At 68.7% G+C, this 57267-nt stretch carries 52 protein-coding genes (2 of these 52 only partly in view); 28 read left to right on the top strand and 24 right to left on the bottom strand.

The genetic code is table 11. From position 1 onward, the window contains the following. Both ACQI5H_RS17220 and ACQI5H_RS17215 read right to left on the bottom strand, forming a co-directional pair. On the bottom strand, positions 1–351 hold the 5' portion of the coding sequence (locus ACQI5H_RS17220) for a CD225/dispanin family protein (protein ID WP_076123710.1). 96 nt of this gene lie to the left of the window's left edge; the window shows 351 of its 447 coding nt (coding positions 1–351); its start codon is at positions 349–351; its stop codon lies off the left edge, out of view. A 108-nt stretch (positions 352–459) separates the two neighbouring features. After that, a complete protein-coding gene (locus ACQI5H_RS17215; RefSeq protein ID WP_427080537.1) occupies positions 460–1629 on the bottom strand; it encodes an acyl-CoA dehydrogenase family protein in 1170 nt (389 codons plus the stop codon). An 18-nt stretch (positions 1630–1647) separates the two neighbouring features. Here ACQI5H_RS17215 and ACQI5H_RS17210 point away from each other — a divergent pair, with 18 nt between their 5' ends. The 3 genes from ACQI5H_RS17210 to ACQI5H_RS17200 are packed head-to-tail and all read left to right on the top strand — an operon-like array spanning position 1648 to position 5191. Beyond that, the gene (locus tag ACQI5H_RS17210; RefSeq protein ID WP_427080536.1) at positions 1648–2661 is read left to right on the top strand and encodes a MaoC family dehydratase; all 1014 of its coding nucleotides are present in this window, start codon (positions 1648–1650) and stop codon (positions 2659–2661) included. Positions 2662–2696: 35 nt separating this feature from the next. Beyond that, entirely contained in the window at positions 2697–3881 is a 1185-nt protein-coding gene (locus ACQI5H_RS17205; protein ID WP_427080535.1) for a CoA transferase, read from the top strand. Next, the gene (locus tag ACQI5H_RS17200) at positions 3875–5191 is read left to right on the top strand and encodes an amidohydrolase family protein (protein WP_427080534.1); all 1317 of its coding nucleotides are present in this window, start codon (positions 3875–3877) and stop codon (positions 5189–5191) included. Before ACQI5H_RS17205 ends, ACQI5H_RS17200 begins: the two co-directional genes overlap by 7 nt. Before the next feature lie 7 nt (positions 5192–5198). On the opposite strand, the gene ACQI5H_RS17195 is transcribed toward ACQI5H_RS17200, so the two are convergent. Beyond that, a complete protein-coding gene (locus ACQI5H_RS17195; protein WP_427080533.1) occupies positions 5199–6104 on the bottom strand; it encodes an alpha/beta hydrolase in 906 nt (301 codons plus the stop codon). Positions 6105–6321: 217 nt separating this feature from the next. On the opposite strand from ACQI5H_RS17195, the gene ACQI5H_RS17190 reads away from it, so the two are divergent. From ACQI5H_RS17190 to ACQI5H_RS17165, 6 genes are all read left to right on the top strand, one after another. After that, complete coding sequence (locus ACQI5H_RS17190; protein ID WP_427080532.1) at positions 6322–6966, top strand: SAM-dependent methyltransferase; 645 nt, start codon at positions 6322–6324, stop codon at positions 6964–6966. Further along, positions 6963–8198 carry a molybdopterin-dependent oxidoreductase gene (locus ACQI5H_RS17185; protein ID WP_427080531.1) on the top strand — a complete coding sequence of 412 codons (1236 nt, stop codon included), beginning with the start codon at positions 6963–6965 and terminating at the stop codon, positions 8196–8198. Before ACQI5H_RS17190 ends, ACQI5H_RS17185 begins: the two co-directional genes overlap by 4 nt. Position 8199: 1 nt before the next feature. Beyond that, complete coding sequence (locus ACQI5H_RS17180) at positions 8200–8775, top strand: hypothetical protein (RefSeq protein ID WP_427080530.1); 576 nt, start codon at positions 8200–8202, stop codon at positions 8773–8775. 54 nt (positions 8776–8829) lie between these two features. After that, complete coding sequence (locus ACQI5H_RS17175; RefSeq protein WP_427080529.1) at positions 8830–10029, top strand: alpha/beta hydrolase fold domain-containing protein; 1200 nt, start codon at positions 8830–8832, stop codon at positions 10027–10029. A 45-nt stretch (positions 10030–10074) separates the two neighbouring features. Further along, complete coding sequence (locus tag ACQI5H_RS17170) at positions 10075–11484, top strand: WS/DGAT/MGAT family O-acyltransferase (RefSeq protein ID WP_427080528.1); 1410 nt, start codon at positions 10075–10077, stop codon at positions 11482–11484. A gap of 80 nt (positions 11485–11564) precedes the next feature. Continuing rightward, on the top strand, positions 11565–12347 hold the full coding sequence (locus tag ACQI5H_RS17165; protein WP_427080527.1) for a crotonase/enoyl-CoA hydratase family protein: 783 nt from the start codon (positions 11565–11567) through the stop codon (positions 12345–12347). Between the two features lie 3 nt (positions 12348–12350). Here ACQI5H_RS17165 and ACQI5H_RS17160 read toward each other — a convergent pair whose 3' ends face one another. Next, positions 12351–12950: a TetR family transcriptional regulator gene (locus ACQI5H_RS17160; RefSeq protein ID WP_427080526.1), complete on the bottom strand. Its 600-nt coding sequence runs from the start codon at positions 12948–12950 to the stop codon at positions 12351–12353. A gap of 89 nt (positions 12951–13039) precedes the next feature. On the opposite strand from ACQI5H_RS17160, the gene ACQI5H_RS17155 reads away from it, so the two are divergent. The 4 genes from ACQI5H_RS17155 to ACQI5H_RS17140 all read left to right on the top strand — a co-directional run bounded on the left by ACQI5H_RS17155 (position 13040) and on the right by ACQI5H_RS17140 (position 16325). After that, positions 13040–13579, top strand: coding sequence for a methyltransferase family protein (locus ACQI5H_RS17155; RefSeq protein ID WP_427080525.1), 540 nt, complete (start codon positions 13040–13042; stop codon positions 13577–13579). Between the two features lie 28 nt (positions 13580–13607). Then, positions 13608–14405 carry a cutinase family protein gene (locus ACQI5H_RS17150; protein ID WP_427080524.1) on the top strand — a complete coding sequence of 266 codons (798 nt, stop codon included), beginning with the start codon at positions 13608–13610 and terminating at the stop codon, positions 14403–14405. 100 nt (positions 14406–14505) lie between these two features. Beyond that, positions 14506–16014 (top strand): class I adenylate-forming enzyme family protein, encoded by a 1509-nt coding sequence (locus ACQI5H_RS17145; protein ID WP_427080523.1) that lies wholly within the window; start codon positions 14506–14508, stop codon positions 16012–16014. A gap of 14 nt (positions 16015–16028) precedes the next feature. Next, the gene (locus ACQI5H_RS17140) at positions 16029–16325 is read left to right on the top strand and encodes a hypothetical protein (RefSeq protein WP_427080522.1); all 297 of its coding nucleotides are present in this window, start codon (positions 16029–16031) and stop codon (positions 16323–16325) included. 18 nt (positions 16326–16343) lie between these two features. Here ACQI5H_RS17140 and ACQI5H_RS17135 read toward each other — a convergent pair whose 3' ends face one another. Continuing rightward, positions 16344–16958, bottom strand: a complete 615-nt coding sequence (locus ACQI5H_RS17135) for a TetR/AcrR family transcriptional regulator (RefSeq protein ID WP_427080554.1) — start codon at positions 16956–16958, stop codon at positions 16344–16346. A 44-nt stretch (positions 16959–17002) separates the two neighbouring features. Further along, positions 17003–17134 carry a hypothetical protein gene (locus tag ACQI5H_RS17130; RefSeq protein WP_255376708.1) on the bottom strand — a complete coding sequence of 44 codons (132 nt, stop codon included), beginning with the start codon at positions 17132–17134 and terminating at the stop codon, positions 17003–17005. A gap of 207 nt (positions 17135–17341) precedes the next feature. On the opposite strand from ACQI5H_RS17130, the gene ACQI5H_RS17125 reads away from it, so the two are divergent. After that, on the top strand, positions 17342–18136 hold the full coding sequence (locus tag ACQI5H_RS17125; RefSeq protein ID WP_427080521.1) for a crotonase/enoyl-CoA hydratase family protein: 795 nt from the start codon (positions 17342–17344) through the stop codon (positions 18134–18136). A gap of 78 nt (positions 18137–18214) precedes the next feature. Here the strand turns inward: ACQI5H_RS17125 and ACQI5H_RS17120 are convergent, their stop codons facing one another. Beyond that, positions 18215–19684, bottom strand: coding sequence for an aldehyde dehydrogenase (locus ACQI5H_RS17120; RefSeq protein ID WP_427080520.1), 1470 nt, complete (start codon positions 19682–19684; stop codon positions 18215–18217). Between the two features lie 96 nt (positions 19685–19780). Further along, entirely contained in the window at positions 19781–20551 is a 771-nt protein-coding gene (locus tag ACQI5H_RS17115) for a class I SAM-dependent methyltransferase (protein ID WP_427080519.1), read from the bottom strand. Between the two features lie 45 nt (positions 20552–20596). Between ACQI5H_RS17115 and ACQI5H_RS17110 the strand changes: the two genes are divergently transcribed. Beyond that, complete coding sequence (locus ACQI5H_RS17110) at positions 20597–21751, top strand: glycosyltransferase family 4 protein (RefSeq protein WP_427080518.1); 1155 nt, start codon at positions 20597–20599, stop codon at positions 21749–21751. Here the strand turns inward: ACQI5H_RS17110 and ACQI5H_RS17105 are convergent. Next, on the bottom strand, positions 21735–23405 hold the full coding sequence (locus tag ACQI5H_RS17105) for a hypothetical protein (RefSeq protein ID WP_427080517.1): 1671 nt from the start codon (positions 23403–23405) through the stop codon (positions 21735–21737). The two genes, ACQI5H_RS17110 and ACQI5H_RS17105, sit on opposite strands and share 17 nt — an antisense overlap. 9 nt (positions 23406–23414) lie before the next feature. Further along, the gene (locus tag ACQI5H_RS17100) at positions 23415–24692 is read right to left on the bottom strand and encodes a DUF3068 domain-containing protein (RefSeq protein WP_427080516.1); all 1278 of its coding nucleotides are present in this window, start codon (positions 24690–24692) and stop codon (positions 23415–23417) included. A 204-nt stretch (positions 24693–24896) separates the two neighbouring features. Between ACQI5H_RS17100 and ACQI5H_RS17095 the strand changes: the two genes are divergently transcribed. Further along, a complete protein-coding gene (locus tag ACQI5H_RS17095) occupies positions 24897–26006 on the top strand; it encodes an acyltransferase family protein (protein ID WP_427080553.1) in 1110 nt (369 codons plus the stop codon). Here the strand turns inward: ACQI5H_RS17095 and ACQI5H_RS17090 are convergent. The 4 genes from ACQI5H_RS17090 to ACQI5H_RS17075 form a co-directional block, all read right to left on the bottom strand. Continuing rightward, positions 25972–27462 (bottom strand): AMP-binding protein, encoded by a 1491-nt coding sequence (locus tag ACQI5H_RS17090; protein WP_427080515.1) that lies wholly within the window; start codon positions 27460–27462, stop codon positions 25972–25974. The two genes, ACQI5H_RS17095 and ACQI5H_RS17090, sit on opposite strands and share 35 nt — an antisense overlap. Further along, positions 27463–28440 carry a phosphotriesterase-related protein gene (locus ACQI5H_RS17085; protein WP_076123627.1) on the bottom strand — a complete coding sequence of 326 codons (978 nt, stop codon included), beginning with the start codon at positions 28438–28440 and terminating at the stop codon, positions 27463–27465. It abuts the gene before it with no gap. Positions 28441–28517: 77 nt separating this feature from the next. Next, complete coding sequence (locus ACQI5H_RS17080) at positions 28518–28958, bottom strand: YybH family protein (protein WP_427080552.1); 441 nt, start codon at positions 28956–28958, stop codon at positions 28518–28520. A gap of 45 nt (positions 28959–29003) precedes the next feature. Then, positions 29004–29681, bottom strand: a complete 678-nt coding sequence (locus ACQI5H_RS17075) for a hypothetical protein (protein ID WP_427080514.1) — start codon at positions 29679–29681, stop codon at positions 29004–29006. 308 nt (positions 29682–29989) lie between these two features. Between ACQI5H_RS17075 and ACQI5H_RS17070 the strand changes: the two genes are divergently transcribed. The 5 genes from ACQI5H_RS17070 to ACQI5H_RS17050 all read left to right on the top strand — a co-directional run bounded on the left by ACQI5H_RS17070 (position 29990) and on the right by ACQI5H_RS17050 (position 35080). Next, a complete protein-coding gene (locus ACQI5H_RS17070) occupies positions 29990–30352 on the top strand; it encodes a YciI family protein (protein ID WP_240562950.1) in 363 nt (120 codons plus the stop codon). Further along, on the top strand, positions 30349–31557 hold the full coding sequence (locus tag ACQI5H_RS17065) for an RNA polymerase sigma factor (RefSeq protein WP_427080513.1): 1209 nt from the start codon (positions 30349–30351) through the stop codon (positions 31555–31557). Before ACQI5H_RS17070 ends, ACQI5H_RS17065 begins: the two co-directional genes overlap by 4 nt. A gap of 64 nt (positions 31558–31621) precedes the next feature. Beyond that, complete coding sequence (locus tag ACQI5H_RS17060) at positions 31622–33319, top strand: acyl-CoA dehydrogenase (protein ID WP_427080512.1); 1698 nt, start codon at positions 31622–31624, stop codon at positions 33317–33319. A gap of 154 nt (positions 33320–33473) precedes the next feature. Then, the gene (locus tag ACQI5H_RS17055; protein WP_427080551.1) at positions 33474–34142 is read left to right on the top strand and encodes a TetR/AcrR family transcriptional regulator; all 669 of its coding nucleotides are present in this window, start codon (positions 33474–33476) and stop codon (positions 34140–34142) included. Next, positions 34139–35080: a R2-like ligand-binding oxidase gene (locus ACQI5H_RS17050; RefSeq protein ID WP_427080511.1), complete on the top strand. Its 942-nt coding sequence runs from the start codon at positions 34139–34141 to the stop codon at positions 35078–35080. The genes ACQI5H_RS17055 and ACQI5H_RS17050 overlap by 4 nt, the downstream gene beginning before the upstream one ends. Positions 35081–35086: 6 nt before the next feature. On the opposite strand, the gene ACQI5H_RS17045 is transcribed toward ACQI5H_RS17050, so the two are convergent. Next, entirely contained in the window at positions 35087–36463 is a 1377-nt protein-coding gene (locus tag ACQI5H_RS17045) for an NADP-dependent succinic semialdehyde dehydrogenase (RefSeq protein WP_427080510.1), read from the bottom strand. An 80-nt stretch (positions 36464–36543) separates the two neighbouring features. Between ACQI5H_RS17045 and ACQI5H_RS17040 the strand changes: the two genes are divergently transcribed. Next, entirely contained in the window at positions 36544–38190 is a 1647-nt protein-coding gene (locus ACQI5H_RS17040) for an acetolactate synthase large subunit (RefSeq protein ID WP_427080509.1), read from the top strand. 211 nt (positions 38191–38401) lie between these two features. On the opposite strand, the gene ACQI5H_RS17035 is transcribed toward ACQI5H_RS17040, so the two are convergent. The 4 genes from ACQI5H_RS17035 to ACQI5H_RS17020 all read right to left on the bottom strand — a co-directional run bounded on the left by ACQI5H_RS17035 (position 38402) and on the right by ACQI5H_RS17020 (position 44661). Next, the gene (locus ACQI5H_RS17035; RefSeq protein ID WP_427080508.1) at positions 38402–39850 is read right to left on the bottom strand and encodes a lipase maturation factor family protein; all 1449 of its coding nucleotides are present in this window, start codon (positions 39848–39850) and stop codon (positions 38402–38404) included. A gap of 86 nt (positions 39851–39936) precedes the next feature. Further along, entirely contained in the window at positions 39937–44133 is a 4197-nt protein-coding gene (locus tag ACQI5H_RS17030; RefSeq protein WP_427080550.1) for an alpha-(1->3)-arabinofuranosyltransferase domain-containing protein, read from the bottom strand. A gap of 64 nt (positions 44134–44197) precedes the next feature. After that, entirely contained in the window at positions 44198–44371 is a 174-nt protein-coding gene (locus tag ACQI5H_RS17025; RefSeq protein ID WP_065443914.1) for a DUF2613 domain-containing protein, read from the bottom strand. A 92-nt stretch (positions 44372–44463) separates the two neighbouring features. Next, positions 44464–44661: a DUF2613 family protein gene (locus ACQI5H_RS17020; RefSeq protein WP_427080507.1), complete on the bottom strand. Its 198-nt coding sequence runs from the start codon at positions 44659–44661 to the stop codon at positions 44464–44466. Between the two features lie 111 nt (positions 44662–44772). Here ACQI5H_RS17020 and ACQI5H_RS17015 point away from each other — a divergent pair, with 111 nt between their 5' ends. The 3 genes from ACQI5H_RS17015 (at position 44773) to ACQI5H_RS17005 (ending at position 47888) form a co-directional block, all read left to right on the top strand. Next, a complete protein-coding gene (locus ACQI5H_RS17015) occupies positions 44773–45906 on the top strand; it encodes a glycoside hydrolase family 3 N-terminal domain-containing protein (RefSeq protein WP_427080506.1) in 1134 nt (377 codons plus the stop codon). Positions 45907–45971: 65 nt separating this feature from the next. After that, positions 45972–46613: a TetR/AcrR family transcriptional regulator gene (locus ACQI5H_RS17010; RefSeq protein WP_427080505.1), complete on the top strand. Its 642-nt coding sequence runs from the start codon at positions 45972–45974 to the stop codon at positions 46611–46613. 15 nt (positions 46614–46628) lie between these two features. Further along, positions 46629–47888, top strand: a complete 1260-nt coding sequence (locus tag ACQI5H_RS17005) for a chloride channel protein (RefSeq protein ID WP_427080504.1) — start codon at positions 46629–46631, stop codon at positions 47886–47888. Here the strand turns inward: ACQI5H_RS17005 and ACQI5H_RS17000 are convergent. Further along, positions 47885–48730 carry a MaoC/PaaZ C-terminal domain-containing protein gene (locus ACQI5H_RS17000; protein ID WP_427080503.1) on the bottom strand — a complete coding sequence of 282 codons (846 nt, stop codon included), beginning with the start codon at positions 48728–48730 and terminating at the stop codon, positions 47885–47887. The two genes, ACQI5H_RS17005 and ACQI5H_RS17000, sit on opposite strands and share 4 nt — an antisense overlap. Positions 48731–48746: 16 nt before the next feature. Then, positions 48747–50111: a 3-oxoacyl-ACP reductase gene (locus ACQI5H_RS16995; RefSeq protein ID WP_427080502.1), complete on the bottom strand. Its 1365-nt coding sequence runs from the start codon at positions 50109–50111 to the stop codon at positions 48747–48749. Positions 50112–50259: 148 nt separating this feature from the next. Here ACQI5H_RS16995 and ACQI5H_RS16990 point away from each other — a divergent pair, with 148 nt between their 5' ends. Further along, positions 50260–51576: an acetyl-CoA C-acetyltransferase gene (locus ACQI5H_RS16990; RefSeq protein ID WP_427080501.1), complete on the top strand. Its 1317-nt coding sequence runs from the start codon at positions 50260–50262 to the stop codon at positions 51574–51576. A 317-nt stretch (positions 51577–51893) separates the two neighbouring features. Here ACQI5H_RS16990 and ACQI5H_RS16985 read toward each other — a convergent pair whose 3' ends face one another. Next, on the bottom strand, positions 51894–53729 hold the full coding sequence (locus tag ACQI5H_RS16985; RefSeq protein WP_427080500.1) for an acyl-CoA dehydrogenase: 1836 nt from the start codon (positions 53727–53729) through the stop codon (positions 51894–51896). Between the two features lie 192 nt (positions 53730–53921). Here ACQI5H_RS16985 and ACQI5H_RS16980 point away from each other — a divergent pair, with 192 nt between their 5' ends. Next, on the top strand, positions 53922–54947 hold the full coding sequence (locus tag ACQI5H_RS16980) for an isopenicillin N synthase family dioxygenase (protein ID WP_427080499.1): 1026 nt from the start codon (positions 53922–53924) through the stop codon (positions 54945–54947). Between the two features lie 38 nt (positions 54948–54985). Beyond that, positions 54986–55474, top strand: coding sequence for a flavin reductase family protein (locus ACQI5H_RS16975; RefSeq protein ID WP_427080498.1), 489 nt, complete (start codon positions 54986–54988; stop codon positions 55472–55474). Positions 55475–55480: 6 nt separating this feature from the next. Here the strand turns inward: ACQI5H_RS16975 and ACQI5H_RS16970 are convergent, their stop codons facing one another. Together ACQI5H_RS16970 and ACQI5H_RS16965 are read right to left on the bottom strand one after the other, a co-directional pair. Continuing rightward, complete coding sequence (locus ACQI5H_RS16970; RefSeq protein WP_427080497.1) at positions 55481–56227, bottom strand: succinate dehydrogenase/fumarate reductase iron-sulfur subunit; 747 nt, start codon at positions 56225–56227, stop codon at positions 55481–55483. Beyond that, on the bottom strand, positions 56224–57267 hold the 3' portion of the coding sequence (locus ACQI5H_RS16965; RefSeq protein WP_427080496.1) for a fumarate reductase/succinate dehydrogenase flavoprotein subunit. Its footprint extends 876 nt past the window's final position; 1044 of the gene's 1920 nt are visible here — the last part of the coding sequence; the start codon falls outside the window, past its right edge — the gene reads right to left on this strand; its stop codon occupies positions 56224–56226. The genes ACQI5H_RS16970 and ACQI5H_RS16965 overlap by 4 nt, the downstream gene beginning before the upstream one ends.

The following is a 57267-nucleotide window of genomic DNA, read 5'->3' as shown; positions in this document are numbered from 1 at the left end:
GACCCCGCCCGCGATCGCGGCGATGATCGCCCACTTCTTGGCGTTCTCGGAAGCGGATTGGGCCTCGGCATACCGTCCCTGCGTCCACAGCCCAGAGACCTTGGTGGAGTAGACGATCGACACGATGCCCAGCGGAAGGCAGCACAGGACCGTGGTCAGGATCGCCCAGACGAGGTAGTTGTCCGGCTCTCGCTGGGCCGGCCAGCCCGGCTGCTGGCCCGGCCAACCCGGTTGCTGGCCTTGCCAGCCGGGTTGCTGGCCTTGCCATTCCGGCGGTTGGCCCTGCCAACCGGGTTGCTGCTGGCCCTGCCATTCTGGGGAACCTTCGTACGGCCCTGGGGGATAACTCATGACGACTCCCTTTCCGTGTGGTTCCCTCCCGTCCAGGCTTTGCTGGCACGCGAAGTCAGGCAAATATACAGCACACATCGGCATCGGACCGGGAGATTTCGACTCCGTTCAGATCCCGCCCCGGGCGACGAGCTGCTCGGCGATCACGTTGCGCTGGATCTCGTTGGTGCCTTCGCCGACGATCATCAGGGGCGCGTCGCGGAAGTATCGTTCGACGTCGTATTCGGTGGAGTAGCCGTAGCCGCCGTGGATGCGCACGGCGTTGAGCGCGATCTCCATCGCGACCTCGGAGGCGAACAGCTTGGCCATCCCGGCTTCCATGTCGCAGCGTTCGCCGCTGTCGTAACGCTCCGCGGCATGCCGGGTGAGCTGACGGGCGGCGGTGAGTTTGGTCGCCATGTCGGCGAGGTAGTTGCCGACGGCCTGATGCTTCCAGATCGGCCGGCCGAAGCTCTCCCGCTGCTGCGCGTACGCCAGCGCGTCCTCGAGCGCCGCCGTCGCCACCCCCAGGGCCCGCGCAGCTACCTGGATGCGGCCCGTCTCGAGCCCCTTCATCATTTGCGAAAAGCCCTCGCCCGGGCGGCCGCCCAGAATCGCGGTCGCCGGCAATCGGTAGTTGTCGAACGACAGCTCACAGGACTCGACGCCCTTGTAGCCGAGCTTGGGCAGGTCCCGCGACACCGACAGGCCCGGCCCGTGCTCGACGAGCGCGATCGAGATGCCCTTGTGCCGCGGCTCGGCTCTCGGGTCCGTTTTGCACAACAGGGCGATCAGCCCGGACCGGCGCGCGTTGCTGATCCAGGTCTTGGCGCCGTTGATCACCAGATCATCTGAGCCGTCCGGCAGCGCGGTGGTGGACATGTTCTGCAGGTCGGAACCGCCGCCGGGTTCCGTCAGCGCCATGGTGGCCCGCAGCTCGCCGGTGGCCATCGGCGGCAGGTAGGTCCGCTTTTGCTGCTCGGTGCCGAACAGCGTCAGCAGCTTGGCCACCACGGTGTGCCCGCCCATCGCGCCGGCCAGGCTCATCCAGCCGCGCGCCAGTTCCTGCGTGACGCGCACGTAGCACGGCATCGACACCGGCGATCCGCCGTATTCCTCGGGAACGGCCAGGCCGTAGACGCCGATCCGCTTCATCTGCTCGATCCACGCATCGGGGTAGGTGTTGGCGTGCTCGACCTCGCGGACGGTCGGTTTCACCTCGCGGTCGATGAACGCCCGCACGGTGGCGACCAGCAGGTCCTCTTCGTCTTGGGAGTCGTCGCTGTGCTCTCTGCTCACCCATGCCATATTGGCCCCGTGACTTATGCCGACATACGCGAGGGTGGGCCCTACTTCGACGACCTTTCGGTGGGCCAGGTGTTCGACTGGGCGCCGTCGGCGACGCTGTCGCCGGGTCTGGCCGCGGCGCATCAGGCGATCGTGGGGGACCGGCTGCGCCTGGCGCTGGACGCCGACCTGTATGTGGCGGTAACCGGCATGCCTGGCCCGATGGCGCATCCAGCGCTGGTCTGCGACGTGGCGATCGGGCAGTCGACGCTGGTGACCCAGCGGGTGAAGGCCAACCTGTTCTATCGCGGCCTCACGTTTCACCATTTTCCCGCCATCGGCGACTCGGTCTACACCCGCACCGAAGTCGTTGGGCTGCGGCCGAATTCGCCCAAGCCCGGCCGGGCGCCCACGGGGTTGGCGGCGCTGCGGATGATCACGATCGACCGGGCCGACCAGCTGGTCCTCGACTTCTACCGCTGCGCCATGCTGCCCGCGAGCCCGGACTTCCGGCCCGTCGAAGACGGCTCTCCCGGCGACGATCTGGCGGCCATCGGCGCCGACGCGGCCCCGCCCGCCGCCGATCCGACCGCCCACTGGGACGCCGAGGTTTTCCGGACCAGGGTGCCCGGCCCGCATTTCGACCCTGGCATCGCCGGTGCGGTGTTGCACAGTACCGGCGACGTCGTCAGCAGCGCACCGGAATTGGCGCGGCTGACGCTGAATATCGCCGCGACACACCATGATTCGCGGGTCGGCGGCCGTCGCCTGGTGTACGGCGGGCACACCATCGGGCTGGCGCTCGCGCAGGCCAGCCGGCTGCTGCCCAACCTGGTGACGGTGCTGGGCTGGGAGTCCTGCGACCACACCGGCCCGGTGCACGAGGGTGACACCCTCTACAGCGAGCTCCACGTCGAGTCCGCGCAGCCGACCGAGCACGGCGGCGTCCTGAAACTTCGGTCGCTGGTCTACGCAGTGAGTGACGCGGCGGGCCAGCCCGACCGGCCGGTGCTGGACTGGCGCTTCAGCGCCCTGCAGTTCTGACCCGCGGCGCGGTACGCCACGCGCACAATGGTGTCGTGAGCAGCGAGTCGGCCGACTGGGGAAACAGCGGGCTGGCCTACCTGACCGGGCCGCCCGACGGGCCGCCGGACTTCTCCCGTGCCCACGTGCTGACGCGCGCCGAGGGGGTCGCCGCCGACGTCGGTCACCGGGCGGGCATCTCCGTTGCCGCCGCCCCGCTGCTGACCGGGCGGGCCGCGCTGCTCGGATTGACCCGCGGCGGGGCGGTGTCGTGCGGTGGCGCCACCCGATTGCTGGCGGCGCGGGACGGCTGGTTCGCGATCACGCTGTCGCGTCCCGACGACGTCGCCGCGGTGCCCGCGCTGGTCCACGCCGATGACGTGCCTGCGGACCCCTGGCCCACGCTGCGGCGTTGGGCCGCAACGCAACCGGTGTCGGGAATCATCGAGCGGGCGGTTCTGCTCGACCTTCCCGCGGCCGCCCTGGGTGAGGTCGCGGCCACGTCTCCGCGGATAGAGCGGATGGGATTCCGGGCGGAGGCGCCCCGGATCGCCGGCCTGTTGGTGGCCGACCTGTCGTCGATGTGGGCGGGTCCGTTGTGCGGGCAGCTGCTGGCCCGCGCCGGGGCGACCGTCGTCAAAGTCGAGAGCCCGCGGCGCCCCGACGGCACCCGCGGCGGCCACCGCGCGTTCTTCGACTGGATGAACGGCGGAAAGCTGTCGTATTGCGTCGATTTCGACAACGCCGACGAACTGCGCGAGCTGCTCGCGGTCGCCGACATCGTGATCGAGGGCTCTCGGCCCGCGGCGCTGGCCCGGCGCCGACTCGGCCCGGCCGACATTGCGCCGCGGGCGGGCCGCATCTGGTTGCAGATCACCGGGTACGACGAGCACTCGCCGCGGCCGGCGTTCGGCGACGACGCCGCGGTGGCGGGCGGCCTGGTCGGCACCGGCCACGGCGAACCGGTGTTCTGCGCAGACGCCATCGCCGATCCGCTGGCGGGGCTGGAGGCGGCCTGCGCGGTCACCGAATCGCTGGTCCGCGGTGGCGGCGAGTCGATCCACGTATCGATGGCCGCGGTCGCCGCGACCTATGCCGCCCTACCCACCCAGCCGTCGGCGTCGGGACACGCGGCCCCGCCGCCGCCCGTGCCGCCGGCGGCCGCGCCGGCACCCGAGCTTGGCGCCCACAACCAGGTGGTGCGGCGCCTGGTATCCGAACGACGTTGCCTGTCATGCTGATTCGGCGAGCCACCCTGCTGGACGGGACGACCACCAGCATCCGGGTCTCCGAACGGATCGAGGAGATGGGCGACGGGCTGACCGCCCGACCGGGGGAGGGTCTGCTCGACGCCAACGGCGGGACCGTGCTGCCCGGGCTGCACGACCACCACGTGCACATCCGCTCGGCCGCGTCCGCGCTTGACTCGTTTCTCGTCGGACCGCCCGGCGTCACCACCAAAACCCAACTGACGCAACTGCTGTCGAATGCCACGCCGGGCCCCGACGGGTGGATTCGCGCCGTCGGGTATCACGAGTCTGTCGCCGGCGACCTGGACCGGGCCGCCCTCGACGCGGTCGTGCCGCGCGTCCCGGTGCGCGTCCAGCACCGCAGCGGCGCGCTGTGGATCCTCAACTCGGCCGCGCTGGGCCGCGTCGGCCTGGCCGAACATCCCGACGGCCGCCTGCGTAGCGCCGACCGCGGCTGGTCGGATGCGCTGGCGCGCCGGGAAACCGACCTCGCGGAGCTCAGTCGCCGAATCACCGCGACGGGGGTCACCGGCGTCACCGACGCCACTCCCGAACTGGGCGCCGACGACATGGTCTCGCTGGTGGTGGCCCAGCGCCGCGGCGAATTTCGGCCGCGGCTGCATTTCCTGTCGCCGGGCAAGAAGATCCTGCACGACGACCGCCTCGACCTCGACGCCCTCACGGACTGGATCGCCGAGCAGCACGCGGCCGACCGGCCGGTCGCGCTGCACTGTGTGACCGCGGCCCAACTCGTGGTCGCCATCGCCGCCCTGCGCGCCGCCGGCGGCCACCCGCGCGATCGCATCGAGCACGCCGCGGTGGTGCCGGACGACACCCTGGCCGACCTGGCCGAACTCTCGGCGTCGGCGGGCCTGACGGTGGTGACGCAGCCCAACTTCGTCGCCGAGCGCGGCGATCAGTACCTCGCCGACGTGCCTCCCGCCGAGCACGGTCAGCTGTGGCGGGTCGCGTCGTTGCTGAAAGCTCAAGTGCGCGTGGCGTTGTCGACCGACATGCCGTTCGGTCACGGCGATCCATGGACCGCGATGCGCGCCGCGGTATATCGCACCACACCCAGCGGTGCCGTCCTGGGTGCCGACGAATGTGTCTCGGCGCGACAGGCTTTGACGATGTTCCTGGGCGCCGCCGAGCGACCGGACCGGCCGCGCGCCGTCGAGCCCGGGCAGCCGGGCGATCTCTGCGTGCTGAACGAGCCGCCGGCGACGGCGCTGGCCGAGCTGGACGCCGGCATGGTGGCCGCCACGATCATCGGCGGTCAGCTGGTGTATTTCGCGATGTGACCGGCGATCACCCGGCGGGGGACAGCGCGGCGCGCAAACTGTCGCACTGAGTGTCGAAAAAACGTTGCGACACTTGTGCTTTCGGCACGAACAGGTCGAATCCGTGGAAGACGCCCGGGACCACCTCGACCTCGCACGGCACGCCGGCGGCGCGCAGCCGTTCCGCGTAGGCGAGATCCTCGTCGTGGAACAAGTCGTGGGTGCCCACCCCGATCCACGCGGGTGGCAAGCCGCTCAGGTCGTCGCGCCGCGCCGGCACGGCGACCGAAGGGTCGGCATCGCCGAGGTAGGCCGTCCAGCCGAAGTGGTTGCTGCGCGGGTTCCACAACCGGTAGTGCGGCTGATTCGCGGTCGTGGAACTGCGATCGTCGAGCATGGGGTAGACGAGTAGCTGGAATGCGGGCGCGACCTCGCCGCGGTCGCGGGCCAGCAGGGCCAGCGCCGCCGCCAGCCCGCCGCCGGCGCTGGCACCGCCGATCGCGATCCGTCCCCGGTCCACACCGCCCTGCCCGGCCAGCCAGGTCAACGCCGTATAGCAGTCCTCGAGCGGGGCGGGATAGGGATGCTCGGGTGCCAGCCGGTGATCCACCGATGCGACCGTGATGCCCAATCGGGAGCTGAACCGGCGGCACAGCCGGTCGTCCTGCTGCGCACTGCCGATCACATATCCGCCGCCGTGGATCCACAGCAGCGCGGGTGTCGGCTGCGTGACACCCGTCGGCCGGAACAGCCGGACCCCGGCACCGGGGCCGAGAGCGACGACCTCGATGTCCGGTGGTGGGCTGGGCTTACCCAGCCGTCCCCGCAACCGATCCAACGTGCGCACCACCGGCAGGGTCCGCCGGCCGACGAGGTGGCGGGGGGTGAAGCGGGCGATGCGGCGCAGATCGGGGTGAACGTCGGTGTTCGGCATCGGTCCAGTATCCATCCGGCGCCGCGGCGGCACCGAATCACTGCCATGCACCCGTCGAACGGTGGCTGGGTTAGCCGAGCAGAGATCCGGGTATCGATCCGGGTGATCGAAATGCTGGCGTGTCCCGTGGACATCAGCATGTCGGCGATGCGGGATTGCAACGCCCCGGGGTCGGGGCGCGTCCGGGCAGTGTCGGGCGCGATGCGAGAGGCGTGAAATGCTGGGCCATCTCTACGATCGGGCGCTCGACGGCGAGCGATGTTGGATTCGGCACGACGACGGCGAGGTGCGCCCGCTGCCGGCGCACCGCTGGCTGGGGGCCCGCGCTCCCGACGGTGACGCCGTCGATGAGGTGTTCGACGAAGAAGTCACGCAGATGTGCATCGGCCCGACCATCGAGCTGGGGTGCGGGCCCGGGCGCCTGGTCGCGCGCCTCATCCGCCGGGGCATACCCGCGCTCGGCATCGACCGGTCGGCAACCGCGATCCGGCTGGCCGGCCGCGGCGGTGCGGCCGCGCTGCTCGGCGATGTGTTCGAGCCGCTGCCCTGGATGGGCCGATGGCAGACGGTCCTGCTGGTCGACGGGAACGTCGGCCTCGGCGGCGACCCGCGGCGAATACTGTGCCGCGCGGCCGAGTTGCTGGGCCGAGGCGGACGATGCGTGGCCGAGTTCGACGGCGAAGCCATCGGCATCCGGTCGCGCTGGGTGCGGCTGGAGTCGGCTCACGATGTCGGGCCGTGGTTTCGGTGGGCGTCGGTCGGGGTGGACAGTGCCGCCGCGCTGGCCGCGCAGGTGGGTTTGACGTTGACCGGCGTCCGCATGGTCGGCGGCCGGGTGGTTGCGAGCCTGGCGGCGATATGAACGGGCACGGCCGTCCCCCGAGGTTCCGAAGCCCGCTGCGCGGCCCATGGTTGACGTCGGTGTTCGGGCTGGTCCTGTTGGTGACCCTGCCGATAGTCATCGTCACGGGGCTGCTTTCCTACATCGCCTACGCTCCACAGTTCGGTCAGGCGATCCCCGCCGACGTCGGCTGGCTGCGCCTGCCCGTCTTCTCCTGGCCCACGCGTCCGTCGTGGCTGTACCGGCTGACCCAGGGACTGCACGTCGGGCTGGGCCTGGTGCTCATCCCGGTGGTGCTGGCCAAGCTGTGGTCGGTGATCCCGCGGTTGTTCGATTTTCCGCCGTTCCGATCGATCGCCCAAGCGCTGGAACGGCTTTCGTTGCTGATGCTGGTCGGCGGGGTGCTGTTCGAGATCGTCACCGGCGTGCTCAACATCCAGTACGACTACATCTTCGGGTTCAGCTTCTACGACGCCCATTATTTCGGGGCGTGGGTGTTCATCGCCGGCTTCGCCATGCACATCACGCTGAAGATCCCCCGCATGGTGTCCGGGTTGCGGTCGCTGCCGCTGCGGGAAGTGTTGCGCACCAACCGCAGTGATACCCGCCCGGAACCACCCGATCCCGACGAACTGGTGGCCGCGGATCCGGCCGAACCGACGATGAGCCGCCGCGGTGCGCTGGCGCTGGTCGGCTCCGGTGTGGCGCTGATCGCCGTGCTGACCGTCGGACAGACCCTCGGCGGTGCCGCCCGCGGCGTTGCCCTGCTGGTGCCGCGGGGCCGCGGCCGCGATTTCCCGGTCAACAAGACCGCCGTCGCCGCCGGGATCGGGCTCGAGAGTGTCGGCGCGAGTTGGGTTTTGACGCTACGCGGCGGCCCTTCGCCGGTGGTGCTGGATCGTGCCACCCTGGCCGGCATGCCCCAAACTGCCGCGCGGCTGCCGATCGCCTGCGTCGAAGGGTGGTCGACCGTGCAGACCTGGAGCGGGGTGCGGCTGTCCGAGCTGGCCCGACTCGCGGGCGTGCCCGCGCCGCGCTGGGCGCGGGTGACGTCGCTGCAGCGCGGCGGTGCCTTCGGCGCGGCGACGTTGCAGGCCAACCAGATTCGCGATTCCGACGCGCTGCTGGCGCTGCGGGTGAACGGCGCCGACCTGTCGTTGGACCACGGCTACCCGGCCCGGATCATCGTCCCCGCCCTGCCCGGCGTGCACAACACCAAGTGGGTGGCGTCCATCGAATTCGGGGCGAGCTGAGATGCCGCGACTCACAACACGTTTCAGTGCGATCTACGGTTCCCACCCGCTGCACCTGCTGACCATGGTGTCCGGTTTCGCGCTGCTGGGTTACATCGTGATCACCTTCAAGCCGGCGACGCTGTGGAACGCGGGCACCTGGTGGCAGTCGATAGCCGTGTGGTTCGCCGCCGCCGTCGTCGCTCACGACTTTGTGCTGTATCCGCTGTACGCACTGGCCGACCGGGTCGTTTCGGCGCGCACCGGCCGGCGCTCGGGCCACCCAAAAATACTGGCCCGCAACTACATTCGGGTGCCGGCGCTGGGAGCGGGCCTGACCCTGCTGATTTTCCTGCCCGGCATCATCGAACAGGGCGGGCCCACCTACCAGGCGGCGACCGGGCAGACCCAGCAGCCGTTCCTCGGCCGATGGCTGCTGCTCACCGCGGCCATGTTCGCCGTCAGCGCCGTCGCCTACGCCGCGCGGCTTGCCGCGGCGCGTCGCCGGCCCGGTGTCCAGAAAACGGCCGAATGGCCGTCAACAGGGCAAACGTCAGTGCCAGCAACGCCGACAAAGGACGATTTCCGGCCGCCATGACACGGCTGACGGATTCGTCGTTTCCGGTGACTCGGCAGGGGTACAGTCCCCTACATGACGGCGCGGGCCCCGAGCATGAGTTGTTTGAAGCGGTTGCTAAGAGCCCGGCCCGGCGACTACATGCTGGCGTTAAGCGTCGCCGGAGCTTCGCTGCCGGTCATCGGTAAGCACCTCGAGCCCCTGGGCGGGATGACCGCCATGGGCGTGTGGGGTGCCCGCCACGCACCGAACGCGATATCCGCCATGAGGAAGGATTGGCTGACACCGGGCATCAACGACGAGCGCCGGCGGGATCGGGAGAGCACGCACCAGGTCTCGGTCGCTGCCTTGCGAGGGGTGGTGTCAGCCGCGGAGCTGGAAACCGAGTGGCCCGCGGCGGAGCGGACGCCCCCGATTTGGGAGGCCCTGCGCCAACGCCGCTATCTCTACCGCCGTGCGGTCCACTACGGCGACCACCCCGCGCAAGTCCTGGATGTGTGGCGCCGCAAGGATCTGCCCGCACAACCAGCGCCCGTGGCGATCTTCGTCCCGGGCGGCGCCTGGGTCCACGGCCGCAGCGCGCTGCAGGGATCCGCCCTGATGTCGCGGTTGGCCGAGCAGGGCTGGGTGTGCCTGGCGATCGACTACCGCGTCGCCCCACTACACCGCTGGCCGCGCCACATCACCGACGTCAAGACTGCCATCGCGTGGGCGCGCGCCAACGTCGACAAGTTCGGCGGCGACCGCAATTTCGTTGCGGTGGCCGGTTGTTCGGCCGGCGGGCACCTGTCCGCGCTGGCCGGACTCACCCCCGACGATCCCCAACTTCAGGCGAAGTTGCCCGAGGGCTCGGACAGCTCGGTCGACGCGGTGGTCGGGATCTATGGCCGCTACGACTGGGAGGACCGTTCGACTCCCGAGCGGGATCGCTTCGTCGATTTCCTGGAGCGCGTGGTGGTCAAGAAGACGATCGCGCGGCATCCCGAGGTGTTCCACGACGCGTCACCGATCGCGCGCGTGCATCGAAACGCTCCGCCGTTCTTGGTGATTCACGGCAGCAAGGACAGCGTCATCCCCGTCGAGCAGGCGCGCAGCTTCGTCGAGCGGCTGCGGGCCGTCTCGCATTCGATGGTCGGCTACCTGGAGTTGCCCGGGGCGGGCCACGGCTTCGACCTCATCGACGGTGAGCGCGCCGGCGTGGCCGCCCACGCGACATCGCTGTTCCTCAACCAGGTCTACCGCGCCAAGACAATCGGGGCCAAAGAGGTTATCTGAGCTCGTCCCGCTGAGTAGGGTCGCCTCTATGAGCAAGGGGCAGTGGTGAAACGGCTGAGCGGCTGGGACGCGGTACTTCTGTACAGCGAAACGCCGAACGTGCACATGCACACCATCAAAGCCGCGGTGATCGAGCTGGACCCGGCCAGCCGCAGCCTCGACCTCGAGTCGTTTCGCCGCGTCATCGGCGGCCGGCTGCACAAGCTCGAGCCGTTTTGCTATCAGCTCGTCGAGATCCCGTGGAAGTTTCATCATCCGATGTGGCGCGAGCACTGCGAGGTCGACCTGGAATACCACATCCGGCCCTGGCGGCTGCCGGCTCCGGGCGGGCGCCGCGAGTTGGACGAGGCGATCGGGCGGATCGCCAGCACCCCGCTGGACCGCGACCGCCCGCTGTGGGAGATGTACTTCGTCGAGGGCCTGGCCAACAGCCGGGTGGCCGTCGTCGGCAAGATTCACCATGCGCTCGCCGATGGCGTCGCCTCGGCCAACCTGCTCGCGCGCGGCATGGACCTGGTGCCCACGCCGGAGGGCGGTCCGCCGAAAAACGACCCGGCGCCCACCAAACGCCAGCTGCTGTCGTCGGCGTTCGCCGACCACCTCCGGCAGGCCGGAAAGTTGCCGGCGACATTTCGCTACACCGCGCAGGGCATCGGCCGGGTGCGACGCAGCTCGCGCAAGCTCTCGCCGGAACTGAGCCGACCATTCGAGCCGCCACCGACGTTCATGAACCACATGATCACCCCGGAGCGCAGGTTCGCGACCGCGACGCTGGCGCTGGTCGACGTCAAGGAGACCGGCAAGCGGCTCGGCGCGACCATCAACGACATGGTGCTGGCCATGTCGACCGGTGCGCTGCGCACGTTGCTGTTGCGCTACGACGGCAAGGCCGAGCCCCTGCTGGCCTCCGTCCCGGTGAGCTTCGACTTCTCGCCGGAGCGGATCTCCGGAAATCGCTTCAGCGGAATGCTGGTCGCGCTCCCGACCGATGCCGACGACCCGCTGGAGCGGGTGCGGTGCAGCCACGAGAACGCGATCTCGGCCAAGGAGGGCCATCAGCTGATGGGACCGGAGCTGGTCAGCCGGTGGGCGGCGTACATGCCGCCGGTGGGGACGGAAGCCTTCTTCCGGTGGGCGTCCGGCCGGGACGGACAGAACAAGGTGCTCAACCTGAACATCTCGAACGTTCCCGGTCCGCGCGAGCGCGGCCGGGTGGGCGGCGCCCTGGTCACCGAGATCTATTCGGTGGGGCCGTTGACCGCCGGCAGCGGTCTCAACATCACCGTCTGGAGCTACGTCGATCAGATCAACATCTCGGTGCTCGCCGACGGTGCCACCGTCAAGGACCCGCACGAGGTGACCGAGGCAATGATCGCGGATTTCATCGAAATACGCAGGGCCGCAGGGCTTTCCGAGGAGCTTACGGTCATCGAGGCCGCGATGGCGCCGGCCTGACAGGCGGTAGCCGAAGCTCGCGGTGCGGCGGCCGTTACCATCGGTCGGACACCCGCGATTCAAAGGAGACTCGCAGCACCGTGAGCGACGAAGCCGCCAACACCGAACCCGAAGTTCTCGTCGAGCAACGGGATCGAATACTGATCATCACGATTAACCGGCCGAAGGCCAAGAACGCCGTCAACGCCGCTGTCAGCCGCGGGCTGGCCGACGCCGTCGATCGGCTCGACAGCGATAACGGCCTTTCGGTGGCGATCCTGACCGGCGCGGGCGGCTCGTTCTGTGCGGGTATGGATCTCAAGGCTTTCGCCCGCGGCGAGAACGTCGTCGTCGAGGGCCGCGGTATGGGCTTCACCGAACGCCCACCGGCCAAGCCGCTCATCGCCGCGGTGGAGGGATTCGCGTTGGCCGGCGGCACCGAGCTGGCGCTGGCCACCGATCTGATCGTCGCGTCCAAGGACTCGGCGTTCGGCATCCCCGAGGTCAAGCGCGGCCTGGTCGCCGGCGGCGGGGGACTGCTGCGGCTGCCCGAACGCATCCCCTACGCGATCGCGATGGAGCTGGCGCTGACCGGGGACAACCTCCCGGCCGAACGCGCTCACGAGCTGGGCCTGGTCAACGTCCTGGCCGAGCCGGGCAAGGCGCTGGACGCGGCGATTGAGTTGGCGGAGAAGATCACCGCCAACGGGCCGCTCGCGGTGGCCGCCACCAAGCGGATCATCACCGAATCCCGGGGCTGGAGCCGCGACACCATGTTCACCGAGCAGATCAAGATTCTGGCCCCGGTGTTCTCGTCGAACGACGCCAAGGAAGGCGCGATCGCGTTCGCGGAGAAGCGCCCGCCGCGCTGGACCGGGACGTAAGCCCTACGGGTTCTCCTCGGTCAGGTAGCGCTGCACGGTCGGCCCGAGCCAGCCGACCACGTCGTCAATCGCGGCCGAGGCGATCGGCTCGATCCTGAGCTGGTAGCGCGCGAACGCCAGGCCCGCCAGGTGGCTGGCCACCAGCTCGACGCGCAGCTCGGCGTCGGCCACCCCGAACTCCGCCGCGACTCGCTTCGCGATTGGCCCGGCAAGGCTGTCGTGCAACACCTTTCGCGCCTGGGGGTGGATCGCCGCCGAACGCCACAGCGTCAGGAACGGCTCGAAGACGGCGCCTTCCTCCCAGTGCTCGAGGAAGCGGCGCACCAGCCTCGGGCCGATCCGCTCGGCCCCCTCGTCGAGGAGCGCGGCGAGCTGATGTAGCGGGTGCTCGGGTCCGGTCAGCGCGGACGCGGTGAAGAGGCCTTCCTTGTTGCCGAAGAAGTAGTAGACCATCGCGACGTCCACGCCCGCATCGGCGGCGATGGCGCGGACGGTGGCCCCCTCGTATCCCTGGCGCATGAAGCGTTCGCGCGCGGCGTCGAGGATTCGCTGTCGGTTCTGTTGACCGGTCCGCCACCGGCCGGCCCGCCGCGGTTCGACCATGACGCCACAATACTTCAACAACCGTTGATGAATGCCGTGCGCGGGCGTAAGTTGTTCTTCAACGGAGGTTGAAGTAAAGGAGGTCCGACATGGTGACAACCGCGCGTCGACGCCTTTGGTGGCGACACCTGATGTCCGTCCTGCTCTTCCCGGTCACGGTGACGCTCGTCGTCCCGGCCCTGATCGTGATCCCGGCCGGTGTGCGAACGGCGCAGCTCGGCACCGCCCTGACGGTGATGCTGGTGACCGCCGGCTGCCTGCTGATCGCCGCCGGCTTGGCCCTGATGGTCTGGACGAACGTGCTGTTCGACCGCGTAGGCGAGGGCACGCTTGGGCTGGGCAACGTGATGGGGGAGCCGGTCCATCTGGTCGTGCGTGGGCCCTACCGGCACGTGCGCAACCCGATGATCACCGGCGTGCTGTGCATCCTGCTCGGCGAGGCGGCCATCACCGCATCGGGCGGGCTGCTGACCTGGTTCGCGATCTTCTTCGCGTTCCAGGCCACCGCGATCTGGTTCTGGGAAGAGCCCCATCTCACCGAGCGCTACGGCAGTGAATACGTCGACTACCGGCGCAACGTCCCGCGCTGGATCCCCCGGATCACCGCCTGGACCCCGGGAACGGTTTAGCAAATCGCGGGTGCGGGCACCTCTAGGCATGCCCGCACGCCATATCCTTCGTTTCCTTGCACCCGCGGTAGTCGCGGCGGCGGGCGTTAGCGCGTCCGTCCTCGCGTCCGCAATCCCCGTCGCCGCCGCCGATGCGTGTCCTGACGTTCAGGTGGTTTTCGCCCGCGGCACCGACGATCCACCCGGTGTCGGCCCCACGGGACAGGCGTTCGTCGACTCCCTGCGCCCTCGCGTCGGCGCGAGGTCTTTCGACGTGTATCCGGTCGACTACCCGGCGACATATGACTTTACGAATGCGGCCAAGGTCGGCATCAGGGACGCGAGTTCGCATATCGTTTCGATGGCGCACAACTGTCCCAACACGAAGATGGTGCTCGGCGGTTACTCCTCAGGCGCGGCCGTGATAGGCTTCGTCACGTCGGCAGACGTACCCTCCGGGATCGATCCGGCGAGCGTGCCCAAACCCCTGGACCCCGAGGTTGCCAACCACGTCTCCTCGGTCGTGCTCTACGCACTGCCGAGCGACAAGACGATGAACCTTTTCGGCGCGCCGCCGGTCGTCATCGGCCCGCTCTATCAGGCCAAGGCCATCGTGGTGTGCGCTCCCGGGGACCCGATCTGTTCTGACGGGGGGAGTTTCGACGTCCATAAGTCGTATTCGAGCAACGTCGCGGTGATCGATCAGGGCGCGGCCTTCGCGGCCGATCGCCTTGCCGCAGCGGGTCCCGTCGGCCCGCCCGGTGCGGGTCCTGGCGCGCCTGCGAGTCCCGGCTCGCCTGCGGCCGTTCTCGCGTCTCCGTCTTCCGGTGGAGGCTCCGGCGGTTAACCGCCGCGGTGCTTCGACCGCATCCCGTCCACCCACCCGGCGTCGGTTACACTATGGCCTCAGTTTGTAAAGGGGGTGGGGATCCCCAGAAGGATCGAGGATGAGCATTTCGCTGCTGCTGGAGATGGCCGCGTCGAGCAACCCCGATCGCGTTGCGGTCGTCGCCGACGACGTGCGACTCACCACGCAGCAGCTCAGCGATCTCGCCGACTGCGGCGCGGGCGTGCTCGCGGGATCCGGTGCGCGGCATTTGGTCTACGTGGGGACCGGTGGCGCGATGCTGCCGCTGCTGATCTTCGCCTCGGCGCGGGCCGGGTTGCCGTTCACCCCGCTCAACTACCGGCTTTCGGCCGACGGCATCCAGGCGTTGATCGAGCGGCTGCCCGATCCGGTGGTGATCGTCGACGACCGCTACCGGGAGATGCTCGGCGCCGCGTCGCCGCGCGTGCTGCTCACCGACGACTTCCTGACGGCCGCGCGCGGCGGCGAGGCCTCTGACTTTGAAGCGGAGTTTCCCGACCCCGATTCCGTCGCGATCGTTCTCTTCACGTCGGGCACCACCTCGCAGCCCAAGGCCGTCGAACTCTCGCACAACAACTTGACCAGCTACGTCACCGGCACGGTCGAATTCGAGTCCGCCGCGCCGGACGACGCCGCGCTGATCTGCGTGCCGCCGTATCACATCGCCGGGATCAGCGCCGCCCTGTCTAACCTGTACGCCGGCCGCAAGATGGTCTACCTGCCCAGCTTCGACGCCGACGAATGGGTGCGGCTGATCAAGGCCGAAAACGTGACCACCGCGACGGTGGTGCCCACGATGCTCGACCGGATCGTCACGGTGTTGGAAACCGGCGGTCACGACCTGCCGTCGCTGCGCAACCTGGCCTACGGCGGCTCGAAGGTCGGGCTGCCGCTGGTTCGCCGGGCACTCGAACTGCTGCCGGGCGTCGGCTTCGTCAACGCGTACGGCCTGACGGAGACGAGTTCGACGATCGCGGTGTTGACCCCCGACGATCATCGCGAGGCCCAGGCCGCCTCGGCGGCCGGCGTTGCCAGGAGGCTGGGGTCGGTCGGGCGCGCGGTGCCGGGCATCGAACTGCAGATCCGCGACCAGGACGGCAGGGTGCTGGGGCCGGGCGAGACCGGCGAGCTGTTCGTGCGCGGTGAGCAGGTCTCCGGCCGCTACACCGGGATCGGCTCGGTGCTCGACGAGAACGGCTGGTTCCCGACGCGCGACATCGCGACCCTCGACGAGGACGGCTTCCTGTTCATCGGCGGCCGCAGCGACGACACCATCATTCGCGGCGGCGAGAACATCGCGCCCGCCGAGCTGGAGGAGGTGCTGATCGAGCACCCGCACGTCCGCGACGTCGCGGTGGTCGGTGTCGAGGATCCGCAGTGGGGCCAGGCGATCACCGCGGTCGTGGTGCCGGCGCCGGGCTGCGTCCCGGACCCCGACGATCTGCGCGAGTACGTCCGCAAAACGTTGCGCGGGTCGCGCACCCCCGACCGGGTAGTCTTTCGCGACGAGTTGCCAACCACACCCACGGGCAAGGTGCTTCGCCGGGAGATCGTCGAAGAGCTGCGTGCCGCACCGGCCGAGCAGTGAGCAGAGGAAAAATCATGATCAAGAACGGAACCCGCCTGGCCAGTCAGGTGTGTGACACCCAGGTCATCGTCGTCAGAAGTGCCGACAGCCTTGACGATTTGCGTTGCGGTGGCGTGCCGATGGTGGACATCGGCGCCGAGCGATCGGGCGAACTCGACCCGGCGTTCTCGGATGGCACCGTGATGGGCAAGCGCTACGTCGACGAAACCGGCGCCGAGGTACTGGTGACCAAGCCGGGCGCGGGCAGCCTGAGCGTCGGGCAGACCGCCCTTCAGCTCAAAGAGGTCAAGCCGCTACCGGCCAGCGACTGAGGATCGGCTGACGATCGATTAAGCGCCGGGAATACCGTTGCGGCTGACGAATTCCCTTGCCTTGATCAGGAATTCGAGCTGCTCGGCAACCTGGCTCAGCGGTTTCACGCTGCGCGTCGAGCGGGACAGCACGATCGCACCTTCCAGGGCTGCTATCGACATGACGGCCAGCGACGCGGCGTCGTCGTCATTGAATCCGTCGTTGGCGAAGGCGTGCGTCATGGCGGTGCACCAGCGGCCCAGGATGGCGCCGGCCTCGGCGGAAAGCTTCGGCTCGTCGTTGTCCGAGCCGATCGCCGCCGCCACCACCGGGCAACCCGCGGTGAAGTCGCCGTCGGTCAGCAAGCGTTCCCAGTATTCGATGAACTCGCGCAGCAGCGTCTTGGCGCCCCAGCCCGCGGCGTCGTCGATCATCGCGGTGATGGCATCGCCGGAGTACCGCAGCGCCTCCGCCAGAATCTGGTTGCGGCCTTCGGGGAAGTGGTAGTACACCGAGCCGCGTGGCGCGCCGCTGCGGGCGAGCACCTCGTCGATCGTCACCCCGGCGGCTCCGCGTTCGCGCATCACCTCGGCGGTGCTGATAAGCATCTTCTTCTTGGTGTCGCACCGCTTGGTCGTAGCGGGGCCCCGCATGGGTTCGGTGTCAGTCGGCACCGCCGTACCTCCTCCGGCCGGCGTCATGCAGCGTGCGAGTGCCGCGGTACCGGCCAGTGCAGGTTGCGGGGGCTGAACCGGAACGAGCGGCGCTTGAGGTCAGGCATCTCGCGGGTGTACTGATAGCCAGCGACGTTGAGCTCGATAATCCACATGATTTTCTCCCGGCCTGGGTGCGGCCCATGATTATGCTGAGAATCATATAAGACATCGGTCAAGTAAGCAAGTTTTATTCCCTATATAAACGCCTTATCACGGGTAATTGCGTAGCGGGGCCGTGATGGGTCCGTCGTGACGGGAAGGTAACCGTAGCGTTTCTATGGTGTATTGCATAATTTTGCGGCCTGCGCTTCACTGTGACGATGGCGCTACCAACCCTCGACACCGTGTCCCTCGAGCGCGACGGGCGCGTTCTGCTGATCGGCCTGAACCGGCCGCATAAACGCAACGCCTTCGACCGGGCGATGCTTGCCGACCTGGCCCGCGCCTACGCGGTGCTGGAATCCGACCCGTCGGTGTGGGCGGGCGTGCTGTTCGCGCACGGCGACCACTTCACCGCCGGCCTAGACCTCGTCGACGTCGGTCCGGGCATTGCGGCGGGGCAGAGCCCGGTGCCCGAAGACGGCCGGGACCCCTGGCGCCTGGACGTCGCGTGGACCACCCCACTGGTGGCGGTCGCGCAGGGCTGGTGCATGACGCTGGGCATCGAATTGCTGCTCGCGGCCGACATCCGCATCGCGGCCACCGGAACGCGATTCACCCAACTCGAGGTGCGGCGCGGCATCTACCCCTTCGGCGGCGCGACCATCCGGCTGCCCCGCGAGGCGGGATGGGGCAATGCCATGCGCTGGCTGCTCACCGGCGACGAGTTCGACGCCGCCGAGGCGCACCGCATCGGCTTGGTCCAGGAAGTGGCCGACGATCCCGCGACGGCGTTGGCCCGGGCGCGCGAGATCGCACACACCATAGCCGACCGCGCCGCGCCGCTGGGCGTGCGCGCCACGCTCGCCTCGGCGCACCTGGCCCGCCGCGAAGGCGAGGCGGCGGCCGTCGGGCAGCTACGCACCGCCGTCGCCGAGCTGTTCGCCAGCGAGGACGCCGCCGAGGGCGTGCAGTCGTTCGTCGAACGGCGGCAGGCCCGGTTCGTCGGCCGCTAGGACCCGGACGCCAAACGTGCGGCTGGCCGCACACTCGGCCCCCAACGTGCGGCTCGCCGCACGCTCGGCGTGGAAGCGTCAGCTCTCCAGGGTGTAGCCCATCGGCATCAGCACGCTCTTCTGCTGCGTGAAGTGCTCGACGCCTTCCGGGCCGTTCTCCCGGCCGATGCCCGAGTTCTTGTAGCCGCCGAACGGGCAACACGGGTCGAAGGCGTACCAGTTGATTGCGTAGGTGCCGGTGCGAATCTTCTCCGAAATCTCAATGCCCTTGGGGATGTCGGACGTCCACACGCTGCCGGCCAGGCCGTACACCGAGTCGTTGGCGATCTTGATCGCGTCCTCCTCGGTGTCGTAGGGGACGATGGACAGCACCGGCCCGAAGATCTCCTCCTGGGCGATCGTCATCTTGTTGTCGACGTCGGCGAAGACCGTGGGCTGCACGAAGAAACCCTTGTCCAGTCCCTCGGGCCGACCGCCGCCGCACACCAGCCGCGCGCCCTCCTCGATGCCCTTGGCGATGTAGCCCTCGACGCGGGCGCGCTGCTTCTCCGAGATCAGCGACCCGATCTGGGCGGCCGGGTCGGACGGCGTGCCGACCGGCAGCGCCTGCACGAAAGTGCTTACCGCGTCGACGATTTCGTCGTAGCGCGACCGTGGCGCCAGGATGCGGGTCTGCGCAACGCAGGCCTGCCCGGTGTTCATGATCCCGGAGAACACCAGCATCGGGATTGCGGCGGCCAGGTCGACGTCCTCAAGGACGATGGCCGCCGATTTGCCGCCGAGCTCCAGGGTGCACGGTTTGAGCGCCTCGGCGGCGCGCCGGCCGATTTCCTTGCCGACCCCCGAACTGCCGGTGAAGGTGAACAAGTCGATATCGGGATTGGACGTCAGTGCCTGGCCGGTCTCGATCCCGCCGGGCACCACGGACAGCACGCCCTCGGGCAGGCCGGCCTCGGCGAACACCTCCGCCAAAGCATTTGTGCTCAAAGGGGTTTCGGCAGCGGGCTTGAGCACCACCGTGCAGCCGGCCAGCAGCGCCGGGCCGAGCTTGTTGACGGCGAGGAACAGCGGGACGTTCCATGCCACGATCGCGCCCACAACGCCGATCGGCTCACGGTGGACGATGCTCTGCCCGTAGCCGCCGGTGCGGATCTCTTGCCACTTGACCTGATCGACGGCGGGTCCGGCGAAGAAGTTCAAGGCGCCGATCGAGCTCATCCAGTGCATCGTCTCGACGGTGGTCGGCGGTTGGCCGGTCTCGTCGCCGAGCAGCTTGGTGAAGTGGTCCTTACGCTCCTCCATCAGCTTGAGCGCGTTGGCGATGACGGCCGCGCGCTCCTTCGGCGGGGTCGTGGGCCAGGGGCCGTTGTCGAATGCCGCGCGGGCCGCGGCCACCGCGGCGTCGACGTCGGCCGCCGCCGCCAGCGGCACCTTGCCGACATATTCGCCGGTGGCCGGGCAGTGCACCTCGATGACTTGGTCTGTCGACGGCTCGGTCCACTTGCCGCCGATGAAAAGCTTGTCGTACTCGGTCTTGATGTCGGTCATATTCCGCCGCTCCTCCTCATCGCTCCGCTCTGCATCGTCGCCGGCGGGCATGGGCGCCACCCTACCCAAGCCGACGCAAAACGAGAACATGTTCCATTATCGAGGTACGAGCACCAGCACGAGATTGCTCACCAGGAACTCCCGCAGCACCGGCACCCGCGTCATCCACCAGGCCCATCGGGGGTGGTAGCGGGGGAATGCGGCGACCGCGGCGCCGGTACTGGCCGCCCACGCCAGCCCGTCGGCCGCGGACACCGCGAACAACGACGACCCGTAGTCGTTTTTGGCCGGATGGCCGTGTTTGCGGGCATAGCGGGCGGCGGCGCGCTGCCCGCCCAGGTAGTGGCTCAGGCCCATCTCGTGCCCGCCGAACGGGCCGAGCCAGACAGTGTAGGACAGCACCACCATCCCGCCCGGCTTGGTCACCCGCAGCATCTCGGTGCCGAGCTGCCATGGCCGCGGCACGTGCTCGGCGACATTGGACGACAGGCAGATGTCCACCGAGTCGTCGGCGAACGGCAGAGCCAGGCCCGACGCGCGGACGAAGGCGCCCGCCGGGTTCCCGCCCAAAGCCGGTCCGGCCGCGTGCATCTCGCTTTCGTCCGGTTCCACGCCGATGTAGCGGAGACCGGCATCGGCGAAGGCGGCCGCGAAATATCCCGGCCCGCCGCCGACGTCGAGCAGCGTGCGCCCCACCGGGTGTTCGCCGCGGGCGCCCAGCCACAGGTCGCCCACCATCGCCGCGGTGTCGGCCGCCAGCGCGCCATAGAAGCGCGCCGGATCGGGCTGCTCGTAGCGGAATTCCGACAGCAGCCGCACCGAGCGGGCCAGGGTTGCGCGCCGCGCGAAAACGTCGGTGACGGCCACCGCCATACCCTACGCAGCGTCGTCGCCAGGCTAGGCTGACCGGTAATGTCTGCCCTCCGCTCCGTGCTGCTGCTGTGCTGGCGCGACACCGGCCACCCGCAGGGCGGCGGCAGCGAGGCCTACCTGCAGCGCATCGGCGCGCAGCTCGCGGCATCGGGAGTCGCCGTCACACTCCGCACCGCCCGCTATCCGGGTGCGCCACGCCACGAGGTCGTCGACGGCGTGCGGATCAACCGCGCGGGTGGCCGCTACTCGGTGTATGTGTGGGCGCTGCTGACGATGGCATTGGCCCGGCTCGGGATCGGTCCGCTGCGCCGCGTGCGCCCCGACGTGGTCGTCGATACCCAGAACGGCTTGCCGTTCCTGGCCCGGCTGCTGTATGGCCGCCGGGTGGTGGTGTTGGTGCACCACTGCCATCGCGAGCAGTGGCCGGTGGCCGGGCCGGTCCTCGGCCGGCTGGGCTGGTTCGTCGAGTCGAGGCTGTCGCCCAGGGTGAACCGGAGCAACCAGTACCTGACGGTGTCGCTGCCGTCGGCCCGCGATCTGGTCGCTCTCGGGGTGGACAACGAGCGCATCGCGGTGGTGCGCAACGGCCTCGACGAGGCGCCGCCGCAGTCGCTGTCCGGCCCCCGCGCGGACGCTCCGCGGGTCGTGGTGCTGTCGCGGCTGGTGCCGCACAAGCAGATCGAGGACGCGCTGGACGTCGTCGGGGCCCTGCGGCCGCGGGTACCGGGCCTGCATCTCGACATCGTCGGCGACGGCTGGTGGCGGGAGCGACTGGTCGACCACGCGCACGCGCTCGGCCTGACCGGCGCGGTGACCTTCCACGGCCACGTCGACGATGTGACCAAACACCATGTGCTGCAACGCTCCTGGGTGCACGTGCTGCCGTCGCGCAAGGAGGGTTGGGGTCTGGCGGTGGTCGAGGCGGCCCAGCACCGGGTGCCCACCATCGGCTACCGATCCTCCGGTGGGCTGTCCGACTCGATCGTCGACGGGGTCACCGGGGTGTTGGTGGACACTCGCGCCGAGCTGGTGGATCGGCTCGAGCGGCTGCTCTGCGATCCCGTGCTGCGTGACCAACTCGGCGTCAAGGCGCAAACGCGCAGCGGCGAGTTCTCCTGGACGCAAAGCGCCGATGCGATGCGCACCGTGCTGGAAGCGGTGCGGGCCGGCGAGTTCGTCAGCGGCGTCGTCTGACCCGGCAGGCCCCAGCGCCGACGGAGCCGACGATCAGCAGCGCCAGCCACGCGAGATGGGCGATCACCGTCGCCCGGCGGCGCCCGGCGGACACCCCGGCGGTGTCGCCGCCGATCCGATACAGGGCGAGTTCGTCGTTGCGGAAGGCCGGCGTCAGCGCGCCGAGGGTGCGGGCGGACGCACCCATGTCACCGGCGCTGTCCGATTCGACGACCACCCATCCGATGCCGGCAGCGACCAACGCGGCACGATCCGGTCCCGCCAGCAGCAATTCCTGCACCGCCCGGGCGCGGTTGCCCTCCCCGGGAACCGTCACCCCGGAGATGGCCAGGTCGCCGGTCGCCAGCACGTCGGCGCGCACCCAGCGGGGCAGCGGATCGAGCACCGGCGCCGGGCCGGACCAGGGGAAGCGGCGCATGGTGCCGGCGGGCAGTACGGCGACGGTCCTCGGGTCGGCGTTGATCGCCGACGCCACCGCGGCCCAGCCGTACGGGTAGCGCACCGGCTCGACCCTTCCCCACACGCCCCAGGCCAGGTCGGGCAGCGCCAGGATCAGTGCGAGGCAGCAGACCAGGGCCGCCTGCGCCGGCCGCAGCCACCGCCGCAGCGTCACCACCGCGCCGGCACCCGCCAGCGCGTATCCGGGCAGTGCCAGCGCCACCCACTTCTGCCCGTCGCGCAGCACCCCGAACCCCGGCGCGGCGTCGACCACCGCGCGCAGCGCGTGCAGGCCGGGACCGGTCGCCAGCGCCGCGGGCACCAGCACCGACACCGCCGCCAGCACCAGCAGCGGCGCGATCGCTCGCCGGCGAGCCACCGCCGGCAGCCCGGCCACCACGATTCCCAGCAGCACCACGGCGGAGGAAATCGCGAAAAGCGTTGTCCGCGAAGGTGGTACGGCTTCGCCGTTCCAGATGCCGCCCAGACTGGCCAGGCTGAACAGCGTGCCGAGACCGGGCTCGGCGCGCGGCGCGAACGCGCTGACCCCGAGCCCAGTCTGCGCGCCCAACGACGAGCCCAGCGCGGCCGCGGTCAGCCACGGCAGCGCGGCCACCGCCGCAACACCCAAAGTCGTTGCGGCGCAGACCCACCGCGGCCAGCCGGGACCGGGTGCGGCCACGCAGACGAGCCCAAGCGTCGCGGCCAACATCAATCCGGTGGGCGTCAGCCCGGCCAGCGCGATCCAGACGATCAAACCGAAGGCGGCGCCGCCCGCGAAGCGAAGCCGCAGCATCGCCGTCGCAACCCAGGGCAGGCAGCCGTAGCCGACCAGCAGGCTCCAGTGGCCTTGCAAAAGCCGTTCGGCGACATAGGGATTCCAGATCGCCAGCGTGATCGCGACGAACTGCCCGGCCGCGCCCGTGTCGGGCAGTGCCGTCTCGACGAGCCGGGCCGCACCCCATCCAGCGAGCCACAGGCCCGCGACGAGCAACGCCTTCACCACCACGCCGCCGTCGACCACGCGCGAGGCCAGCGCCACCGCGAAATCCTGCGGCGTCGCCCGCGGCGCCGCCGTCAAACCCAGGGCGCTGTCGGACAGGTAGGACCGCGGCGTCGATACCGCGTCGCGTAGTAGCAGGTATCCGGGCTTTAGCAGCGGCCCAGCCACCAGGAGCGCCAACGCCAGCGCGTACCCCGGCCGGGTCCAACGCACGTCGGGAAGCTAGGGCCGTTCGGGCGGGACCGGGGGTTCCGGCGGCCCCGCATCGGGTGGCTCGTCCGATGCCGGCGGTTCCGATCCCGGCTCCGCCGCGTCCGGGCGGGCGGCGGGCCGCTGGGTGGGCAGCTTCTCCGTCTCGGCCTCGGCGCCGGGCACCGGTTCCTCCAGCCCGGTGCGGCCGAAGAAGTCCTGATCGGCGCGGTCCAGGCCGGGGTCGGTGAGGGCGCTTTCGGTCCGCAGGCTGAACGAGGCGAGCAATCCGCCGCCGACCAGCGCGATCAAACCGACCGCGGTGAAGGTGATCGGCAGCACCCGCGACCACAGGGCCAGCCGGTCGCGTTCGTCGCGGGCCGCATTGACCTGGGCCTCGACGGTGTCTTCGGTCGAGGTGACGCGGTAGTCGGCCAGCGTCACCTCGGGCTTCAGCGGATCACGCGCGAAGTAGTGGTTCGCGTGCTCGGTCTGCTTGACGATGGTGCCCGACACGGGGTCCACCCAGAAGGTCCGCTGCGCCGCGTAGTAGCGCGTCATGGTGACCTGCTCGGCCGGATCGCCGCCCACCCCCCACATCGCCGCGGACGTGGTGACCTTGCCGTCCTCGTCGCCGGCGTACAGCGAGGGGTACTTCACCGGAGCCGTCAGCTTGCCGTCCGGGTTGTAGCCGACGTTCTGCGTGAAGCGGTAGGTGGTCAGGCCGTTGACGTCTTCCTGGCTCTCGTAGTTGACGTCGAAGGCCTTCTGCGCGATCGGGTCGAAGTAGGGGTAGGTCTTCTTCTCGGTGTGGAACGGGAATCGGTAGGACAGCCCGTCGTGCCGCAACGGGATAGCGGTCGGCGGGTTCTCGTCAGTGAAGGAGCGCGGTTTCTGCACCGAGCCACCGGTGTGGGTGTCGTCAGAGACGGCCAGCGCGGTCCTGCGGTTGAGGGTGACGGTGTCGACGATCGCCAGCAGCAGCCCGCTGTCCTTTTGCTTGTCGGTGCGCCGAACCGACGTGCCGACCTGCAGCGTGACCACGTCGGCGTTGGCGGGTGATTCGACGCTGACCTGCTGCTGGGACACCAGCGGCACGTTCTGGTTGACGACGAGGTGATCGCTGGACAAGGACGCGGAGTCGAGCGCGGTGCCGTTGCCGTCGCTGATCAGGTTGGTGTCGAGATTGAGCGGGACCTTTGTGATCCGGCTGCTGGTGTAAGTCGATAGCAGCAGGGCGGCGATCAGCAAGGCGGCTCCGAGTCCGATGATTCCGCATGCGGCGAACCGCAACATGACTGCTCGGTTCACGTTGCTGTGTCCTCCTAGTGGTCCTCAAAGTTCTCAGACTCTTCGGCCGCCCCCTCTGGCCTGACCAAGCAGCGGCAAACCCGTTTGACCCTAACAGCAGAATTTAAGGTCTCGGCTTACGAACCTAGCGACAGGCAGACTGTCAACGTGAACGATGACCAGCAGGTGGGCGGCGTCCGCAGCTTCCTGCCCGCCGTGGAGGGGATGCGCGCGTGCGCGGCCATGGGCGTCGTCGTCACGCACGTCGCCTTCCAGACGGGCCACTCGAGCGGCGTCACCGGCCGGTTGTTCGGTCGCTTCGACCTGGCGGTGGCGGTGTTCTTCGCCTTGTCGGGATTCCTGTTGTGGCGTGGCCACGCGGCGGCCGCACGAGATCTGGGATCGCGCCCGCGCACCGGCCACTACCTGCGATCGCGGGTGGTCCGCATCATGCCCGCCTACCTCGTCGCGGTGGTCGTCATCCTGTGCCTGCTGCCCGACTCCGATCACGCCAGCCCGACGGTGTGGCTGGCGAACCTGACGCTGACCCAGATTTACGTGCCGCTCACCCTGACCGGCGGCCTGACCCAGATGTGGAGCCTCTCGGTCGAGGTCGGCTTCTATCTGGCGTTGCCGATCCTCGCGTTGCTGGCCCGCCGCATCCCGGTCCGCGCCCGCATACCGGTGATCGCCGCGTTCGCCGCGCTCAGCTGGGCCTGGGGCTGGGTGCCGTTCGCGCATGCCGGCTCAGGGATCAATCCGCTGAACTGGCCGCCGGCGTTCTTCTCCTGGTTCGCCGCCGGCATGCTGCTGGCGGAATGGACCTACAGCGAGATCGGGTTGGCGCATCGGCTGGCCCGACGCCGCGTGCCGATGGCCGTGATAGCCGTGTCGGCGTACCTGGTCGCGGCCGCCCCGCTGGCCGGCCCGGAGGGGCTGATTCCGGGCACCGCCACGCAGTTCGCGGTGAAGACCGCGGCGGGTTCACTCGTGGCTTTCGCACTGGTTGCGCCGTTGGTGCTGGACCGGCCCGATACGCCACACCGGGTGCTGGGCAGCACCGGCATGGTCACGCTGGGACGCTGGTCCTACGGGCTTTTCATCTGGCACCTGGCCGCATTGGCCATGGTTTTCCCGGTGATCGGGACCTTCCCGTTCACCGGGCGAATGGTGGAGGTGTTGGTGTTGACGCTGATCTTCGGTTGGGCGATCGCCGCCGTCAGCTACGGGCTGGTCGAGTCGCCCTGCCGGGAAGCCTTGCGGCGCTGGGAGAAACGCGAGAAGCCGGCGGACGCCAGGGTCATAGACGCTGAGGCGGACGCGATCGCCCCATGATCTCGGCACGGACGGCCGACCGCCTCGCCTTGCCGGCGTCGTCGCGCAGCGGGGAGCCGACGAATTCTATGAAGTCGGGGGTGGGCGGCACCTTGTACGACGAAATGCGTTCGCGCAGAAACTCTTTCACGCCCGCCTCGTCCAGCGCCGATCCGTCGGCGACGTGCACCAGGGCGTAGGGCACCTGGCCCAGGTCGCCGGCGTTCGGGTCGGGGACACCGACGACCAGGCAGGACAACACGTCCGGGTGCGCCGAGAGCGCGTTCTCGATTTCGGCGGGATACACGTTGCGGCCGCCCACGGTGAACATGTCGACCCGGCGATCCGACAGGTAGAGGTATCCGTCGTCGTCGAAGTAGCCGAGGTCGCCCAGCGAGTCCCAGCCGTCGCGCGACTTCGCCGTCACGCCGATGTAGCGGTAGGTCGGCGCGCTGCCCGGGCTGGGCCGCATATAGATCTCGCCGACGACCCCGGGCGGGCAGGGGTTGCCGTCGTCGTCGAGCACCTTCATCTCCCCGGCGACCACGACGCCGACCGAGCCGCGATGGGTCAGCCACTGGTCGCCGGAGATGAACGTCAAAGCCTGTAATTCGGTGCCGCCGTAGAGTTCCCAGACGGCTTCGGGGCCCAGCAACTCGATCCACGCCTGCTTGATGGCCGGCGGGCACGGCGCGCCCATGTGCCAGAACCGCCGGATCGACGACAAGTCATAGGAGCCGGGGTCGGCGTGGTAGACCGGCAGCGCGCGCTGCATGATCGTCGGCACCACCGTCAGGAACGTGACGCGATGGTCGGCGATCAGCCGGAGGAACCCGTGCGGGTCGAACCGGCTCATCAACACCAGATGCTGGCCCATCACCAAGCCGATCGTCGCGGTGGTGAAGCCGGTGTTGTGGGACAGCGGGATCGGCACCAGGGTGGTGTCGCCCTCCTGCGCGCCCAGCGGATAGCCGATGGCCGCCGGAATCCGGCTGTCGCCGCCGGATTCGATGAGCTTGGGCCGCCCGGTGCTGCCGCCCGAGCCCATCGCTTTCCACACCGGCGAGACCGCTTCCGGCAACGCGGCGTCGGACAACGCCGGGTCGGGAACGAAACCGGTTGGCACGCTTGGGATGCCGGCGTGCTCGCGACCGACGAGCAACGCGGGCGGGCGCAGGTCCAGCAGGCCCTGCAGCTCGGCGTCCGGCAGCCGCGCGGACAGGGGCTGGGGAACCGCGCCCAGCCTCCAGCAGGCCACCGCCGCCTGGATCCACTCGATCGAGTTGGGCAGCACAATCGTCACGTAGTCGCCGACGCCGACGCCGCGCTCGGCGTAGGCGCGGGCCAGCCGGTTCGTCGAGCGATCGAGCTCGGCGCGGGTGATGGTCAGCCCGTCGCACGTGACCGCGGGCTCGTCGGGAGCGAGTTCGGCCAGCGCCGATATCTGCGAACCGATCGGGGGGACCGGCTCGGTCATTTAGTAGGCGCCCTGTCGCTCGAAGATGCGGCGTGGGTTGTCGACCAGCATGGTGTGCAGCTGTTCGTCGGTGACGCCGCGCTCCTTCAGCGCTGGGATCACGTCGTTGTGGATGTGCAGGTAATGCCAGTTGGGCGCGGCCACCGGCAGCAGCTCCTCGGGGATCGCGTCGAAGTAGCAGTTGGCGTCGTGGGACAGCACCATCTTGTCGGCGTGGCCGCGCTCGCACATTTGTGCCACCGTGTTCACCCGGTCCTCGAACGGCAGGAACACGTCGATGCCGAATCGGTCCATCCCGATGTAGGAGCCGGCGCCGATCAGCTCCTCGAGGTAGTCGAGGTCGGTGGTGTCGCCGGAGTGGCCGATCACCACACGGCTCAGGTCGACGCCCTCCTCCTCGAAGATGCGTTGCTGCTCGAGGCCGCGCCGCATCCCTGCGTGAGTGTGCGTGGAGATCGGCACCCCCGTGCGCTTGTGCGCCTGCGCGACCGCGCGCAGCACGCGCTCCACGCCCGGGGTCACGCCGGGTTCGTCGGTGGCGCATTTGAGGATCCCGGCCTTGATGCCGGTGTCGGCGATGCCCTCTTCGATGTCGCGGACGAACATGTCGGTCATGATCTCCGGGCCGTCCATCGGCGTGCCCGGACCCAGGTAGTGGAAGCGGAACGGGACGTCGTTGTAGGTGTAAAGCCCGGTCGCCACAACGATATTCAGGTCGGTCGCGGCCGCGACGCGCGCGATGCGCGGGATGTAGCGGCCCAGCCCGATGACGGTGAGGTCGACGATGGTGTCCACCCCGCGGGCCTTGAGCTCGTTGAGCCGGTCGATGGCGTCGGCCACCCGCTTTTCCTCGTCGCCCCAGGCTTCCGGATAGTTCTGGGCGATCTCGGTGGTCATGATGAACACGTGCTCGTGCATGAGCGTTACGCCGATATCGGCGGTATCGATGGGGCCGCGCGCGGTATTGAGTTCTGACACGTGACTGACTCTAAAGCTCCGGCGCGTGGTTTGGCACCGGCCTAGATGGAATCCAGGCCGGCCCATGGAAGTTGATCTCAGGGCTGAAGGTCGGTGGCCGCGCGGTACGAGCCGTCCATGTAGAACGGCGTCGAGTCGTGTCGGTGCGTGATGAGCCACGACCCGTCGACGCGGCGTAGACCGAAGGTCGAGCGGATCCACAACGTGATCAATTGATCCTGACCAACGGGCGTCATCCTCATCTGGGTGAGGGTGTGCGCTAAGGCAAGGTCGCCGTCTTGGCTCACGACCGGATCGCGAAACGTGACCTGGACCGGACCATCGAATCCCGCGAACCAGGCGCGAATACCGTCGACGGTGCCGTACGGCGTGTCGGGGCCCTGCTGCAGTGGCGGCGCGAGCGAATACGCCACCAGATCGTCGGCATAGAGCGCGAACAGGCCGTCCGCGTCATGCGCCGCATGGGCGGCCGCGAACTTGTCGAGGACGGCGTGAACTTCGGTTCCAGCGTGGCTGATCTTAATGGTGTGATCCCTTCTCCGTGGGCACCACGACGGGCGCCTTTAACCGGATGTCGAAGCTGGCTCGCCAGTTTCGACACGGGAGCGCAATACTTGGTCCTCGTCGGCAGCAAATGACACTGAAATGTCGCTGAGTTGAGCGCAAATCATCGTCAACCCGGGGATGGGTCGATGTCCGGGCACCGCCAACATCACCCTGCGAAAGGTCGGAAAAATCAGCCCGTCGACCTCGCGGTGGCGGCAGGTGAAATGCGCTGCCTTCAGCGGGATCGGCAGCAGCCGGGCGAGCAGCCGCGCTTCGGCGAACACGTCGGGTAAGTAGTCGTGGCGGCGTATCAGCCCACGATCATCGATGTAGAAGGTCTCGTGGTGGCAATGCGAGTCAAATCCTTGTGGGTATTCGACTTCGAGCCGACGCCAGATCTCGTTGTCGCCTCGCCAGTCCTCGCCGCGCCGCACCTGAAATCCTGGCTGCGTCATGCGGTAGGGATGTGACATGTAATTGGACATCGCGTACCCCACGAAATAGGCCGAATCGATGACGTCCCACCAGCGGATGCGGCGGAACGCGCCGAGGCCGCCAAACCCACGCCGGGCTTGGGTGCGACGCTCGATTGCCTTGCCGTGCGCCTCTACCAGCACCTCGTCGTGGGAGAAGCTGCAGGTGAGCTCGGGGCTCGGAAAGCCATGCATCACATTGCGAAGGCCGTGAATATCCACCTGCTGGTGGTAGTGGTAGTCCTCGAGTGGCCGAGCCGGGAACTTCCACGTCGGCAACAAACCCCGCACCTGCACGTGTGAGCTGACTGTTTGAGCCTTGGCCCAGCGCGCGGCTCCGCCATGGGCCTCCACCACCTCCGACAGCAGAGCAGCGCCTCGAGTCGCTGCGAGGTCTGACTTCATCGTTGGATCCCTTCTCCCGGGCTCCAGGAAGCGGAGCCTTTAAAGGGGTGACGAAACCGGCGAGCCAGTTTCGACACAGGAGCGCAATACTTCGTCCAAACTCACCGGAGGCCGTCGTGAAATACATGATCTTGATTCAGAGCAACCCGCAGTTCGTCGAGCGCTGGCAGGCACTGCCCAAGGAGCAGCGTGATCGATTCGGCCGCGACCACCTCGCGCTGACCGCCGAGCTCGCCGAGTCCGGCGAACTGGTGGCGAGCGAAGGTCTTGCGGATCCGGCGCTCGCGAAGCGCGTCACCGTCGCGGGCGACCAGACCATGATCAGTGACGGGCCGTTCGCCGAGGCGAAGGAGCACCTGGCCGGCTTCCTGCTCGTCGACTGCGACGGCGAGGACCGCGCGTTGGCGATCGCGGCGCGGGTGCCCGACGCCGTCTGGGGTTTCGTAGAGGTCCGGCCGGTGCTCGATTTGAGCGGGTGGGAGATGTGACGCCAAGCGAGGCTGCCATCGCCGGCCTGCTGCGCGAGCTCGCTCCACGCGTGCTTGGTGTGCTCGTGCGCCGTAATGGCAACTTCGACGACTGCGAGGACGCCGTGCAGGAGGCGCTGCTCGCCGCCGCGGTCAGCTGGCCGGTCGACGGCGTACCGAAGAACCCGACCGGCTGGCTGATCACGACTGCGTCGCGGCGGCTGGTCGAAACCTGGCGGAAGGAGGCCGCACGTCGGCGCCGCGAAGACGCGTACGCGCTCGAACCCGCGCCGGGCGACGTGTCACAGTCCGACGACACGTTGGCCCTGCTGTTCCTGTGCTGTCACCCCGAGCTGGCCGTCCCGTCACAGGTTGCGCTGACGCTGCGCGCACTCGGCGGCCTGACCACGGCCGAGATCGCGCGCGCCCTGCTCCTGCCGGAGGCGACCGTCGGGCAGCGCATCAGCCGGGCCAAGGCACGTATCCGCCAGACGGGTGCAGAGTTTCGAATGCCCACCGCGTGCGAGCGCGACGAGCGGCTGCCCGCGGTGCTGCACACGCTGTACCTGATCTTCAACGAGGGCTACATCGCGACGTCGGGCCAGGCCCTGAATCGCGTGGAGCTGACTTCCGAAGCCATCAGATTGACCCGGCAGCTGCGGGTGAGCCTCCCTGACGAGGGTGAGGTCGCCGGGTTGCTCGCGCTCATGCTGCTCACGGACGCTCGACGCGGCGCCCGCACCGGCCCGGACGGGTCGCTGATTCCGCTGGCCGAGCAGGACCGCCGCCGGTGGGATCGGACCGCCATCGCCGAGGGAGTCGCGATCATCGAGGCGACGCTGCCAGTCGCAAAGCCTGGGCCCTACCAGCTGCAGGCGGCGATCGCCGCCGTGCACGACGAGGCCGCCGACGCCGGCGCGACCGACTGGCCGCAGATCCTCGCTTTGTATGACGTGCTCGCGGCGCTCGCACCTGGACCGATGGTCGCGCTCAATCGAACCGTCGCCATTGCGATGGTGCGTGGTCCGGCCGCCGCCCTCGCCGAACTCGATGACGTGGCGGCGGACCCCGCCCTTAGCGGACATCATCGCGTCGATGCCGTGCGGGCTCATCTGCTCGATGAGCTCGGCGACCGAGAGGCTGCGCGCGAGTACTACCTTCGGGCCGCCCAACGCACCCGCAGCCTGCCCGAGCGGAGTTACCTGCTGGCGCGCGCGACGCGCTGATGGTCAGCCGGCAGATTTGCCGGGCGCTCCCCGACGGCTGCGTTAGTGCAGTACCGTCCAGCGCATGTTGCTCAATCCCAACCACCTGCAACGCCGCTACCCGGACCGTCGCTCGGGCGAGATCATGGCCGCGACCGTCGACTTTTTCGAGTCCCGCGGAAAGGCCCGGCTCAAGCACGACGACCACGAGCGCACGTGGTACTCCGACTTTCTGGACCACGTGGGACGCGAGCGCATCTTCGCGTCGCTGCTGACGCCGGCCGCGTACGGCGCGGCGGACTGTCGCTGGGACACCTATCGGATCAGCGAGTTCGCCGAAATCCTGGGCTTCTACGGGCTGAGCTATTGGTATCCGTTCCAGGTCACCGCCCTTGGCCTGGGCCCGATTTGGATGAGCGCCAACGAGGACGCCAAGCGCAAGGCCGCGGCGCAGCTGGAGGCCGGCGAGGTGTTCGCCTTCGGCCTGTCCGAGCAGACCCACGGCGCCGACGTCTACCAGACGGACATGATCCTGACGCCTTCGGAGAACGGTTGGGTCGCCAATGGCGAGAAGTACTACATCGGCAACGCCAACGTCGCACGGATGGTCTCCACCTTCGGCAAGATCGACGGTTCTGACGAATACGTGTTCTTCGCCGCCGACTCCCAACACGACCGCTACGACCTGATCAAGAACGTGGTGAACTCGCAGAACTTCGTCGCCAACTACGCGCTGCGCGACTACCCGGTGACCGAGGCCGACATCCTGCACCGCGGGCCCGGCGCCTTCCACGCCGCCCTGAATACGGTCAACGTCTGCAAGTACAACCTGGGCTGGGGCGCGGTCGGCATGTGCACCCACGCCATGTACGAGGCGGTCACCCACGCGTCCAACCGCTACCTGTACGGGACCGTCGTCACCGACTTCAGCCACGTGCGCCGGCTGCTGATCGACGCCTACGTACGGCTGATCGCCATGAAGCTGGTGGCCACCCGCGCGTCGGATTACATGCGCAGCGCCTCGGCCGAGGATCGTCGCTACCTGCTGTACAGCCCGTTGACCAAGGCGAAGATCACCAGCGAAGGCGAGCGGGTGATCACCGCCCTGTGGGACGTCATCGCCGCCAAGGGCGTGGAGAAGGACACCATCTTCGAGGCGATGGCCCGCGAGATCGGGCTGCTGCCCCGGCTCGAAGGCACCGTCCACATCAACATCGGGCTGCTCGCCAAGTTCATGCCCAATTTCCTGTTCGCCCCCAATGGCGAGCTTCCCGTGATCGGCCGTCGCGACGATGCGGCCGACGACTCGTTCCTGTTCGCCCAGGGACCCACCGGCGGACTGGGCAAGGTGCGCTTCCATGATTGGCGCGCGTCGTTCGACAGCTTTGCCCACCTCTCCAATGTCGCGCTGCTGCGCGAGCAGATCGACGTGCTCACCGACATGCTCGCCAGCGCCACCCCGGATGCGGTGCAGCAGAAGGACATTGACTTCGCGTTCGCCGTCGGTCAGCTCTTCGCGACGGTGCCCTACGCCCAGCTCATCCTCGAGGAGGCGGCGCTGTCCGGTGTGGACGACGCCTTGATCGACGAGATCTTCGCCGTGTTGGTCCGCGACTTCAACGGCTACGCCGTCGAGCTCAACGACAAGCCCTCGACGACGGACGCCCAGGCCCGCTTCGCGACGCGGATGATCCGCCGTCCGGCCCACGACCGCGCGCGCTACGACCAGATCTGGAAGGAACACGTGCTGCCGCTCAGTGGTGCGTATGCGATGCGTCCCTGACGTCGAGCCCCGCCGAACGTGCGCCTGGCCGCACGCTCGGCGCCCAGCGTGCGGCTGGCCGCACGTTCGAACCTGAGAGACCTCCGTCAGACCCCTTGACTGTGAGCTAGCTCACCGTAAAATGACCAGTGGTCATCGACGCGAGGAGGCCACATTGCCGACGGTGACATGGGCAAGAGTCGACCCCGCTCGCCGCGCGGCCGTGATCGAAGCCGCGGAAGCCGAGTTCGGGGCGCACGGATTCTCCCGGGGCAGCCTGAACGTCATCGCGCGCAAGGCCGGGGTCGCCAAGGGCAGCCTCTTCCAATACTTCGCGGACAAGCGCGACCTCTACGCTTTCATCGCCGACATCGGCAGCCAGCGGGTGCGCGCCTACATGGAGGACCGCATCCGTGAGCTCGACCCGAGCCGGCCGTTCTTCGACTTTCTCACCGACTGGCTCGACGCGTGGGTGGCCTACTTCGCGGACCACCCGCATGAACGCGCGCTGCACGCCGCGGCCACGCTGGAAGTCGACACGGAGGCCCGCGTCAGCGTGCAGAACGTCATCCACCGCCACTATCTGGATGTCATGCGTCCGCTCGTCCGCGACGCGCACAAGCGGGGCGACTTGCGTGCGGATTGCGATACCGACGCGCTGCTGTCCTTGCTGCTGTTGATCTTTCCGCACCTCGCGCTGGCACCGTACATGCGCGGCCTGGACCCCGTCCTCGGGCTCGATGAGCCCACCCCGGAGCAGCCGGCCCTGGCCGTGCGCCGGCTCGTCTCGGTGCTGTCCGCCGCCTTCTCCCCTCGAGCCGTCCACATCAAGGAGGTCACATGACACGCACAAGTTCAAATTCCATGGTTAGGGGCGGACTCAACTGGGACAGCTTGCCGCTCAAGCTGTTTGCCGGTGGCAACGCCAAGTTCTGGAATCCGGCCGACACCGACTTCTCCCGCGATCGCGCGGACTGGGAGGCGCTGACCGACGACGAGCGCCACTACGCCACTCGGCTGTGCGCCGAGTTCATCGCCGGCGAGGAAGCGGTGACCGAGGACATCCAGCCGTTCATGGCCGCGATGCGCGCCGAGGGCCGGCTGGGCGACGAGATGTACCTGACGCAGTTCGCGTTCGAGGAGGCCAAGCACGTGCAGGTGTTCCGCATGTGGCTCGACGCCGTCGGCATCACCGACGACCTGCACGAGTATCTCGAAGACGTCCCCACGTACCGCACGATCTTCTACGAGGAGCTGCCGGCCTGCCTCAACGCCTTGACGACCGACCCCTCACCGGCCGCCCAGGTCCGCGCGTCCGTCACCTATAACCACATGGTCGAGGGCATGCTGGCGCTCACCGGCTACTTCGGCTGGCACAAGATCTGCGTGGAACGCGGCATCCTGCCGGGCATGCAGGAGCTGGTGCGGCGCATCGGTGACGACGAGCGCCGCCACATGGCGTGGGGCACCTTCACCTGCCGCCGCCATGTCGCCGCCGACGACGCGAACTGGGGCGTCTTCGAAAACCGCATGAACGAGCTGATGCCGCTCGGGCTGCGCCTCATCGAAGAGGGCTTCGCCCTTTACGACCCGATGCCCTTCGGCCTGTCGGTGGACGAGTTCATGCAGTACGCCGCCGACAAGGGGATGCGGCGCTTCGGCACGATCAACAGCGCACGCGGGCGACCGCTCGCCGAGATCGACCTCGACTACTCGCCGGTGCAGCTGGAGGACACCTTCGCCGACGAGGACGAGAAGGCGCTGGCGGGGGCGTCGGCCTAGCCGCGTCTACCCGACCCAGACCGTCTTGGCGTTGCAGAATTCTCGGATGCCGAGGCCGGCGAGTTCGCGGCCGTAACCGGAGCGCTTGACGCCACCGAACGGCAGCTCCGGGTACGACACCGTCATGCCGTTGATGAAGACCTGGCCCGCCTCGATGCCGTCGATGAAGCGCTGCTGCTCGGCCTCGTCGTCGGTCCAGGCGTTGGACCCCAGCCCGAAGGTCGTGGCGTTGGCGATCTCGATGGCTTCGTCGACGTCCTCGACGCGGTAGATCGAGGCGACCGGGCCGAACACCTCCTCGGTGTAGAGCGCCATGTCCTTGGTGATGTCGGTGACCACCGTCGGCGGGTAGAACCAGCCCGGCCGGTCGAGACGCTCTCCGCCGCAACGGATTACCGCGCCAGCCGCGGCGGCATCCTCGACCTGCTTGGCGACCTCGTCGCGCCCCGACTCGGTGGCCAGCGGGCCCACGTCGGTGTCCGGGTCGGTCGGGTCGCCGACCCGCAGCCCGGCCATCCGCTCGACGAATTTCTCGACGAACGCGTCGTAGATGTCGGCGTGGGCGATGAAGCGTTTGGCCGCGATGCAGGACTGCCCGTTGTTCTGCACCCGGGCGGTGACCGCGGTCTTGACCGCCTCGTCCAGGTTCGCCGAGGGCATCACGATGAACGGGTCGCTGCCGCCGAGCTCGAGCACCGTGGGTTTGATCTCGTCGCCGGCGATGGCGCCGACCGACTGGCCCGCCGGCTCGCTGCCGGTCAGCGTGGCTGCCGCGACGCGGGGATCGCGCAGGATGGTCTCCACTGCGCTGGAGGGAACCAGCAGCGTCTGGAAGCAGCCCTCCGGGAAGCCCCCGCGCGCGATCACGTCGCCGAGATACAGCGCGCACTGCGGGACGTTCGACGCGTGCTTGAGGATCCCGACGTTGCCCGCCATCAGCGCCGGCGCGGCGAAGCGAACGGCCTGCCACAGCGGGAAGTTCCACGGCATAATGGCCAGCACCACCCCGATCGGCTGGTAGCGGGTGTAGGCCTTTTTCGCGCCGACCTTCGACGCGTCGGCCGGCTCGTCGGCCAGCAGCCTCTCGGCGTTCTCGGCGTAGTAGCGAAAACCCTTGGCGCACTTGATTGCCTCGGCCTTGGCTGATGCCAGCGTCTTGCCCATTTCCAGGGTCATCATCTCGGCGGTCTTGTCCGCCTCGGCCTCCAGCAGGTCGGCGGTGGCGTTGGCCCACTCGGCGCGCTGGGCGAAGGTGGTGGAGTGCCGGTAGTCGAGGAACCGCTCGTGGGCGCGCGCGATGGCGGCCTGGACTTCGTCGTCGGTTGCCGGGGTGAAGGTCTGGACTGTCTCGCCGGTGGCCGGATTGATCGTGGCGATAGGCACGTTGGCATCCTTCGGTTGCAATGGTTTGAGAAACGTCCACCATCCAGACTGCCACTATCGTGGCCAAAGGGAGGTGCCGGATGATTAAAGCCGCCGAGCTGATGGTCAAGTGCCTGGAGAACGAGGGCGTTTCCGTGGTCTTCGGGCTCCCCGGCGAGGAGAACATCCGCTTCGTGCAGGCGCTGGCCGCCTCGAACATCCGCTACGTGCTCACCCGGCACGAGCAGGCGGCCTCGTTCATGGCGGAGATGTACGGACGGGTCACCGGCCGGGCGGCGGTGGTGTCGTCCACCCTGGGCCCGGGTGCGATCAACATGCAACTCGGGGTCGCGGACGCCACCACCAACAGCACCCCCATGGTCGCGATCTCCGCGCAGGTGGGCCAGGACCGCCAGTACAAGGAGTCGCACCAGTACGTCGACCTGGTGTCGATGTTCGCCCCGATCACCCGGTGGGCCGCCGGTATCCCGACGACACGCGCCATACCGGAGATGTTCCGCAAGGCGTTCAAGCTCGCCGAGGCCGAACGCCCCGCCGCCGTCTATCTGGCGGTGCCCGAACACATCGATGCCGACGACACCGACTATGACCTGACCCCGTTGCCACGCAACGTCGTCCGCGCCGAGGCGCCGGCGTTTCGGCAGGTGGCGCGCGCGGTCGACATTCTGCGCGAGGCCAAACGCCCGGTGGTGCTGGCCGGGCACGGCGCGGCCCGCGCCGGGGCAACCGCCGCGCTGGTGCGGTTCTCCGAGGAATTCCGCATCCCGGTGGCCAACACCTTTCACGGCAAGGGCGTGATGCCCGACGACCACCCCAACGGCATCGGGACGCTGGGGTTCATGCGGCACGACTACGTCAACTTCGGGTTCGACAACGCCGACGTGGTCGTCGCGGTCGGCTACGAGCTGCAGGAATTCGACCCGGTCCGGATCAACCCGAAGGCCGACAAAAAGATCATCCACATCCATCGTTTCCCGGCCGAGGTCGACGCGCACTATCCCGTCGACGTCGGGATCATCGGCGACATCAGCGCCTCGCTCGACGCCGTTCGGGAGGCGCTCGGCGGGCACCGCTTCGACGCCGACCCGGAGATACCCGGTTCCGGCCTGCTTGCCGAGGAATTCGCTCGGGGACAACAGGATTCGCGCTATCCGCTGGCGCCGCAGCGGGTGGTCGCCGACACCCGCGCCGCGCTGGGCCGCAGCGACGTCGTCCTGGTGGACACCGGCGCCACCAAGATGTGGATGGCGCGGCTGTACCCGACGTTCGAATGCAACACGTGTTTGGTCTCAAACGGCTTGTCCACCATGAGTTTTGCACTGCCCGGCGCGCTGGGTGTCAAGCTGGCGCGCCCCGAGTGCAAGGTGCTGGCCGTCGTGGGCGACGGCGCGTTCATGATGAGCTCCCAGGAGATCGAGACGGCCGTTCGGGAACGAATACCGTTGGTGGTGTTGATTTGGGAGGACGGCGGGTACGGCCTCATCGAATGGAAGATGGACCTCGAACTCGGTGAGCATCACTACGTGAGGTTTACCAACCCCGACATCGTCACCTACGCGGAAAGCTTCGGCGCCAAGGGATATCAGATCAAGAGTGCCGATGAACTTTTGCCGACGCTGAAGGCCGCGCTCGACGACGACGGCGTGTCGCTGATCAATTGCCCGGTCGACTACTCGGAGAACCTGCGGTTGACCGACCGGCTCGGCGAGCTGGACGAGACGCTGTGATCCGAGGGGCGCTCCTTTGAGGCCGAAATACGCCCGTCACACGTGTCCCGGCGGCAAGGGCAGCGACTGTTTGCCCGCCTCACAGCGACAACTCGACAGCCTCCCTCCGACCAGGCCCAGGTCCCAAACACTTGGGTTGTCGCTGTGAGGTGGGCAAACACCCCATCACCTTTCGCGGAGACTCATGGGGCAGATGTGACACCGGCCGGCGTCAGCGGCTGTGCAGATTCGTCGAGCGCTGCAGCGCCATGGGCCGGACGTAACCGCCGATCAGCGTGCGATGCCACCATGCCCGGTCGCGGCGCAGCTCGGCCCAGGTCGTGAAGCGGTACTGGTAGAGCTGCGCGCGCACGTACCGGGGCGCCGACTCGGGGAAAGGGTTGCGCCGCAACAAACGCAGCGTCGCTCGATCGTTGCGCAGCAGCCGCTGCAGCAGGGGCGTCAGCCACTGGTGGGCGTAGCCGGGTGAGATGGCCGCGAACCACATCAGCCAGTCCAGCCGCAGGTGATACGGCGCCCACTGCCCGGGCAGCCGGCGCACCGAACCGGGCTTGCCCTTGAATTCGTATTCCTTCCAGACGGTGTTCGGGGCGAGCCGCTCCTCATCGGTGCCTTCGATCACCACCTCGCGGCGGACGCGGCCGATGCTGCCGAAGGCGCCGTAGGTGTTCACCAAATGAAATGGGTTGAACGACATGTTCATTCGCTGGTGCGACGACAGCATGTTGCGCACCGGCCAGTAGGTCATGAACAGCACGGCTGCGGTGCAGGCGACCACCACGGCGGCGAACCATTGCGGCATCGGCGACAGCGCCGGATGCGCGGGCATCGGAAGAACCGCCGCCACGGACGAGTCGTCGATGGCGCTGAAAGCCAGGATGATCGTCACCCAGTTGAGCCACGCGAAGTTGCCCGACGCCACCAGCCACAGCTGGGTGACCACCACGATCGCCGCGGCGACGCTGGCCACCGGCTGTGGCGCGAACAACCCGAACGGCACAACGAGCTGGGCGAAATGGTTGCCCGCCACCTCGATCCGATGCAGCGGCCTGGGCAGGTGATGGAAGAACCAGCTCAACGGCCCCGGCATCGGCTGGGTTTCGTGGTGGTAGTACAGGCAGGTCAGATCGCGCCAGCATGGATCGCCGCGCATCTTGATCAGCCCGGCGCCGAACTCCACACGGAACAGCAGCAAGCGCGCCATCCACAACGTCAGGATCGGGGGTGCGACGCGGTCGTTGCCGAGAAAGATCGCCAGGAAGCCGGCCTCCAGCAGCAGCGATTCCCAGCCGAACGAGTACCACGTCTGCCCGACGTTGACGATGGAAAGGTAGAGCACCCACAGCGACAGCCACATCAGCATCGTGGCCCAGAGCGGCACCAGGTTGGCCGCGCCGGCGAGGATCGCCGCCGACAGCGCCGCGCCGAACCACGAGACGCCAGCGAACCACCGGTCGGAGTAGCGGAGATGAAAGATGCTCGGCGTTCGCCAGAACGTCTGCCCGGCCAAAAACCGGGGCACCGGCAGGATTCCGTGCTCGCCGATGAGCGCGCGAAACTGCAGGGCCGCCGCGAGGAACGCGATCAGGTACAGCGCTGCGGCGCCGCGCTCGAGCACCAGCCTGCCCAGCCAGTACTCGGGCGCGGAGATCCATCCCATGGCCGTAACTCCTCGGACGGTGGCGATTGCACCAACCCGCGTATCCAGTCAACCAGCAGGTAAACCGGTAGCCAATCCCTTCGGCGTCATTCGTCGTGACGCGGCGGCGTCCGATCGGGCAGGGTCACGACCGAAGCCGCCAGCACGACAAGCGAAATCAGCGCCAGCAGTTGCACATTCGCGGAATGACCGGCGTAGCCGCCGACCGACCGCCAGGGATACCGGGACAGCTGGGCCCCGGCCAGGATCAGCCCGCCGGCGCCGAGCGCGACGGTCGCACCGTCGCGCCAGCGCGGCCGCTCGCGCAGCGCGTACCGCAGACCGAGCGCCGCCGCGGCGACGACCAGCCCGGCGACCCCGGCGATCAGCGTCCCCACGGCCAGCACCGCCACCCCCGCCCACGGGCCGGGCCGCCACGGCGTCGCGGGCGGGTCATCGCCGCGCCCGCGCCGCGTGCGCCACAACGCGAGCGCGGCCAGCAGCGGCAGCAACGCCAACCCGACCGCCAGCCCGGCCCGGTACAGCGAGTTGGACGCGAAGGTCAGTGTGACGGTGCCGGGGTCACCCGCCGGCACCAGCCAGCCCTGCTGCCACCCGTTGACGGCGACGGGCGTCAGCCGGGTCCCAGTGCTGGTGCGCGCCACCCAGCCGGGGTTGATGCTCTCGGGAATGACCAGCACCCGTGCGGTGGCCGACGCGGGGGCCCGGACCTCGCGCCGGTCGGGACCCCACGCCCCGGTCTGGGCGGGAACCGGGGAGGCGCTGGGAATTTCGGCGGCCGCCGGGGTCATCAGCTGCGCCCCGTCCACGACGAACTGGTCCCCGGGGCTGATCAACAGCTCCTGTTGGCCCGCGGGCAGTGCGATCGGGTCGCGTTCGCAGGGCATCGCTTCGACCGGCTCGCCGTCCAGCACCGCCCCCGCGGTGGTGCGAATCGAGGTGTGTACGAACCGCCCCGCGACGGCGATGACCGGGCCGCGGTCGCAGCCGACGGTGATCTCGCGCGACCGGTTGCGGGCGGCGTCGGCGGGCGCGATCGGATTGCCGTCCGTGCCGAGCACCGCCACCTCGGCCAGCCCCGGCGGCTTGAGCTGATCGAAGCCCAGGGCGTTGCGGTCGATGACGTCTTCCCAGTCGAGCAGGCTGACGGTGACGGTGTCGGTCACGCGCGGTTTCAGCGTCAGGGTTTGCGGCGTGCCGGGCTTCAGCGCACGGACCTGCGGGCCGTCGCCGAGGTTGACGGCAAGCATCGTCGGGTGCGCCGGCAACGCCGACCGGCTGGGGGCCACGCGCAGCCCGGCGACCTCGGTGGGGCGCGGCAGCGTGACGGTCAGCGACGGCGGCGACTTGTGTTGCACCACCCGCTGCGGTGCCGTCCACGCGGTGGCCGGGTCGCCGTCGGTGGCGGCAAACGCCGAGCCGAGGATGTCCACCGCGTCCGAATCACCTTGGGCCCGAGTGGTATTCGGCTCGGCGACCAGATCGGCCAGCTTGGGACCCTGCCGCGGCCGCACCCACACCGTCGGCGTCACCGACACCGGGGCGGCGACGGTCAGGGTGCGGCTGAAATTGACCGGTTCCTCCGGCGCCAGGGCCATCGACGCCGCGCAGCGCACGCCGTCGGGCGCCTGGGCGCATCCCGGCCTGCCGAGCAGTTCCGATCCCAGATCCCAGCCCGCGATCGCCGAACCCGGCGGCGGCCCGGGCACCCCGACGGTGTGCCGCAGGCTGACCTGGTGGGCGAATCCCGAAGCGTCGTATTGGGTGATCGACAGGTCGGTGATGGCGAACTGCACGCCGGGGGACCCGTCGTCGGTGCCGGCCGCGGTGACCCGCACCCACGGCGTTTCGCCGTAGGGCAGCGCCGCCGCGAGCGGCTTGCCGGGCTCGTCGAACCGCAGCGTGGTGCTGCCGTTGGCGGTCTCGACGAGGATCCGGCGGACCTGGGCGCCGACGGCCGTCGCGCTCGGCGTGATGGTGATGGCGCCGTTGGTCACCGGGTGGTCGAAATCCACCTGCAGCCACTGCCCCACGGCCGACTGCAGCGCGTTGGACACCCACGCGGTCCCGGAGTCGCCGTCGATCGCGGCGGCGGGGGCGGTTGCCGGTGCGACGTCGGGCATTGCGGTGGAGTCCGACGACGAACTCGACACGGTGATGCGCCCGCCGGTCCAGGCGCCGAACACCGGGTCGGCGCCGGGCGCGGGGTAATCGGGTACGCGGTTGAAAGTGTGCCGCGCGTCCCCCGGCGCCCTGATCGCCGACGAATGCTGGTCGACGCGGCCGTAGTCGGTCTCGCGGGCGACCGGGGTGTCGGTGATCATGACCAGGGGGGCTGACAGCCCGGCGCCGCGGGCGTCGGCGGTCATCAGCACCGGACCCAGCGGCGGACGGCCCAGCAGCCGCCGCCGCTCGTCGAGGCGCAGCAGCGCTTCGGGGCCGCCGTCGACTCGGGCCAGGCGATCCGCGTCGGCGAAGTAGGGCGCGCCGGGAGCGCCGGCGCCCGCGACGCGGTAGATCTCCACGGCCGGGTAGCGCGGCCGCAGCCCGCTGTCGGCGACGAACCCGGCGAGCGTGCCGGGCCCCACCGGTGCGCCGAACTGCGCCACCTGCTGCAGCCCCGGCGAGCCGTCGACGGCGCGATGCACCAGGATCGGGCGCGCCGAGCGTGACGTCTCGGGATCCAGATCGTTGCGCAGCACCACATACGAAATGCCTTGGCGGGCAAGGGTATCGGCCAGGCCCGGCGAGGGGCGGCCGGCGGCGAACAGGCGTTGCACCGAATCGAGCGCCCGGATGGTCTGCGGCGGTGTCAACGGGATGGAGTCGCGCACCCCCCACGGGCCGCTGCCGAGCACCTGCAGCGGCTCGTCGTGGCTGGTGCCCCACACCTGGGTGGCGAACGGCGCCCCGGGGACCACCAGCACCCGCCCGGGTGCCGGCGAACCCGAATTGTGTTCGGTGAGCCAGTCGGCGGCCTCCTGCCAGTACCGGGGTATCGCGCTGAAGGTGCCCGGCGGGGCCAGCCGGCCGGTCCATGCCAGCGAGGTGCTCACCGCCAGGGCGGTCAGGATCACCACCGTCGCGGCGACCCGCTTGTCTCGCTCGGGGTGAGCGAAGGCCCGCAGCCACACGGGCACCGGCGCGCTGCCGGGTAGCGGTATCCGGCCCAGCAGCTGCGCGATGCCCAGCGCGATGGGGATCCGGATCACCACGTCCAGCTTGTGCACGTTGCGCAGGGGCGCGCCGGCGGCGTCCAAGAATGCCTGCACCTGGTGGGCTAGCGGCGAGCCCAGCCCGCCGCTGTAGCCGACGGCCATCAACGCCACGCCGACCAACAGCATCGTGACCAGCCGTCCCCGCGCCGGCATCGCCGGGCTGGCCAGCCCGGCCAGCCCCGCCGCGGCGACGAGGCAGGTGCCCAGGATGGCCGCCGATCCGGTCACCAGCGGCGCGCCCGCGGTGGCGGTCGGCGCCACGAACGGGGTCCAGCTCTCGGTGCCGCGCAGCATCTCCACCAGCGACGACCATTGCGTAGTCACGCCCGAGGATTCGATGAAGTCCAGGAACGGGGGGCTGACGCTGCGCAGCAGACCCAGCGCCACGACCCACCACAGCATCGCCAGGGACAAGGCCAGCAGCCACCACGCCGTGTAGCGCCACCACAACCGGTTCGGCCGATGACAGGCCCACCAGATCACGGCGGGCAGGCAACCGGCCAGCGTCGCGATGGCGTTGACCGCGCCCATCAACGCGACGGCCAGCCCCGCCTGGGCGGCCAGCGCCCGAACCGAGCGGCCGGACGACCCCCGCAGCGCCAGGATCGTGGGCAGCAACACCCACGGCGCCAGCATCATCGGCAGGGTTTCCGACGAGATCGACCCGAGCGTCGTCAGCACGCGCGGCGACAGCGCGAACGCCGCCGCACCGATCACCCGTGCCGTAGGGCTACCGATGCCCAGCGTCTCGGCGACCCGCAGCAACCCCCAGAAGCCGACCGTCAGCAGCAGCGCCCACCACAGCCGTTGGGTCGCCCATCCCGGCAACCCCAGAAAGTGGCCGAGCAAAAAGAAGGTGCCGTGCGGAAACAGGTAGCCGTACGCCTGATTCTGCGCCTGGCCGAAGGGCAGGTCGCTGTTCCACAGGTTGGTCGCCCGGGCCAAAAAGCGCAGCGGGTTGGCGGTGAGGTCGAGTTTGGTGTCGGGGGACACCTCCCCCGGGGATTGGGCGAACGTCAGCGCCAGGGCGAGCGCGCCGACTAACGCCAACCACCGGCGCGACAGCGGCGCAGCCGGCGAGCCCGACGCCGTTTCCGCAGGCTCCGCGTGTGCCGAACCCGCCGCGGGGCTAGCTACGGTTGCCGTACTCGACCCGGTTGAGCACTGACGACTGCGGATCGCCCCCGGGGAGTGGCGGCTTCGTGTCCTGTTGCACCATCAGCGTGATCCCGAAGATCGCGGCCGCGCCCAGCAGCAGACCGACCACGACGCTCGCGGCGGCGGGCGCAATGATCCGGTTCATCGATGGCTCCTTGACTTCGCGGTCGTGACGGTGGGCAACCCAAACGTCAACCTAGCAGAAGCGCGGTCGCGGCCCGGGCGCGCGAGCCGCTCTCAGGGCCAATGTATGCAATGCCCGTGGAAGCACCGGTCGCCGTATTCCACCAGGTACGGCGCGGTAGGTGTGGGTGGCCCCTGCACCGGCGCCAGCTTGTGGTCCTGCACGGCGAGCGTGACACCGACCGTCGCGGCGGCGCCGATCGACAGACCCGCCGCAATGCTGGCCACGGCGGCCAGCGTCAACCCGGTCATTGCTGGCTCCTCCCTGCCAGTCAACTGGGGTTACCGGCCCCCTGACTGGCAAGGTACCGCTGATGCCCCCTGACGTCGGAGATGAAACGCCGTTCGTGACAACATGTCCCGATGGCTTTTCCGCGAATCCTGGCCGTGCTGGCCGCCATGACGGTGCTGGTGGCATGCGGCCACGACCCCGCACGGCACCCCTCGTCGACGGTCAGCAAGCCGGTGGCCGCTCCCGCGCCGCCGGTCTGCGGCGACCCGACGGCCGCGCTGCCGACCCGCGACAAGCTGGCGCAGCTGCTGATGGTGGGTGTGAGGAACGCCGACGAAGCCCGGGTCGCCGTCAACAACTCCCACGTCGGCGGGATCATCATCGGCGGCTGGACGGACCTGTCGATATTCAAGGACGGGCTCGCCGAGATCGCCCGCAGCGCGGGGCCCCTCCCGCTGGCGGTGGGTGTCGACGAAGAAGGTGGCCGGGTGTCGCGGTTGAAGTCGTTGATCGGGGTGGCCCCCTCGGCCCGGCAGCTGGCGCAGACCATGACGGTGCAGCAAGTCCACGACCTGGAGTTGGACCGCGGCAAAAAGATGCGCGAGCTGGGCATCACCGTCGACTTCGCCCCCGTGGTCGACGTCACTGACGCCCCGGACGGCGTCATCGGTGACCGCTCGTTCAGCGCCGATCCCAGCACGGTCACCGCGTACGCCGGGGCCTACGCGCAGGGTCTGCGGGACGCCGGACTGCTGCCGGTGCTTAAGCATTTCCCCGGCCACGGGCACGGCTCGGGCGATTCACACAAGGGCGGCGTCCTCACGCCGCCGCTGAGCGACCTGCAGACCAACGACCTCGTGCCCTACCGGACGCTGGTGAGTCAGCTCCCGGTCGCAGTCATGATCGGTCACCTGCAGGTTCCCGGGCTGACCGGCGACGACCCGGCGAGCCTGAGCCGGGCCGCGGTGCAGCTGCTGCGCACCGGCACCGGCTACGGCGCGCCGCCCTTCAACGGCCCGGTGTTCAGCGACGACCTGTCCAGCATGGCCGCGATCTCCGATCGGTACGGCGTCTCCGACGCGGTGCTGCGCACCCTGCAGGCGGGCACCGACGTCGCGCTGTGGGTCAGTATCGAAGAGGTGCCCGCGGTGCTGGACCGGCTCGAGAAGGCGGTGGCCGCAGGCGAATTGACGATGCAGGCCGTGGACGAGTCGCTCCAGCGGGTGGCGACGATGAAGGGCCCCAATAAGGCGTGCGGACACTAACCCGCCGCCGCATCGTTACTCTGGAGTCAGATAGACGGGCTAGAGAGGCTTCAAAGGGGTTAGCGATGGCGGGTGGTACCAAGCGGTTACCGCGTGCCGTCCGCGAACAGCAGATGCTCGACGCCGCTGTGCAGATGTTCTCGGTCAACGGCTACCACGAGACTTCGATGGACGCCATCGCCGCCGAGGCGGAGATCTCCAAGCCGATGCTCTACCTGTATTACGGCTCCAAGGAGGACTTGTTCGGCGCGTGCCTGGACCGCGAGCTGAACCGGTTCATCGATGCGGTGCGCGCCGACATCGACTTCACGCAAAACCCAAGGGACATGCTGCGCAACACGATCGGGTCGTTCCTGCGCTACATCGACGCCAATCGGGCGTCGTGGATCGTGATGTACACGCAGGCGATCAGCTCGCAGGCGTTCGCGCACACCGTGCGCGAGGGACGCGAGCAGATCATCGAGCTGGTGGCCGGGCTGGTGCGAGCCGGCAGCCGCAGCCCACGGCCGGACACCGACTACCAGATGATGGCGGTCGCGCTGGTGGGCGCGGGCGAAGCGATGGCCAACCGGCTGTCCACCGGCGACATCGACGTCGACGAGGCGGCCCAGCTGATGATCGACCTGTTCTGGCATGGCCTGCGCGGCGGACCCGAGAACCGCGAAGCCGCCGCCGAGGCGGGCGGCTCCAACGCCGCGGCCGGCTAGACATACATTCATCCGGTGGCCGAACCACTGCGCCGCCGCAACCTCGAGTTCTTTTGCGCGGTAGTCATCGTCGGCCTGCTCGCCGGGTTCGCCGGACTGGCGACGACGGAGGTGTTGCGTTTCGTCGAGCACGTCACCTACCACTACAGCTTCGGCACGCTGCTGGCCGGCATCACGGGCAGCAGCCCCGTTCGCCGCGCGGTGGGGCCGATGGTCGGCGGCGTGCTGGCGGCCGTGGGCTGGTGGATCCTGCGGCGCCGAAGCGAGGTGCCGCCGCTGGCGGAAACCATCGCGGGCGGCGGACGGATTCCGCGGCTGTCGTGGAGCGCCGACGCCATGCTGCAGGTGCTGCTGGTCGGCTCCGGGGCATCCCTCGGCCGGGAGGGAGCACCACGCCAATTCGCTGCTGCCCTAGGGGATTTGGGCACCGAGTGGCTGAAGCGGCTGTCGGCCCGCGACCGCGAGATCCTGCTCGCGTGCGCCGCCGGCGCGGGGCTGGGCGCCGTCTACGCCGTCCCCCTGGCCGGCGCGCTGTTCTCGGCGCGGATCATGCTCAACACCTGGCATCCGCGAGCGGTGGGCGCCGCGCTGCTGTCGTCCAGCCTCGCGGTCGCGATCGGCTCGGCCCTCACCGGCGATCACCCCGACCTCGAGTGGCCGGTCGGGGAGTCGACGTATCTCGTGACCGCGCACGGGCTCGCGTTGGCGCCGCTCGCGCTGGTGGTCGGCCTGGCGTTCAACCGGCTGATGGCCGCCGCACGCCCGGCCCGCCCGATGCGGACCTGGGTGCTCATCCCCGCCCTCGCCGCCGCGGGCCTGGCGACGGGCATCTGCTCGCACTGGTGGCCCGAGCTGCCCGGCAACGGCCGAAGCATCCTGACCGTCAGCCTGGCCAGCGGGATGACGCTGTCGGCGGCCGCCGTCATCCTGGTCCTGAAACCGCTGCTGACCGCGCTGTACCTGCGCGCCGGCGGTGCCGGCGGAATGCTCACACCATCGTTGGCGACCGGCGCGGCGGCGGGTGCGGTCCTGGTGCTGACGGTCAATTGGCTGGCCGGGACCCACCTGCACGTGCCGGCAGTCTCGCTGAGCGGCGCCGCGGGCGTGCTCGCCGTTACCCAGGGCTCACCGATCTGGGCCGCGATCTTCGTCTGGGAGCTCGCGCGGCCCCCGCTGTGGCTGTTTCTGGTTTTCCTGCTGACCGCCTGCGGCGCGCACTGGCTGAAAGTGCTTGTGGTGGGCCCTGATAGATCACGCCCGACGCACGCGGGCTAGAGGGCGCGGACCGTCCCGGTCAGGTGCGGATATCCCTTGACGATGTTGCGCAGCGAAAGATCCCAGCCGCCGTCGTCGCCCCTGTCGATGTAAAGCCCCGCGGTGGCGGGCAGCAGCACTGGCTTGCCGAACCGCACCGAGTACGTCACGGCGTCGGGAAACAGGCCTTCGATGTTGGCCAACACCGCTGCGGCAGTGAACATCCCGTGCGCGATTACGGTTGGGAATCCGAACAGCTTGGCGGCGATCGGGTTGGTGTGGATCGGGTTGTGATCCCCGCCGATGACGGCGTAGCGCCGGATCTGACCCGGGCTGAACCGCAGCACCGTGCTCGGCGGGGGCAGTTTGGGCTGCTTCTGCGGCGGCGGCTTGGGTTCGTCGGACAGGCTGGTGCGCTGCTGGTGCAGGAAGGTCGTCACCTGGTGCCACGCGGTCTCGTTGCCGACGCTGAGGTCGGTCACCAGATCGACCAGCAGGCCCTTGCGGTGCTCGCGGAGGTTCTCCGCGTGCACGCGCACGCCGACGGTGTCGGTGACCGCGATCGGCCGGTACTGCGTGATCTGGTTCTCGGTGTGCACCGATCCCATTGCGGCGAACGGGAAGTCGAACCCGGTCACCAGCGACATCATGGCGGGAAAGGTCAGCGCGAACGGGTAGGTCAGCGGCACGTTGTTGCCGTAGCGCAGGCCGGCGAGCGACGCGTACTCGGCCACGTTGGTCTGGTCGATCGGTAATTCCTCGACGGTCACCGTGCGGCTGGGCAACTGGTCGGAGCGGGGCACCAACGGTAGCGCCCCGGCAGCGGCGCGCAGCAGATTCTTCAGGCCGCTTGGCTGATTCATCGCGTTCCCCTCGAACCTATGCGCCCAGCATCGCCTGGCCGCAGACCCGAATCGCGTTGCCGGTCACCGCGTTTGACGCCGGGCTGGCGAAGTAGGCGATGGTCTCGGCGACGTCGACGGGCTGACCGCCCTGCAGCAGCGAGTTCATCCGGCGGCCCACCTCGCGGGTGGCCAGCGGGATGGCTGCCGTCATCTGGGTTTCGATGAACCCCGGTGCGACCGCGTTGATCGTGATGCCCTTGTCGTAGAGTCCCGGAGCCAGCGCCTGGGTGAGCCCGATCATCCCGGCCTTCGTGGTGGCGTAGTTCGTCTGCCCGCGGTTGCCCGCGATGCCGGCCATCGACGACAGGCCGATCACCCGGCCCCCTTCGCCGATGCTGCCGTTGCCGATGAGCCCTTCGGTAAGCCGTTGCGGGGCAAGAAGATTGACAGCCAGCACGGAGTCCCAGCGGGCGTCGTCCATGTTGGCCAACAGCTTGTCGCGGGTGATGCCGGCATTGTTGACCAAGACGTCGGCGTGCCCGGCGTAGTGGTCGCGCAGGTGCTCGGTGATCTTGTCGACCGCGTCGTCGGCGGTGACATCGAGCCACAGCGCGGTGCCCCCGACGCGGCTGGCGGTTTCGGCCAGGGCCTCGGCGGCGGACTCCACGTCGATCGCGACGACGCGGGCCCCGTCGCGGGCGAATACCTCGGCAATGCAGGCGCCGATTCCGCGGGCCGCGCCGGTCACGATCGCGACCTTGCCGTCCAGTGGCCGGTCCCAGTCGGCCGGTGGCGTGGAGTCGGCCGCGCCGACGTAGAAGACCTGCCCGTCGACGTAGGCCGACTTGGCCGACAGGAGGAACCGCAGCGTGGATTCCAGGCCCGTCGCGGCCGGTTTCGCGTCCGGCGACAGGTACACCAGCGCGACCGTCGTTCCGTTGCGGACCTCCTTGCCCAGCGAGCGGGTGAAGCCCTCCAGGGCGCGCTGCGCGATCCGCTCGTCGGTGCTTGCCGCCAGGTCGGGCGTGGTGCCGACGACCACGACGCGCGCGCAGTGACCCAGGTTGCGCAGCAACGGTGTGAAGAAGTCGTGCAGCGCCTTGAGTCCGGCCGGCGTGGTGATTCCGGTCGCGTCGAAAACCAGCCCGCCGAACTGGTCGGCCCAGCGGCCGCCCAGGTTGTTGCCAACCAGGTCGTAGTCCCTTTCCAGCGCCGCACGCAGCGGCTCGACCACCCTGCCCGCACCCCCGATCAGCAGGGCGCCGGCCAAGGGCGGATCGCCGGCCCGGTAGCGGCGCAGGGTCTCGGGTTGCGGGACGCCGAGTTGCTTCGCCACAAACGATCCGGGTCCGGAATTGACAATCTGCGAGAACAGATCGGACGAACGATTGGGAGCCACTGAGCTGCCTTCCGCTTTCTTTCTAGGTCGACCAGTGCCGTCTAGGCCAACGGTATCGAGGACGAACTTACTGCAGAGTAAGGAGAGTAAGAACAGTGGGTAGGATGGCCCTAAATGGCCGACCCCAAACTGATAACCGGAGATAAACGTGGCCTCTGCAAGTTCTGAATCCAAGCCCGCCAGGCGGAAAGTCGCCGTGCTGGGCGGCAATCGCATCCCGTTCGCGCGATCGGACGGCGCCTACGCCGACGCGTCCAACCAGGACATGTTCACCGCCGCCCTGGGTGGGCTGGTGGACCGGTTCGGGCTGGGCGGCCAGCGGCTGGGCGTGGTGGTCGGCGGCGCGGTGCTCAAGCACAGCCGCGACTTCAACCTGACCCGCGAATGCGTGCTTGGTTCGGAGCTGTCGTCGTACACCCCCGCGTTCGATATTCAACAGGCCTGCGGTACCGGCCTGCAGGCGGCGATCGCCGCCGCCGACGGCATCGCGGCGGGCCGATACGACGTCGCCGCCGCCGGCGGCGTGGACACCACCTCCGACCCGCCGATCGGCCTGGGCGACAACCTGCGCCGCACTCTGCTGAACTTGCGCCGGTCCAAGTCCAACGTCCAGCGGCTGAAGTTGGTGGGTACGCTGCCGGCCACCCTCGGCATCGAAATCCCCGCCAACAGCGAGCCGCGCACCGGGCTGTCGATGGGCGAGCACGCCGCCATCACCGCCAAGCAAATGGGGATCAAGCGCGTCGACCAGGACGAGCTCGCGGTCGCCAGCCATCGCAAAATGTCCGACGCCTACGACCGCGGTTTCTTCGACGACCTCGTCACGCCGTTTCTGGGGTTGTATCGCGACGACAACCTGCGGCCCGACGCCAAAGTCGAGAAGCTGGCCACGCTGCGGCCGGTCTTCGGGGTCAAGGCCGGGGACGCGACGATGACGGCGGGCAATTCGACCCCGCTGACCGACGGCGCCTCGGTGGCCCTGCTGGCCAGCGAACAGTGGGCCGAGGAGCATTCGTTGGCCCCGCTGGCCTACCTGGTGGACGCCGAGACCGCCGCCGTCGACTACGTCAACGGGCGCGACGGCCTGCTGATGGCACCGACGTATGCGGTGCCGCGGCTGCTGGCGAGAAATGGACTGGCACTACAAGATTTTGATTTCTACGAAATCCATGAGGCGTTCGCCTCGGTGGTGCTGACTCACCTGGGCGCGTGGGAGTCCGAGGAGTACTGCAAGGAGCGGCTGGGTCTGGATGCCGCGCTGGGGTCAATCGATCGCTCCAAGCTCAATGTCAACGGCTCGTCGCTGGCAGCGGGCCACCCGTTCGCGGCGACCGGTGGGCGGATTCTCGCCCAGGCGGCCAAGCAGCTCGCCGAGAAGAAGGCGGACGGCGGCGGGCCGGCAAGGGCGCTGATTTCGATCTGTGCGGCCGGCGGCCAGGGCGTGGCCGCGATTTTGGAGGCCTGACCCTCCTAAACCTGTGCCGGGCGCGAGCGCGGCTGCCAGGGCAAATGATTTTGGTCACAGTCGATTAGTAACGCAATCGCTTGGGTATCCGATGTGCCGGATAACCCCGTGTTGTGGTCTGACCCCCCGACCCCGACGGCAACACGGGGTATCCCATAGGCGACCGCCGGTCAGAGACGTACGACGGGCGTACGAGAAGGGCCGCCGCTGGAGTGAGGGGATCCAGCGGCGGCCTTTTTCGTGCGCCCCGAACAAACACCCCCAAACACAAGGTCCCCCGCTTCGCTGTCGAAACGGGGGACCTTGTTTGAAGCGACCTAGAAGGCGGCCTCGTCGAGCTCCATGATCTCGTTGTCCAGCGTCTCGATCACCTCGCGGGTGCTGGCCAACAGCGGCAGGAAGTTCTTCGCGAAGAACCCGGCCACCGCGATCTTGCCCTCGTAGAAGGACCGCTCGGCACCGCTGGCGCCGGCGTCGAGCGCGGCCAGGGCCACCGCGGCGTGGCGCTGCAGCAACCAGCCGATGATCAGGTCACCGACGCTCATCAGGAACCGCACCGAGCCCAGGCCCACCTTGTAGAGGCTGGTGACATCCTCCTGGGCGGCCATCAGGTAGCCGGTGAGGCTGGCCGCCATGGCCTGGACGTCGGCCAGGGCCTTGCCCAGCAGCTCGCGTTCGGTCTTCAGGCGGCCGTTGCCGGACTCGCTGTCGACGAACTTCTGGATCTCGGCCGACACGTGGGCCAGCGCCACACCCTTGTCGCGGACGATCTTGCGGAAGAAGAAGTCCTGCGCCTGGATGGCGGTGGTGCCCTCGTAGAGGGAGTCGATCTTGGCGTCGCGGATGTACTGCTCGATCGGGTAGTCCTGCAGGAAGCCGGACCCACCGAACGTCTGCAGGCTCTCCGTCAGCTTCGCGTAGGCCTGCTCGGAGCCCACACCCTTGACCACCGGCAGCATCAGATCGTTGATCTTGACGGCCAACTCGGCGTCCACGCCGTGCAGCGCCTCGGCGACCGCCGCGTCCTGGAACGTCGCGGTGTAGAGGTACAGCGCACGCAGACCCTCGGCGTAGGCCTTCTGGGTCATCAGCGACCGGCGCACGTCGGGGTGATGCGTGATGGTCACCCGCGGCGCGGTCTTGTCGGTCATCTGGGTCAGATCGGCGCCCTGGACGCGCGACTTGGCGTACTCCAGCGCGTTGAGGTAACCGGTCGACAGGGTGGCAATCGCCTTGGTGCCGACCATCATTCGGGCCTGCTCGATGACGTCGAACATCTGCGCGATGCCGTTGTGCACCTCGCCGACCAGCCAGCCCTTGGCGGGTACGTCGTGCTGGCCCAGCGAAAGTTCACAGGTCGCCGAAACCTTCAGACCCATCTTGTGCTCGACGTTGGTGACGAACACGCCGTTACGCTCGCCGATCTCCCCGGTCTCGAAGTCGAACAGGAACTTGGGCACGAAGAACAGCGAGAGGCCCTTGGTGCCGGGACCGGCGCCCTCGGGGCGGGCCAGCACCAGGTGGAAGATGTTCTCGAACAGGTCGCCGGAGTCACCCGAGGTGATGAAGCGCTTGACGCCCTCGATGTGCCAGGAGCCGTCCTCTTGCTGGATGGCCTTGGTCCGTCCGGCGCCCACATCCGAACCGGCGTCCGGCTCGGTGAGCACCATGGTCGATCCCCAGCCACGCTCGGCGGCGATCACGGCCCACTTCTTCTGCTCCTCGGTGCCGAGGTGGTAGACGATCTGCGCGAAACCCGCGCCGCCGGCGTACATCCAGACCGCCGGGTTGGCGCCCAGCAGATGCTCGTGCAGCGCCCACAGCAGCGCCTTTGGCAACGGGGTGCCGCCGAGGGCCTCGTCGAGGCCGACCTTGTCCCAACCGGCTTCCAGAACGGCGTGGACCGACTTCTTGAAGGGTTCCGGCAGCGTCACGGAGTGCGTCGCGGGGTCGAAGACCGGCGGGTTGCGGTCACCCTCGACGAACGACTCCGCGATTGGCCCCTCGGCCAGCCGGCTGATCTCGTTGAGCATTTCCTGGGCGGTTTCGGCGTCGATGTCGCCGTACTCGCCTTGGCCTAATGCCTTGTCAACGCCCAACACCTCGAACAGGTTGAATACCTGGTCACGGACGTTGCTCTTGTAGTGGCTCACTAACTCTCCTCCTCGTTGAGAATTGCCACGTGTGGTTGGGTACTTGGGCTAAGTTACCCACCAGTAACACTGCCAAACTATAGCGGTTGGGCGGCCCGATGCAAGCGAGTGTGAGCTAGATTTCATCATCTAATTAACCAACCGGTTGGGGAGCTTTGCGATGCCCCTTCTACCTGCGGTTATGGTGGACAGATGACCAGTGTGGGACGCGCCACGGCGGTGCCCGTGGTGGACCTGCGACACACTTCCGGCCAAGTCCGCAGCAGCCTCCGCGAGGCCGCCCACGAGGTGGGGTTCTTCTATCTGCTCGGCCATGGCGTGCCGCAGACGCTGGCGCGCCGCGTGCTCGACGCCGCCCGCAGTCTGTTCGCGCTGCCGCAGGCCGACAAGGACGCGGTAGCGATGGTCCGCAGTCCACATTTCCGCGGCTATACCCGGCTGGGCGGCGAGCTGACCCGCGGCGAGGTGGACTGGCGCGAACAGATCGACATCGGCCCGGAACGCCCGTCGATCGGGGGACCGGGCAAGCCGGACTACCTATGGCTGCAGGGCCCGAACCAGTGGCCCGCCGGGCTGCCCGAGTTGCCGAGGATCGTCGACGAGTGGGACGCCGCACTGTCCTCGGTCGCGCGCACGCTGCTCCGGCACTGGGCGGCCTCGCTGGGGAGCCCGCCGGACGCGTTCGACGCGGCTTTCGCCGAAACGCCGGCCACCCTGATCAAGATCATCCGCTATCCGGCCAGGGCGGTCGGCCCGCAGGGCGTGGGTGCACACCGAGACGCCGGGGTGCTGACGCTGCTGCTGGCCGAGCCGGGCAGCGGGGGCTTGCAGGTGCGGCGCGGCCGGGGGTCGCACCCGGACGACGGTTGGGTCGACGTGCCGCCGCTCGAGGGTGCGTTCATCGTCAACATCGGCGAGCTGCTCGAGGTCGCCACGGGCGGCTACCTGCGCGCCACCGAGCACCGGGTCAGCCTGCGCGGGGCGGCGGCCGAGCGGATCTCGGTGCCGTACTTCTTCAATCCGCGACTCGATGCGCAGATACCGGTGCTGTCGCTACCCGCCGAACTCGCGGCGCGCACCGACGCGCGCTGGTCTCCAACCGCGGACCCGTCGGATCCGATCTTCGCTGTTTACGGCCGCAACGCCTGGAAGAGCAGACTGCGGGCGCACCCGGATGTGGCTGACGCGCACGGATACTCGTCCAGTAGGGTCGGGTAGGAGAAATCCGTCGTCGGCTCGAGGGGCGATCAAGTCCGGTGAACTCAACGAAGAAGCTGACCCCGTCCTCACTTCGTGAGGCCTTCGGTCATTTTCCGTCCGGTGTCGTGGCCATTGCCGCCGAGATCAACGGAATCCGGGAAGGGCTGGCGGCCAGTACCTTTGTTCCCGTCTCGCTGGACCCGCCGCTGGTGTCGTTCTGTGTGCAGAACACGTCGACGACGTGGCCCAAGCTCAAGGACCTGCCCATGCTGGGCATCAGCGTGCTCGGTGAGGCCCATGACGAGGCCGCGCGCGCCCTGGCCGCCAAGACCGGAGACAGATTCGCGGGACTGGAGACGGTGTCCACCAACACCGGTGCGGTTTTCATCAAGGGCACCGGCCTCTGGCTGGAGAGCGCGATCGAGCAGATGATCCCGGCCGGGGACCACACCATTGTGGTGCTGCGCGTCAGCGAGGTGACGGTGGATGCCGAGGTGGCGCCGATTGTGTTCCACCGCAGCGGGTTCCGGCGTCTCGGCGCCTGAGACCGCTCAGCGGCGAAACAGCTTGTTGCCCAACCACACCACGGGGTCGTACTTGCGGTCGACCACGCGTTCCTTCATCGGGATCAGCGCGTTGTCGGTGATCTTGATGTTTTCCGGGCAGACCTCGGTGCAGCACTTGGTGATGTTGCAGTAGCCCAAACCGTGCTCCTGCTGCGCGTCGTTGCGCCGGTCCCGGGTGTCCAGCGGATGCATCTCCAGCTCGGCAATCCGCATCAAGAAGCGCGGTCCGGCGAACGCCTTCTTGTTCTCCTCGTGGTCGCGGACCACGTGACAGACGTTCTGGCACAGAAAGCATTCGATGCACTTGCGGAATTCCTGCGATCGCTGCACGTCGACTTGCGCCATCCGGTACTCGCCGGGCTGCAGTTCCTTGGGAGGCTCGAAAGATGGGATCTCGCGCGCCTTTTCGTAGTTGAATGAGACGTCGGTGACGAGATCGCGAATCACTGGGAAGGTCCGCAGCGGTGTGACCGTCACGACCTCGTCCTCGGCGAACGTGGACATCCGGGTCATGCACATCAGCCGCGGCTTGCCGTTGATCTCCGCGGAGCAGGAACCGCACTTGCCCGCCTTGCAGTTCCACCGCACCGCGAGGTCGGGTGTCTGGGTCTGCTGCAGGCGATGGATGATGTCGAGCACCACCTCGCCCTCGTTGACCTCAACCGTGAAGTCCTGCAGCTCGCCGCCGGCCTCGTCGCCGCGCCACACCTGCATGGTCGCGTTGTAGGTCATTTGCCTCTCCGTCCTGGGTGCTCGGCCAGCTCGTCGTCGGTGAAGTACTTCTCCAGCTCGGAGATCTCGAAGAGCTCCAGCAGATCGGCCCGCATCGGCACCTGGTCTTCGCGACTGATCTCGATGTCCGGAACTACAGCATCGCCGCCAGCTGCCCGACAGACCAGCAACACCTTGCGCCAGGATGCGTCCATCGACGGGTGATCGTCGCGGGTGTGCCCGCCGCGGCTCTCGGTGCGCGCCAGCGCCGCCTTCGCGACGCACTCGCTGACCAGCAGCATGTTGCGCAGATCGAGGGCCAGATTCCAGCCCGGGTTGTACTGGCGATGGCCTTCCACGTGGATGTTCTTGAACCGCTCGCGAAGCTTCTCGAGCCGCTCGAGGGCCTGGGAGATTTCGTCCGCCTTGCGGATGATTCCCACCAGGTCGTTCATCGACTGCTGCAGTTCGAGCTGCAGCGTGTACGGGTTCTCGCCGGTGGCGCCGTTCGTCGGTCCCTCGAACGGGGCCAGCGCCCGTTTCGCCGCCGCCTCGATCGCCTCGTCGGAGACGGCCGGGCGGCTGCTCAGCGCCCGCGCGTAGTCGGCGGCACCGAGGCCGGCGCGGCGGCCGAACACCAGCAGGTCCGACAGCGAGTTGCCGCCCAGTCGGTTCGAGCCGTGCATGCCGCCGGAGCACTCGCCGGCCGCGAACAGCCCGGGGACTGTCGCCGCACCCGTGTCGGCGTCAACCTCGACACCGCCCATGACGTAGTGGCAGGTGGGGCCGACTTCCATTGGCTCCCTGGTGATGTCGACTCCGGCCAGCTCCATGAACTGGTGGTACATCGACGGCAGCCGCCGCTTGATCTCCTCGGGTGTCAGCCGGGAAGCGATGTCGAGGTAGACCCCGCCGTGCGGGGTGCCCCGGCCGGCTTTGACTTCCGAATTGATCGCGCGCGCGACCTCGTCGCGGGGCAACAGGTCCGGGGTACGACGGGCCGAGTCGTTGTCCTTGAGCCACTGGTCGGCCTCTTGCTCGGTTTCGGCGTACTGGCCCTT

The sequence above is a fragment of the Mycobacterium heidelbergense genome (assembly GCF_050205645.1).
Taxonomy (GTDB): domain Bacteria; phylum Actinomycetota; class Actinomycetes; order Mycobacteriales; family Mycobacteriaceae; genus Mycobacterium; species Mycobacterium heidelbergense_A.
The sequence above is the reverse complement of the archived record's forward strand: the minus strand, read 5'-3'. Positions and strand labels throughout refer to the sequence as shown.

Excerpts from the sequence above, each read along its gene's own strand:
- ACQI5H_RS17070 (WP_240562950.1), top strand. The coding sequence starts at position 29,990 with ATGATCTTGATTCAGAGCAACCCGCAGTTCGTCGAGCGCTGGCAGGCA.
- ACQI5H_RS16980 (WP_427080499.1), top strand. The coding sequence starts at position 53,922 with ATGACCAGTGTGGGACGCGCCACGGCGGTGCCCGTGGTGGACCTGCGA.
- ACQI5H_RS17185 (WP_427080531.1), top strand. The coding sequence starts at position 6,963 with ATGAACGGGCACGGCCGTCCCCCGAGGTTCCGAAGCCCGCTGCGCGGC.
- ACQI5H_RS17160 (WP_427080526.1), bottom strand. The coding sequence starts at position 12,950 with ATGGTCGAACCGCGGCGGGCCGGCCGGTGGCGGACCGGTCAACAGAAC.
- ACQI5H_RS17025 (WP_065443914.1), bottom strand. The coding sequence starts at position 44,371 with ATGAACCGGATCATTGCGCCCGCCGCCGCGAGCGTCGTGGTCGGTCTG.
- ACQI5H_RS17125 (WP_427080521.1), top strand. The coding sequence starts at position 17,342 with ATGGCGCTACCAACCCTCGACACCGTGTCCCTCGAGCGCGACGGGCGC.
- ACQI5H_RS17130 (WP_255376708.1), bottom strand. The coding sequence starts at position 17,134 with ATGTGGATTATCGAGCTCAACGTCGCTGGCTATCAGTACACCCGCGAG.
- ACQI5H_RS17050 (WP_427080511.1), top strand. The coding sequence starts at position 34,139 with ATGACACGCACAAGTTCAAATTCCATGGTTAGGGGCGGACTCAACTGG.
- ACQI5H_RS17095 (WP_427080553.1), top strand. The coding sequence starts at position 24,897 with ATGCGCGCGTGCGCGGCCATGGGCGTCGTCGTCACGCACGTCGCCTTC.
- ACQI5H_RS17145 (WP_427080523.1), top strand. The coding sequence starts at position 14,506 with ATGAGCATTTCGCTGCTGCTGGAGATGGCCGCGTCGAGCAACCCCGAT.
- ACQI5H_RS17000 (WP_427080503.1), bottom strand. The coding sequence starts at position 48,730 with ATGAATCAGCCAAGCGGCCTGAAGAATCTGCTGCGCGCCGCTGCCGGG.
- ACQI5H_RS17175 (WP_427080529.1), top strand. The coding sequence starts at position 8,830 with ATGACGGCGCGGGCCCCGAGCATGAGTTGTTTGAAGCGGTTGCTAAGA.
- ACQI5H_RS17035 (WP_427080508.1), bottom strand. The coding sequence starts at position 39,850 with ATGGGATGGATCTCCGCGCCCGAGTACTGGCTGGGCAGGCTGGTGCTC.
- ACQI5H_RS17200 (WP_427080534.1), top strand. The coding sequence starts at position 3,875 with ATGCTGATTCGGCGAGCCACCCTGCTGGACGGGACGACCACCAGCATC.
- ACQI5H_RS17155 (WP_427080525.1), top strand. The coding sequence starts at position 13,040 with ATGGTGACAACCGCGCGTCGACGCCTTTGGTGGCGACACCTGATGTCC.
- ACQI5H_RS17180 (WP_427080530.1), top strand. The coding sequence starts at position 8,200 with ATGCCGCGACTCACAACACGTTTCAGTGCGATCTACGGTTCCCACCCG.
- ACQI5H_RS16970 (WP_427080497.1), bottom strand. The coding sequence starts at position 56,227 with ATGACCTACAACGCGACCATGCAGGTGTGGCGCGGCGACGAGGCCGGC.
- ACQI5H_RS17140 (WP_427080522.1), top strand. The coding sequence starts at position 16,029 with ATGATCAAGAACGGAACCCGCCTGGCCAGTCAGGTGTGTGACACCCAG.
- ACQI5H_RS17150 (WP_427080524.1), top strand. The coding sequence starts at position 13,608 with ATGCCCGCACGCCATATCCTTCGTTTCCTTGCACCCGCGGTAGTCGCG.
- ACQI5H_RS17020 (WP_427080507.1), bottom strand. The coding sequence starts at position 44,661 with ATGACCGGGTTGACGCTGGCCGCCGTGGCCAGCATTGCGGCGGGTCTG.
- ACQI5H_RS17090 (WP_427080515.1), bottom strand. The coding sequence starts at position 27,462 with ATGACCGAGCCGGTCCCCCCGATCGGTTCGCAGATATCGGCGCTGGCC.
- ACQI5H_RS17040 (WP_427080509.1), top strand. The coding sequence starts at position 36,544 with ATGATTAAAGCCGCCGAGCTGATGGTCAAGTGCCTGGAGAACGAGGGC.
- ACQI5H_RS17010 (WP_427080505.1), top strand. The coding sequence starts at position 45,972 with ATGGCGGGTGGTACCAAGCGGTTACCGCGTGCCGTCCGCGAACAGCAG.
- ACQI5H_RS17060 (WP_427080512.1), top strand. The coding sequence starts at position 31,622 with ATGTTGCTCAATCCCAACCACCTGCAACGCCGCTACCCGGACCGTCGC.
- ACQI5H_RS17135 (WP_427080554.1), bottom strand. The coding sequence starts at position 16,958 with ATGCGGGGCCCCGCTACGACCAAGCGGTGCGACACCAAGAAGAAGATG.
- ACQI5H_RS17015 (WP_427080506.1), top strand. The coding sequence starts at position 44,773 with ATGGCTTTTCCGCGAATCCTGGCCGTGCTGGCCGCCATGACGGTGCTG.
- ACQI5H_RS17120 (WP_427080520.1), bottom strand. The coding sequence starts at position 19,684 with ATGACCGACATCAAGACCGAGTACGACAAGCTTTTCATCGGCGGCAAG.
- ACQI5H_RS17190 (WP_427080532.1), top strand. The coding sequence starts at position 6,322 with ATGCTGGGCCATCTCTACGATCGGGCGCTCGACGGCGAGCGATGTTGG.
- ACQI5H_RS17195 (WP_427080533.1), bottom strand. The coding sequence starts at position 6,104 with ATGCCGAACACCGACGTTCACCCCGATCTGCGCCGCATCGCCCGCTTC.
- ACQI5H_RS17110 (WP_427080518.1), top strand. The coding sequence starts at position 20,597 with ATGTCTGCCCTCCGCTCCGTGCTGCTGCTGTGCTGGCGCGACACCGGC.